At 64.2% G+C, this 55,962-nt stretch carries 55 protein-coding genes (1 of these 55 only partly in view); 22 read left to right on the plus strand and 33 right to left on the minus strand.

What is annotated here, in order from left to right:
* Positions 1-237: 237 nt before the first annotated feature.
* From HV765_RS28800 to argB, 5 genes are all read right to left on the minus strand, one after another.
* Complete coding sequence (locus HV765_RS28800) at positions 238-1,287, minus strand: Ldh family oxidoreductase (RefSeq protein ID WP_175171721.1); 1,050 nt, start codon at positions 1,285-1,287, stop codon at positions 238-240.
* Between the two features lie 12 nt (positions 1,288-1,299).
* Complete coding sequence (locus HV765_RS28805) at positions 1,300-2,793, minus strand: DASS family sodium-coupled anion symporter (RefSeq protein ID WP_054420680.1); 1,494 nt, start codon at positions 2,791-2,793, stop codon at positions 1,300-1,302.
* Between the two features lie 305 nt (positions 2,794-3,098).
* A complete protein-coding gene (gene slmA, locus HV765_RS28810; protein ID WP_054420679.1) occupies positions 3,099-3,674 on the minus strand; it encodes a nucleoid occlusion factor SlmA in 576 nt (191 codons plus the stop codon).
* 56 nt (positions 3,675-3,730) lie between these two features.
* Positions 3,731-4,477 (minus strand): pyrimidine 5'-nucleotidase, encoded by a 747-nt coding sequence (locus HV765_RS28815; RefSeq protein ID WP_054420678.1) that lies wholly within the window; start codon positions 4,475-4,477, stop codon positions 3,731-3,733.
* Complete coding sequence (gene argB / locus HV765_RS28820) at positions 4,477-5,379, minus strand: acetylglutamate kinase (protein WP_175171722.1); 903 nt, start codon at positions 5,377-5,379, stop codon at positions 4,477-4,479. The genes HV765_RS28815 and argB overlap by 1 nt, the downstream gene beginning before the upstream one ends.
* A gap of 264 nt (positions 5,380-5,643) precedes the next feature.
* On the opposite strand from argB, the gene HV765_RS28825 reads away from it, so the two are divergent.
* Positions 5,644-6,432 carry a MetQ/NlpA family ABC transporter substrate-binding protein gene (locus HV765_RS28825; protein WP_175171723.1) on the plus strand — a complete coding sequence of 263 codons (789 nt, stop codon included), beginning with the start codon at positions 5,644-5,646 and terminating at the stop codon, positions 6,430-6,432.
* Positions 6,433-6,577: 145 nt separating this feature from the next.
* On the opposite strand, the gene HV765_RS28830 is transcribed toward HV765_RS28825, so the two are convergent.
* From HV765_RS28830 to HV765_RS28845, 4 genes are all read right to left on the minus strand, one after another.
* Positions 6,578-7,072, minus strand: coding sequence for a peroxiredoxin family protein (locus HV765_RS28830; RefSeq protein WP_054420676.1), 495 nt, complete (start codon positions 7,070-7,072; stop codon positions 6,578-6,580).
* Positions 7,069-7,812 carry a BON domain-containing protein gene (locus HV765_RS28835; RefSeq protein WP_054420675.1) on the minus strand — a complete coding sequence of 248 codons (744 nt, stop codon included), beginning with the start codon at positions 7,810-7,812 and terminating at the stop codon, positions 7,069-7,071. Before HV765_RS28835 ends, HV765_RS28830 begins: the two co-directional genes overlap by 4 nt.
* Positions 7,809-8,402: a phosphoheptose isomerase gene (locus HV765_RS28840; RefSeq protein WP_013396736.1), complete on the minus strand. Its 594-nt coding sequence runs from the start codon at positions 8,400-8,402 to the stop codon at positions 7,809-7,811. Before HV765_RS28840 ends, HV765_RS28835 begins: the two co-directional genes overlap by 4 nt.
* A gap of 192 nt (positions 8,403-8,594) precedes the next feature.
* Positions 8,595-9,089 (minus strand): YraN family protein, encoded by a 495-nt coding sequence (locus HV765_RS28845; RefSeq protein WP_175171724.1) that lies wholly within the window; start codon positions 9,087-9,089, stop codon positions 8,595-8,597.
* A gap of 81 nt (positions 9,090-9,170) precedes the next feature.
* On the opposite strand from HV765_RS28845, the gene rsmI reads away from it, so the two are divergent.
* Together rsmI and HV765_RS28855 are read left to right on the plus strand one after the other, a co-directional pair.
* Entirely contained in the window at positions 9,171-10,112 is a 942-nt protein-coding gene (gene rsmI / locus HV765_RS28850; RefSeq protein ID WP_175171725.1) for a 16S rRNA (cytidine(1402)-2'-O)-methyltransferase, read from the plus strand.
* A gap of 3 nt (positions 10,113-10,115) precedes the next feature.
* A complete protein-coding gene (locus tag HV765_RS28855) occupies positions 10,116-10,700 on the plus strand; it encodes a methylated-DNA--[protein]-cysteine S-methyltransferase (RefSeq protein WP_054420672.1) in 585 nt (194 codons plus the stop codon).
* A gap of 177 nt (positions 10,701-10,877) precedes the next feature.
* Here HV765_RS28855 and HV765_RS28860 read toward each other — a convergent pair whose 3' ends face one another.
* Both HV765_RS28860 and rapZ read right to left on the minus strand, forming a co-directional pair.
* Complete coding sequence (locus HV765_RS28860; protein ID WP_175171726.1) at positions 10,878-11,855, minus strand: septal ring lytic transglycosylase RlpA family protein; 978 nt, start codon at positions 11,853-11,855, stop codon at positions 10,878-10,880.
* Positions 11,852-12,724 carry an RNase adapter RapZ gene (gene rapZ / locus HV765_RS28865; RefSeq protein ID WP_054421348.1) on the minus strand — a complete coding sequence of 291 codons (873 nt, stop codon included), beginning with the start codon at positions 12,722-12,724 and terminating at the stop codon, positions 11,852-11,854. The genes HV765_RS28860 and rapZ overlap by 4 nt, the downstream gene beginning before the upstream one ends.
* 184 nt (positions 12,725-12,908) lie before the next feature.
* Between rapZ and HV765_RS28870 the strand changes: the two genes are divergently transcribed.
* Together HV765_RS28870 and HV765_RS28875 are read left to right on the plus strand one after the other, a co-directional pair.
* The gene (locus HV765_RS28870; RefSeq protein ID WP_175171727.1) at positions 12,909-13,667 is read left to right on the plus strand and encodes a c-type cytochrome; all 759 of its coding nucleotides are present in this window, start codon (positions 12,909-12,911) and stop codon (positions 13,665-13,667) included.
* A 12-nt stretch (positions 13,668-13,679) separates the two neighbouring features.
* Complete coding sequence (locus HV765_RS28875) at positions 13,680-14,963, plus strand: cytochrome c (RefSeq protein ID WP_175171728.1); 1,284 nt, start codon at positions 13,680-13,682, stop codon at positions 14,961-14,963.
* Between the two features lie 7 nt (positions 14,964-14,970).
* Here the strand turns inward: HV765_RS28875 and HV765_RS28880 are convergent, their stop codons facing one another.
* From HV765_RS28880 to HV765_RS28920, 9 genes are all read right to left on the minus strand, one after another.
* Entirely contained in the window at positions 14,971-16,407 is a 1,437-nt protein-coding gene (locus HV765_RS28880) for an aminotransferase-like domain-containing protein (RefSeq protein WP_175171729.1), read from the minus strand.
* A gap of 22 nt (positions 16,408-16,429) precedes the next feature.
* Positions 16,430-17,356 carry an HPr(Ser) kinase/phosphatase gene (gene hprK / locus HV765_RS28885; protein WP_006216298.1) on the minus strand — a complete coding sequence of 309 codons (927 nt, stop codon included), beginning with the start codon at positions 17,354-17,356 and terminating at the stop codon, positions 16,430-16,432.
* An 18-nt stretch (positions 17,357-17,374) separates the two neighbouring features.
* The gene (locus tag HV765_RS28890) at positions 17,375-17,830 is read right to left on the minus strand and encodes a PTS sugar transporter subunit IIA (protein ID WP_054420668.1); all 456 of its coding nucleotides are present in this window, start codon (positions 17,828-17,830) and stop codon (positions 17,375-17,377) included.
* Positions 17,831-18,220: 390 nt separating this feature from the next.
* Complete coding sequence (hpf, locus tag HV765_RS28895; protein ID WP_054420667.1) at positions 18,221-18,559, minus strand: ribosome hibernation-promoting factor, HPF/YfiA family; 339 nt, start codon at positions 18,557-18,559, stop codon at positions 18,221-18,223.
* 221 nt (positions 18,560-18,780) lie between these two features.
* Entirely contained in the window at positions 18,781-19,575 is a 795-nt protein-coding gene (gene lptB / locus HV765_RS28900; protein WP_054420666.1) for an LPS export ABC transporter ATP-binding protein, read from the minus strand.
* Positions 19,576-19,608: 33 nt separating this feature from the next.
* A complete protein-coding gene (lptA, locus tag HV765_RS28905; protein ID WP_054420665.1) occupies positions 19,609-20,256 on the minus strand; it encodes a lipopolysaccharide transport periplasmic protein LptA in 648 nt (215 codons plus the stop codon).
* Positions 20,253-20,885 carry an LPS export ABC transporter periplasmic protein LptC gene (lptC, locus tag HV765_RS28910; RefSeq protein ID WP_054420664.1) on the minus strand — a complete coding sequence of 211 codons (633 nt, stop codon included), beginning with the start codon at positions 20,883-20,885 and terminating at the stop codon, positions 20,253-20,255. Before lptC ends, lptA begins: the two co-directional genes overlap by 4 nt.
* Positions 20,886-20,922: 37 nt before the next feature.
* On the minus strand, positions 20,923-21,531 hold the full coding sequence (locus HV765_RS28915; RefSeq protein ID WP_420840191.1) for a KdsC family phosphatase: 609 nt from the start codon (positions 21,529-21,531) through the stop codon (positions 20,923-20,925).
* The gene (locus HV765_RS28920) at positions 21,528-22,517 is read right to left on the minus strand and encodes a KpsF/GutQ family sugar-phosphate isomerase (protein WP_054420662.1); all 990 of its coding nucleotides are present in this window, start codon (positions 22,515-22,517) and stop codon (positions 21,528-21,530) included. Before HV765_RS28920 ends, HV765_RS28915 begins: the two co-directional genes overlap by 4 nt.
* A 104-nt stretch (positions 22,518-22,621) precedes the next feature.
* On the opposite strand from HV765_RS28920, the gene purT reads away from it, so the two are divergent.
* The 8 genes from purT (at position 22,622) to HV765_RS28960 (ending at position 31,833) form a co-directional block, all read left to right on the plus strand.
* Positions 22,622-23,839, plus strand: coding sequence for a formate-dependent phosphoribosylglycinamide formyltransferase (gene purT, locus HV765_RS28925; RefSeq protein ID WP_054420661.1), 1,218 nt, complete (start codon positions 22,622-22,624; stop codon positions 23,837-23,839).
* Positions 23,840-24,234: 395 nt separating this feature from the next.
* A complete protein-coding gene (locus tag HV765_RS28930) occupies positions 24,235-24,780 on the plus strand; it encodes a GbsR/MarR family transcriptional regulator (RefSeq protein ID WP_054420660.1) in 546 nt (181 codons plus the stop codon).
* Between the two features lie 127 nt (positions 24,781-24,907).
* Positions 24,908-26,479 (plus strand): cytochrome ubiquinol oxidase subunit I, encoded by a 1,572-nt coding sequence (locus tag HV765_RS28935; RefSeq protein ID WP_054420659.1) that lies wholly within the window; start codon positions 24,908-24,910, stop codon positions 26,477-26,479.
* A gap of 14 nt (positions 26,480-26,493) precedes the next feature.
* Positions 26,494-27,648, plus strand: coding sequence for a cytochrome d ubiquinol oxidase subunit II (gene cydB, locus HV765_RS28940; protein WP_054420658.1), 1,155 nt, complete (start codon positions 26,494-26,496; stop codon positions 27,646-27,648).
* Positions 27,649-27,662: 14 nt separating this feature from the next.
* On the plus strand, positions 27,663-27,788 hold the full coding sequence (gene cydX, locus HV765_RS28945; protein WP_006216286.1) for a cytochrome bd-I oxidase subunit CydX: 126 nt from the start codon (positions 27,663-27,665) through the stop codon (positions 27,786-27,788).
* Positions 27,789-27,865: 77 nt separating this feature from the next.
* Positions 27,866-29,533, plus strand: a complete 1,668-nt coding sequence (gene cydD / locus HV765_RS28950) for a thiol reductant ABC exporter subunit CydD (protein WP_254600764.1) — start codon at positions 27,866-27,868, stop codon at positions 29,531-29,533.
* Positions 29,530-31,227: a thiol reductant ABC exporter subunit CydC gene (gene cydC, locus HV765_RS28955; RefSeq protein ID WP_175171732.1), complete on the plus strand. Its 1,698-nt coding sequence runs from the start codon at positions 29,530-29,532 to the stop codon at positions 31,225-31,227. The genes cydD and cydC overlap by 4 nt, the downstream gene beginning before the upstream one ends.
* Before the next feature lie 54 nt (positions 31,228-31,281).
* Positions 31,282-31,833, plus strand: a complete 552-nt coding sequence (locus HV765_RS28960; RefSeq protein WP_054420655.1) for an adenine phosphoribosyltransferase — start codon at positions 31,282-31,284, stop codon at positions 31,831-31,833.
* A gap of 111 nt (positions 31,834-31,944) precedes the next feature.
* Here HV765_RS28960 and HV765_RS28965 read toward each other — a convergent pair whose 3' ends face one another.
* Positions 31,945-32,835 (minus strand): LysR family transcriptional regulator, encoded by an 891-nt coding sequence (locus HV765_RS28965; RefSeq protein ID WP_054420654.1) that lies wholly within the window; start codon positions 32,833-32,835, stop codon positions 31,945-31,947.
* Between the two features lie 383 nt (positions 32,836-33,218).
* Here HV765_RS28965 and HV765_RS28970 point away from each other — a divergent pair, with 383 nt between their 5' ends.
* Together HV765_RS28970 and HV765_RS28975 are read left to right on the plus strand one after the other, a co-directional pair.
* On the plus strand, positions 33,219-33,602 hold the full coding sequence (locus HV765_RS28970) for a DUF4148 domain-containing protein (protein ID WP_054420653.1): 384 nt from the start codon (positions 33,219-33,221) through the stop codon (positions 33,600-33,602).
* Positions 33,603-34,057: 455 nt separating this feature from the next.
* The gene (locus HV765_RS28975; protein ID WP_054420652.1) at positions 34,058-35,170 is read left to right on the plus strand and encodes a porin; all 1,113 of its coding nucleotides are present in this window, start codon (positions 34,058-34,060) and stop codon (positions 35,168-35,170) included.
* A gap of 190 nt (positions 35,171-35,360) precedes the next feature.
* Here the strand turns inward: HV765_RS28975 and ilvA are convergent, their stop codons facing one another.
* Entirely contained in the window at positions 35,361-36,869 is a 1,509-nt protein-coding gene (gene ilvA, locus HV765_RS28980) for a threonine ammonia-lyase, biosynthetic (RefSeq protein WP_054420651.1), read from the minus strand.
* A 158-nt stretch (positions 36,870-37,027) separates the two neighbouring features.
* Between ilvA and HV765_RS28985 the strand changes: the two genes are divergently transcribed.
* Both HV765_RS28985 and HV765_RS28990 read left to right on the plus strand, forming a co-directional pair.
* A complete protein-coding gene (locus tag HV765_RS28985) occupies positions 37,028-37,648 on the plus strand; it encodes a YqaA family protein (RefSeq protein ID WP_054420650.1) in 621 nt (206 codons plus the stop codon).
* Between the two features lie 132 nt (positions 37,649-37,780).
* Entirely contained in the window at positions 37,781-41,740 is a 3,960-nt protein-coding gene (locus HV765_RS28990; protein ID WP_054420649.1) for a DUF3683 domain-containing protein, read from the plus strand.
* 114 nt (positions 41,741-41,854) lie between these two features.
* Here the strand turns inward: HV765_RS28990 and HV765_RS28995 are convergent, their stop codons facing one another.
* Together HV765_RS28995 and HV765_RS29000 are read right to left on the minus strand one after the other, a co-directional pair.
* On the minus strand, positions 41,855-42,823 hold the full coding sequence (locus HV765_RS28995) for a Bug family tripartite tricarboxylate transporter substrate binding protein (protein ID WP_175171733.1): 969 nt from the start codon (positions 42,821-42,823) through the stop codon (positions 41,855-41,857).
* 173 nt (positions 42,824-42,996) lie between these two features.
* Positions 42,997-43,716: a YggS family pyridoxal phosphate-dependent enzyme gene (locus tag HV765_RS29000; RefSeq protein WP_054420647.1), complete on the minus strand. Its 720-nt coding sequence runs from the start codon at positions 43,714-43,716 to the stop codon at positions 42,997-42,999.
* 191 nt (positions 43,717-43,907) lie between these two features.
* Here HV765_RS29000 and HV765_RS29005 point away from each other — a divergent pair, with 191 nt between their 5' ends.
* Together HV765_RS29005 and HV765_RS29010 are read left to right on the plus strand one after the other, a co-directional pair.
* Complete coding sequence (locus HV765_RS29005) at positions 43,908-45,149, plus strand: aminotransferase-like domain-containing protein (protein WP_054420646.1); 1,242 nt, start codon at positions 43,908-43,910, stop codon at positions 45,147-45,149.
* A 108-nt stretch (positions 45,150-45,257) separates the two neighbouring features.
* Complete coding sequence (locus HV765_RS29010) at positions 45,258-46,274, plus strand: amino acid ABC transporter substrate-binding protein (RefSeq protein ID WP_054420645.1); 1,017 nt, start codon at positions 45,258-45,260, stop codon at positions 46,272-46,274.
* Between the two features lie 47 nt (positions 46,275-46,321).
* On the opposite strand, the gene HV765_RS29015 is transcribed toward HV765_RS29010, so the two are convergent.
* The 3 genes from HV765_RS29015 to dprA all read right to left on the minus strand — a co-directional run bounded on the left by HV765_RS29015 (position 46,322) and on the right by dprA (position 48,960).
* The gene (locus HV765_RS29015) at positions 46,322-46,795 is read right to left on the minus strand and encodes a hypothetical protein (RefSeq protein ID WP_175171734.1); all 474 of its coding nucleotides are present in this window, start codon (positions 46,793-46,795) and stop codon (positions 46,322-46,324) included.
* A gap of 9 nt (positions 46,796-46,804) precedes the next feature.
* The gene (locus tag HV765_RS29020; protein ID WP_054420643.1) at positions 46,805-47,713 is read right to left on the minus strand and encodes a hydroxymethylglutaryl-CoA lyase; all 909 of its coding nucleotides are present in this window, start codon (positions 47,711-47,713) and stop codon (positions 46,805-46,807) included.
* A gap of 134 nt (positions 47,714-47,847) precedes the next feature.
* A complete protein-coding gene (dprA, locus tag HV765_RS29025) occupies positions 47,848-48,960 on the minus strand; it encodes a DNA-processing protein DprA (protein WP_175171735.1) in 1,113 nt (370 codons plus the stop codon).
* A gap of 250 nt (positions 48,961-49,210) precedes the next feature.
* Here dprA and def point away from each other — a divergent pair, with 250 nt between their 5' ends.
* Together def and fmt are read left to right on the plus strand one after the other, a co-directional pair.
* A complete protein-coding gene (gene def, locus HV765_RS29030; RefSeq protein ID WP_175171736.1) occupies positions 49,211-49,723 on the plus strand; it encodes a peptide deformylase in 513 nt (170 codons plus the stop codon).
* Positions 49,724-49,782: 59 nt separating this feature from the next.
* Positions 49,783-50,724, plus strand: coding sequence for a methionyl-tRNA formyltransferase (fmt, locus tag HV765_RS29035; protein ID WP_175171737.1), 942 nt, complete (start codon positions 49,783-49,785; stop codon positions 50,722-50,724).
* Positions 50,725-50,781: 57 nt separating this feature from the next.
* Here the strand turns inward: fmt and HV765_RS29040 are convergent, their stop codons facing one another.
* The 5 genes from HV765_RS29040 to HV765_RS29060 are packed head-to-tail and all read right to left on the minus strand — an operon-like array spanning position 50,782 to position 53,815.
* On the minus strand, positions 50,782-51,300 hold the full coding sequence (locus HV765_RS29040) for a class IV adenylate cyclase (RefSeq protein ID WP_175171738.1): 519 nt from the start codon (positions 51,298-51,300) through the stop codon (positions 50,782-50,784).
* Between the two features lie 22 nt (positions 51,301-51,322).
* A complete protein-coding gene (locus tag HV765_RS29045; protein ID WP_175171739.1) occupies positions 51,323-51,949 on the minus strand; it encodes a pyridoxamine 5'-phosphate oxidase family protein in 627 nt (208 codons plus the stop codon).
* A gap of 14 nt (positions 51,950-51,963) precedes the next feature.
* Positions 51,964-52,590, minus strand: coding sequence for an HAD hydrolase-like protein (locus HV765_RS29050; protein ID WP_054420637.1), 627 nt, complete (start codon positions 52,588-52,590; stop codon positions 51,964-51,966).
* 33 nt (positions 52,591-52,623) lie between these two features.
* Positions 52,624-53,190, minus strand: a complete 567-nt coding sequence (locus HV765_RS29055) for a hypothetical protein (RefSeq protein WP_175171740.1) — start codon at positions 53,188-53,190, stop codon at positions 52,624-52,626.
* Positions 53,191-53,224: 34 nt separating this feature from the next.
* Positions 53,225-53,815 (minus strand): LOG family protein, encoded by a 591-nt coding sequence (locus HV765_RS29060; RefSeq protein WP_054420635.1) that lies wholly within the window; start codon positions 53,813-53,815, stop codon positions 53,225-53,227.
* A gap of 234 nt (positions 53,816-54,049) precedes the next feature.
* Here HV765_RS29060 and HV765_RS29065 point away from each other — a divergent pair, with 234 nt between their 5' ends.
* Entirely contained in the window at positions 54,050-54,598 is a 549-nt protein-coding gene (locus HV765_RS29065; protein WP_054420634.1) for a ferritin-like domain-containing protein, read from the plus strand.
* Positions 54,599-54,719: 121 nt separating this feature from the next.
* On the opposite strand, the gene rimO is transcribed toward HV765_RS29065, so the two are convergent.
* On the minus strand, positions 54,720-55,962 hold the 3' portion of the coding sequence (gene rimO / locus HV765_RS29070; protein WP_054420633.1) for a 30S ribosomal protein S12 methylthiotransferase RimO. The gene runs 74 nt beyond the window's last position; the window shows 1,243 of its 1,317 coding nt (coding positions 75-1,317); the start codon falls outside the window, past its right edge; it ends in the stop codon at positions 54,720-54,722.

Genomic DNA, 55,962 nt, shown 5'->3' on the forward strand with positions numbered 1-55,962 from the left:
CTTCAGAACAGGGTCGACCACCTAAGGGAGCCGCAGAAACTCACCTGTCTCTCGTGGAATGGTAGCTAACCATTCCAGGGCTCAAGATACAAGGGAGCCGAAGGCGGACGAAGATGACAAGGGGGAAGTCCGGAGCGAAGGCTCCGGACCGCAATCGTTGCCCCGCGCCCCGCAGGCCACCGCCGTCACGGGCGTCTTAAGAACCCAACCGACAGCCCATAAAAAAACCCCGATCCATCAAGGCAACGCCTCAGGCACCCCCAGTTCGACAGCCAACTTACTCAACCCATCCCAGATGCGGCTGTCGAACTCTACCGAGTCCGCATTCACCGCCCGGTTCCGAGCTTCGTACTCCCCCGGATACTGCACCGCTTCCACGCCGGGTTGCGGTTTGCACGCGTGCAGGTAGTCAATGAACGCACCCACTTCCATCGACCGCCAGTCCGTATTGAAGTCCACTTGCGGGTCCAGCAGCAGCGCGAACATATTGTTCGTTGCCACGCCGATGCGCGGGTGCTCGGGTTGGATCGTGCCGCCGCCAGACAGCACGCCGGCCAGCAGTTCGGCCACCAAACCCAGTGCATAACCCTTGTGGCCACCGAACGGCAGCAACGCGCCGGGCGGGTCCGCGAACAGCGCGCCTGGGTCCGTCGTCGGATTGCCTTCGGCATCGATCAGCGATCCCGGCGGTGCTTGTTCGCCCTTGGCGGCCAGCACGCGCGCCTTGTTCACGGCGATCGAACTCGTTGCCATGTCCACGATAAAGGGCGGACGGCCGCCGGGCAGGGGGCCGGCAAAGCACAGCGGGTTCGTGGTCAGGCACGCTTGTGCGCCGCCGAACGGCGCCACGGTGGGCGCGCGGTTGATCACGTTGGTGAAGGCCAGCAGGATCAGGCCCTTGGCCGCCACCATTTCGCCAAAGTGGCCCATGCGGCCCAGGTGATGGCTGTGGCGCAAAGTCAGGATGCACTGGCCATGTTCCTGCGTGCGCTCGATCGCTTTTTCGATCACGACCTTGCCCACGTATTGACCCAGACCGTGGTGGCCGTCATAGGCCAGCATCGCGCCACGGTCGTTCACCAGTTCGGGGCGGCCGTCGGGCTTGGCCAGCCCTTCGGACAGCACACGCCGATAGTTCGTCAGGATCGACAGCCCGTGGCTGGTGTAGCCCACCCGGTCGGACTCGACCAGGTGTTCAGCCACGTCGCGGGCGATGTCTTCCGGCACGCCTTGCGCCATCAGCACCAGGCGGCCGTATTCATTGGCTTGAGCTAAAGAGAGTTTCATGATGCGTGCTCCTTAGATCCAGCCGAGCCAGCGCCAGTAGGTCGCGCCCATCACCAGCATCAGCAGGTAGCCCACGATGGTGACGATGATGCCGACCTTTGCGAACTGCTTGGCGTTAAACGTTTCCGTACCCAGGCACACCATGTTCTGCGGTGCGTTGATCGGCAGGATGAAGCCGTAGCTGACCACGAAGCCCAGCAACATCGTCATGCCCAGGCGGCTGAAGTCGCCCGGCAGCGTGGCCAGCACCGAAATCAGAATGGGCAGCATGGCCGACGTCAGTGCCGTCGCGCTGGCGAAACCCAGGTGAATGACAATCAGGAAGGCGGCAAGGATGGCGAAGATGGCGAGCGGCCCCAGGTGATCCAGCCCGGTGTGCGCCACGACCTGGTTGCCCAGCCATTGGCCCGCTTGCGTCGTCAACAGGGCGGTGCCCAGGCTGATACCCACGCCGAACACAATCACCGTGCCCCATGGGATACGCGATTGCACGTCTTTCCACGTCATCACGCCAAAGCGCGGCAGCATCAGCAGGACCAGACCGAAGTAGGTGGTCGAGGTGGTGTCGAACTTGTGCAGCTTGCCTTCGGTCGACCAGAACAGCAGCAGCATGATCGACACGGCCATCAGGCGCTTTTGCGCGCCCGTCATCGGGCCCAGTTCAAGCAGCGACTTTTCGACCGCTTCCTTGCCCCCGGCGATGCTGTCGCTTTCCGGCGGCAGCAGCTTCAGAACGACGACAATCAGCACCGCCGACATGATCAGCGACCAGGGGGCGCCGGCAATCAGCCAGTCCGACCACGCCACGCGTTCGCCCAACATCTTTTCCATGAAGCCGACCGTCAGCAGGTTCTGCGCGGCGGCGGTTTGGATGCCCACGTTCCAGATGCTGGTGGCTTGCGCCACGATGATCATGATGCCGGCGGCGATATTCGAACGCTTGTCCACGCCGAAGGCCGCGATAACGCCCATCATGATCGGCACGACGGCGGCGCTGCGCGCGGTGGCGCTGGGCACGACCAGGCTCAGCACGATCGTCACGGCGATACATCCGATCAGGATGCGGCGCGTGCTGGTGCCCACCCGGGACAGCGTGACCAGCGCGATGCGACGGTCCAGGCCGGTGAAGGTCATGGCGGCCGCAATGAACAAGGCGCCGGTCACCAGCGCCAGCGCCGAGTTCGCAAAGCCTGTCAGCGCCATGCTGATGGCGGCCGACGTGCCGTACAGCACGTTCGGGTCTTTGATTGTCGGAGCCGTGCCCAACAGGAAAGCCATCAGCGTCGTGATCATGATCGCGCTGGCTTCGTAAGACACGGCTTCGGTAATCCAGACCACCACCGCAAAGGCCAGGATCGCCAACATGCGGTGTCCCGCGACCGGCAGGTCGGCGGGCAAGGGCATCATCAGCACCCCGATCATCACCACGATGCCGGCGACGAGTCCGATTGGAATTTTTGCTTTCTGGGGTGCCTGTGAGGCAGGGACAGCGGCTGGCGCGGTCATATCCATCTCCGGTTGAGGTCAAACTGACGACACACGCCCCGCGAGCACGGGTTTATCTAATTCGATGTGTCGACGCTACAGGACGATCGTGACGGCATTGAGGAAAACCCGCATTGATGTGGATCAAGCTGATGGCAATCTGGGCTTGAGCAAACCCATCCGGGGCATTATGCTCGTCCGCCCTTGATGGTCGCAAGCCGGGACTGTTGCATGAATGCACACGAATTGTGCCAGCGCCCTACGCAGTTGGCACCTGATTTCTACTTGAATTCGTTCGTGTTATGCCGCTAATGCGTGGGGCGTACTTAACCCAGCGCCAGGCGCAGTTGCTCATCCAGATGCAGCGTCGGCGCCACGCGCCAGCCGCTTTGCGCATAACGCAGCCAGCGGCCCAGCACCAAATGCGTCAGCAGGCTGGCGTGCGCGGCCACATTGGCGTCCGAGGGCAAGCCGCCATCCGTGATGGCGATGCGCAGCGATTGCTTCAGCGACGTTTCGATGCGGTCGTTGATATGGTTGATGCGTTCTTGCAGCCGGTTGTCTTCCGTGACCAGCGCGTCGCCGGTCAGCACGCGCGTCATGCCCTTGTTGCGTTCGGAAAACGTCAACAGCATGGCCACGGTCTTGTGGGCTTGCGGCACGCCGTAGGGTTCGGCGGCGGCGATCTGGTTCACCAATGTGAAGATGCTGGTTTCGATGAATTCGATCAGCCCTTCGAACATCTGCGCCTTGCTGGCAAAGTGCCGGTACAGCGCGGCTTCGGACACTTCAAGGCGCGCGGCCAGCGCGGCCGTGGTGATGCGAGCCGCATGCGGCTGCTCCAGCATCTCGGCCAGGGTTTGCAGAATTTGGGTCTTGCGCTCGCCGGGTTTGCTCGCCATGGAAGGAACTGCTCTCGCGCAGGCTTGACGGTGTAGGGGGAGGGAGACGCGCGCCGTTATCCCCGCAGGGGACGCCGGCGTAACAACAAATCACTGACGGAGTTTACTCGCAAGTCGACGTAGCCCGGACGGTGGGATTGGCCGCGCGAAAAGGGGGTGCCAGGGTGATAAACGTGCACCGTGCGCACGCCGACGCGCCGCGCGCCGCGCAGGTTGGCCAGCGTGTCTTCCACCAGCACCGCGCGATGAGCCGGCACGCCTTCGCGGGCCAGCACGTAGCGCAGCAGCGCGGGCGACGGCTTGGGGCGGAACTCGCCGTGCAGGCGCATGTGTTCAATGGCCCACAGGCTGTCGAACTGGCGCAGGATGCCCAGCCGCGCCAGCACGGATCGCGCATAGTGCAGCGGCGCATTCGTCAGCAGCACCTTGCGGCCCGGCAGTTGCCGCAGCTTGTAGGCCAGCGCCTTTTCGGCGCGCACCAGCGGGTTGACGTCGAAGTCGTGGCTGCGATGCAGGAACTCGTGCGGGTTCACGCCGTGATGCCGCACCATGCCGATCATCGTGGCCCCGTAGCGCTGCCAGTATTGGCGGCGCAAGTCGTTGGCGGTATCGATATCGACATTCAACGCCTCGGCGACGGCCATGGTCATGCCGTGGTCGATCTTCGGAAAGATGGCGTGAGAGGTGTCGTGGAGCGTGTTGTCCAGGTCAAACAGCCACAGGCGTTCGGAAACGCCCGTGGCCTCGCGGCGCGAGCGGCGCATGCGCACCGCCGGCCGCAACAGCAGACGCTGTGCTCGCATCAATGCGAGCTGATCATCGTGCCAACGCCTTGATCGGTCAGGATTTCAAGCAGCAGGCAGTGCGGCACGCGGCCGTCGACGATGTGGACAGAGTTCACGCCGTTCTTGGCGGCGTCCAGCGCCGACGAGATCTTGGGCAGCATGCCGCCCGAGATGGTGCCATCAGCGAACAGTTCGTCGATGGTCTGCGCCGACAGGCTGCGCAGCAACTTGCCGGCCTTGTCCAGCACGCCCGGGGTGTTGGTCAGCATCAGCAGCTTTTCAGCGCCCAGCACTTCAGCCATCTTGCCGGCGACAACGTCGGCGTTGATGTTGTAGGCCGTGCCGTCTTCGCCGTAACCAATAGGCGAGATGACCGGGATGAACTGGTCGTCTTGCAAGGCCTTCACCACGGCCGGCTCAACCAGCGTGATGTCGCCCACGAAGCCGATGTCGATCGGTTCATTGGGGTTGTCCTTGTTGGCCATCAGCTTTTTCTGGGCCTGGATCAGACCACCGTCTTTGCCGGTCAGGCCCACGGCCTTGCCGCCGACTTCGTTGATCATCATGACGATGTCTTGCTGGACCTGGCCGCCCAGCACCCATTCGACCACTTCCATGGTCTCGGCATCGGTCACGCGCATGCCCTGGATGAAGTTGCCTTGCTTGCCAATGCGGCGCAGCGCGTCGTCGATCTGCGGACCGCCGCCGTGCACCACCACCGGGTTCAGACCCACCAGCTTGAGCAGCACGACATCGTGCGCGAAGCTACGCTGCAAGCGCTCTTCCGTCATGGCGTTGCCGCCGTACTTGACCACGATGGTCTTGCCGTGGAATCGTCGGATATACGGCAGTGCTTCAGACAGCACAGCGGCTTTGACAGCGGGGGACGAAACGGCAGCAGGGTCGGGGGTGTCGGTCATGGCAGCTAAGTCGGCAATATATGTGTAAGTGGTTAGAAAAAATGCCTGCACAAAAACGCGTTTGGCACGCGGTAGCGCAAGCATACGACGGATTGTAGTACCACACGTTTCATATACCCAAAACCCATGTTCATATGCCCGACAAATAACCGTCATTCAGGTAAATTGGGGGCGTTTTCGAGGACGCGGGGCCCCGCAAAAGGGGGCTGATCCGCACTGGTTGGGCATCGGCCCCCAATTTTTATCCTATAAAAGAGGCGACACATGCGTTTGAACTTCGTCCGCTCTGCCCTGATGGCATCGGCCTTCCTGGTGGCAGCCAATGCCGCTCATGCTGAAAAAGTCGTAGTGGGCGCAACCCAGGTGCCGCATGCCGAAATTCTGGAAGTGGTGAAGCCGCAGTTGGCCAAGCAAGGCGTCGAGCTCGACATCAAGGTGTTCAGCGATTACGTGCAGCCCAACCTGCAACTGGTCGACAAGCAGCTGGACGCCAACTTCTTCCAGCACAAGCCCTATCTGGATTCGTTCAACAAAGACCGCAAGGCCACGCTGGTGCCGGTGGCGCTGGTTCACGTCGAGCCGTTTGGCGGTTATTCCAAGAAGATCAAGAGCTTGTCCGAGCTCAAGAACGGCGCCACGGTCGCCATCCCGAACGACCCGTCCAACGGCGGCCGCGCGCTGGCGCTGCTGCAAAAGCAGGGCGTGATCAAGCTGAAGGACCCGTCCAACATCCTGGCTACCGCCGCTGATGTGGTCGAGAACCCCAAGAAGCTGAAGTTCCGCGAACTTGAAGCCGCGATGTTGCCGCGTTCGCTGGACGACGTGGATCTGGCGCTGATCAACACCAACTACGCGCTGGAAGCCGGCCTGGTGCCGACCAAAGACGCGCTGTTCATCGAAGGCGCCGATTCGCCCTACGCCAACATCCTGGTCACCCGCACGGACAACAAAGACGCGCCGGGCATCAAGAAGCTGGTCGACGCGCTGCACTCGCCGGACGTGAAGAAATTCATCCAGGAAAAGTACAAGGGCGCCGTAGTTCCGGCGTTCTAAGTTTCAGCCCGCTGCGGTCTCCTGCATGAACCGCCCGCTTGCCGGGCGGTTTTACTTTGGGCGAAACAAAAGGCGGAAAAAGGGCGGAAAAACAAAAAACCGCCCAAGCGGGCGGTCTTTGGAGGCGGTGGCGATGACCCGGGCATCAGCCCGCCGCCAGCGCCTTTTCCACGGTGGCGTGGAATTCGGCCACATCGTATTCGCCCAGATAGCGCTTGATGATGTGCCCCTGCTTGTCGATCAAAAAGGCCGTGGGCGTGAGCCGGATGTCGCCGAAGGCGCGGGCGATGTCGCCCTTGGTATCCAGCGCCACGGGGAACGGCAGCTTGCGCTGGTCGGCGAAGTTCAAGACGAAGTTGGGCGGATCGTAATTCATGGCGACCGCCACGGCCTCGTAACCCTTGCCGGCGTATTCCTTATAGGCGGCGATGGTTTCCGGCATCTGCTTCACGCACGTCACGCAGCTGGTTGCCCAGAATTTGACCAGCACGACCTTGCCGCGCAGATCCTGCATTGAGAAGGTTTTGCCTTCCAGGGTGGTGAAGGTGACGTCGGGTGCGGTCTGGGCGGGGCGCCAGACGAACCAGGCGCCGATACCAACCGCCACCAGGACGGCCAGGGCTACGATGGCTTTTTTCATTTGATGGGCATCGCTTCAACGCCATTGCTCGTGCCGGCCGCGTTGTTGTCGCTGGGTGCTGTGCCGGTGCCGCTTTGAATGGGCGCTTTGGTTTCGGTGGAGGCGTCTCGGGTGCTGCTGTTGGACAGCCGGATCGCTTCTTCGCGGCTGATGGTCTCGAACAGTTTAACCACCTTGGCCACGCCGCCCACGTCTGCGGTGGCGTTGGCGGCATACTCGCCTTCAGCCTGCGTGACCTTGCCCATCAGGTAGACGACGCTGTGATCGGTCGTCAGCGCGATGGTGCCGGACGGCACGTACTTGGTGTTGATCAGCGCGGTCTTGACCTTGGACGTGAGCCAGGTGTCGTTCGAACGCGTGCCGAACGAGGCGATGGGGCCCACGTTCAACTGGTTGATGACCTGTTTGACGTTCTCGATGCTTTGCGCGATGGCGGTTGCCTGGGACTTGGCTTCCTCGGTGGGCACGTCGCCCGTCAGCAGCAGGTGGCCGCCGTAAGCCATGGCGTTGACCCGGGCGGTGTCGCCCAGCTTTTGCGAAATCTGGCTTTGCGCCTTGAAGGCCATGTTCTGGTCTTCAAGCTGGATACCGGAGGTGCGGCGGTCGGTGACGACAACCGCCGTGGTGGCGGCGGCGCCGCCTACGATCAGCGGCGCGCAGGCCGACAACGACAACGCGGCCGTGGACAAGGCCGCGGCAAGCATCAGCGGGCGGACGGCGGTTCTGACGTCAGACATCATTCGGTATCTCCAAGCAGAAGAGCGTCGATGCCGTCGCACAGTGCGTGCAGCAGCAGAATATGGACTTCCTGGATACGCATCGTGCGATCGCTGGGAACACATAGATGGACGTCCATGGGCGTAATGAGTTCCCCCATGACGCCGCCGCCTTTGCCCGTGAGGGCCAGTACGTGCATTTCGCGCGCGCTGGCGGCTTCCATGGCGCGGACCACGTTGGGCGAATTGCCGCTGGTGGAAATGGCCACCAGCACGTCGCCCGCCTGGCCAAATGCATTGACCTGGCGTTCGTAGATCTCGTCAAAGCCATAGTCGTTGCCGACGGCGGTGAGGATCGAGGTATCGGTATTGAGCGCGATGCCCGCCAGCGGCAGGCGCTCGCGTTCGAAGCGGCCCACCAGTTCGGCGATGAAATGCTGCGCATCGGCGGCCGAGCCACCGTTGCCGCAAGCCAGAATCTTGCCGTTGTTCGCCAGGGCGCCGAATAGCACGTCCACCGCCACTGCCAGCGGTTCGGCCAGGACGTTCATACTTTGTTCGCACGCAGCCATGGCGTCGCGAAAGTGCGACGTCATACGAGAGGTCATATCCATGGGCGCGATTATCTCACGGGGCCGCCTCGCTGTTCTGTCCATGCGTAACGACTGTGCGGATGGTCGTTACGGAGGGGCCGCGTGAGAGGCAACGGCGAGCCGGGCCGGCGCGTCGGGGCAGAGAGAGGTGGGTAGCGAGCTGGGCCGGCGCGTCGGGGCAGAGGGAGGCGGGCGGCGAGCCGGGCCGGCGCGTCATGGCAGCGAGAAGGCGTCGCGCAGCCATTGTGGCTGGCCGGCCTCGAAGACGACGGCGTCGAACCGGGCGGCGGGCTGGGAGCCCGCCCAGTGCCGCCGGGCCAGCTCCGGCAGCCATTGCGCCGCAGCGCGGGCCAGCCGGGCCTGCTTGTCGTGGCCGATGCTGGCCGCGGCACCCCCGAAGCGCGTGCGCGCGCGGGCGCGGACTTCGATGAAGACCAAGGTCTCGCCATCACGCATGACAAGGTCGATCTCGCCCATCCGGGTCCATAGATTGCGCGCCAGCAGCACCAGGCCCTGCGCTTCTAGCAGACGCAGCGCGGCTTCTTCGTGGCCATCGCCCCGACGCTGCATGGGCGAGCGGTGCACCGGCGTGTCGTCGGGTATGGCGTGTGGCGCGACGCGCGGCCGGGCGCGCCGGCGCCGCTTGTTTGCGCGCACGCGTGCGGCCAGCGCCAGTTCGCAGGCCAGTCGCAAAGCGTCATCCGTCATGAAGGCTCCAAGGGGTTGCGGCCGGAAGGCGGCGGGCATTGGCGGCTACACTGACATGGTTTTCCGTGTCAGTAGGCTGCAATGAATCAAAATGTCTCACCCCCGCCTGCCGGCGATGCCTGGAGCCGCGTCGCTGAACGCGTTGCAGGGCAGCATTGGCCCGCGTCGACCTTGTACGTCGTGGCCACGCCGATCGGCAACCTGGGCGACTTGGGGCTGCGTGCCTGGCATGCCCTGCAACGCGCCGACGTGATCGCGGCTGAAGACACGCGCGCCAGCCGCACCTTGCTGGACGCCTGGGGGGTCAATACGCCGTTGATGGCGGCCCACCGCCATAACGAAGCGGCCGCCGCCCAAGCCATCTGTGAACGCCTGGCCCAAGGCCAGCGCGTGGCGCTGGTGTCAGACGCGGGCGCACCCGCCGTCAGCGACCCCGGCGCCCGTGTCGTGCGCGCGGTGCGCGACGCCGGTTTTGCGGTGGTGCCCATCCCCGGCCCCAGCGCCGTTATCGCCGCGTTGATGGGCAGCGGCGTCACCACCGACGAAAATCCCGCCTATGCGTTTGCCGGTTTCCCGCCGCCCAAGGCCGTGGCCCGCCAGCGTTGGCTGCGGTCGTGGTGCGCCTTGCCCGCGCCCGTGGTGATGTTCGAATCACCGCATCGGCTGGCGGCAACGCTTGCCGATTTGCTGGAAGTCTGTGGCCCTGACCGCCAATTGACCGTGGCCCGCGAACTCACCAAGCGCTTCGAGGAAATCGCAACCATCACGATGGGCGAAGCTGCCGCGTGGCTGGCCGCGGACTCGCATCGCGAGCAGGGCGAATTTGTGCTGATCGCGCACGCCAAGGTCGAACAAGAGATTGACGAAGACGCCGACCCGCGCACAGACGTGCTGCTGGACGCGTTGCTGGAATCCATGTCCGTGCGCGACGCCGCGCGTGTCGCCGCCAAGGTCACGGGGCAGGCGCGTGACGTGTTGTACAACCGCGCGCTATCGCGCAAGAAGTCGGCGGAGTCGGAGTAAAGCATGGCGTACGCAACCCTCGTATCGAACAAGCCTGCCGATCCGCTGGAACCCATTACCTATCGCGACATGGCCACGCCCTTGGGCGAATTGCGCCTGGTCGCCAGTCCCAAGGGCCTGCGCGGCGCCTGGTTCACCGACCAGGAAGGGCTGCCGTCCACCGAGGGCTGGACGCTGTCGCAAACCGATCCCATCCTGGAGCAGGCGCGCCGCGAGCTCGACGATTGGTTCGCGGGCAAGCGCCGGCATTTCGACGTGGCGCTGGACCCTGTCGGCACCACGTTCCAGCACAAGGTCTGGCATGCGTTGTGCGATCTGGGTTTCGGCAAGCTGGCCAGTTATGGCGATCTGGCGCGCACCGTCGGACGGCCCAAGGGCGCGCAGGCGGTAGGCGGCGCGGTGGGCCGCAATCCGATCATCATCATCATTCCGTGCCACCGCGTGATCGGCGCCGATACGTCGTTGACGGGGTTTGGTGGCGGCTTGCCGCGCAAGCAGGCATTGCTGGCACACGAAGGCAACCGCTACCTGAGCCGCAACGCCCGCGCGCGTCGCGTTTGTGACGGTCAGGCGGAATTGCCCTGGTAAAGGGAAGACAGACCCGGGAAGACAGACCTGGGAAGACGGACCCGGGAAGACAGATCCGCGAAGACAGACCCGGGAAGACGGCCCCGCGAATTCGGGCTGAGCGAAAGCTGGCCGGGTTTGCGGAATCGCACTGATCAGGGCGCTTACCCGACAGGGTTTCCGAGGTGACTGCCGCGCTTATTGCGTGGCGATGCTTGGCAGAATGCCGATCTTGTCCGACACCAGCGGCACGGCGTTCAAGGCGCTTTGCCGGTCGGGGTAGGGCCCGATCTTCACGCGGTACAGGTTGTTCGACTGCTCAACCTGCGCGGGGGGCGCGCCTGCCGTACTCAATTGCGAGTTGATGCGGGCAACCAATGATTGCGCGTTGCCCGGCTGGCTGAACGCGCCCACCTGCAAATAGACATTGCCGATGCCACCCGCAGCAGGCGCCTGACGGACCGGTGCCGAGCCGGAAGCGGGCCCAGCGGCCGCACCCGAAAGCGGTTCGGCCGCCAATGCCACCGGCACGGCCGCAACCGGCGCCATGACTGGCAAGGAACCCGTGGCCGATGCGGGCTCGGGGGAGGGCGGGGCGGGGGCGCCTTGCGAAGCCAGCCGGCGGATCTCGTCTTGCGGGATGCTTTCCACCACGACTTGTCCGCTACCCGGCCCGATGATGCCAAGCTTGTACGCGGCCACGTAGGACAAGTCCATGATGCGGTCGCTATGGAACGGGCCGCGGTCGTTCACCCGCACGACGATCGTCTTGCCGTTGACCAGGCTGGTGACGCGCGCATAGCTGGGAATCGGCAAGGTCGTATGGGCGGCCGTCATGGCGTACATGTCGTAGGACTCGCCGATGGACGTGGAATTGCCATGGAATTTCTTGCCGTACCAAGACGCCGTGCCGCGCTGCTTGTACGGCTGGCCGGTCGTGTCGGGCACATAGCGCTGGCCGAACACCACGTAGGGCCGGTTGGCGCCGCTGGCGTAGGGCTCGATACGCGGCACCGCATCCGGCACCTGGTCCAGGTTCGATGGCGGGTTCGCGTCCGGCCCGTCGTCCTTGTAATACCCGCCGCCCTTTTTGCGACCCCCGGTGGAAGAACAGCCGGCCACGGCAATGGCCAGCAACAGCATCAGGATCAGGTGGAGCGGGCGGGACAGGGTCATGCGGATTCGGCGGGCAGTTGGTTTCGGTGGCGCACCAGCAAGGGGTCGTGGTCAGCGAAGCGCAGCGCCAGCTGTTCGACCACATAGACGGAACGGTGCTGGCCGCCCGTGCAGCCGATCGCCACGGTCAGGTAGTTGCGGGTGTCTTGCGTGTATTGCGGCAGCCAGCGGTTCAGGAAGCCGGCGATGTCGTCGATCATCTGGCCGACCTGTTCGTATCCGGCCAGCCAGGTTGCGACGGGCTCGTCGCGCCCGGTCAGCGGCCGCAGGTTGCGGTCGTAGTGCGGGTTGGGCAGGCAGCGCACATCGAACACCAAGTCGGCGTCGCCCGGTACGCCACGCTTGTAGGCGAAGGATTCGAAGGTCAGCACGAGCGGGGCACGGTCGGCTTTGATCAGGTCGCGAATCCAGGCGCGCAATTGACCCGGCGTCAGGTCAGAGGTGTCGATCACATGTTCTTGCTCGCGCAGCGGAGCCAGCAGTTCGCGCTCAAGCGCGATGCAGTCCGTGAGCGACGGCGTGGACCCGCCATGTTGCAGGCGGTCGGTCAGCGGATGACGGCGGCGGGATTCCGAATAGCGCTGCACCAGCGTGGCGGTGCTGGCGTCCAGGAAGACCACGCGCAGGCTTGTGCCCATGGCGCGCAACGCCGTGACGACATCCGGCAGCTCGGCCAGTTCGCCAGGGGAGCGGACGTCGATGGCCACCGCAACGCGCTCCATGCCGTCGTCGCGCGCGTTGGCGATGAACTCGGTCAGGAAGCGCACGGGCAGGTTGTCGACGCAGGTGTAGCTGGAATCTTCGAGCATGCGCAGGGCAACGGATTTGCCTGAGCCTGAGATGCCGGTGACAAGGACGACTTTCAACATGGTCATGATTGTGGCACGCTTTTCCAGGACGATGCCGGCGGGATAGCATCTGATATGGCCGTAAACTCAGAATCTGCGCCTGTACCCTGGTTCGTCCCGTGGCGTAAGCTGTGGGCCGGATACTCGATCGATTCACTTACGCGCCCCGCCGTCATGCGATTCGGGGGATTGGAATTCGACCTAGATGTTAGCCCTCATTTCCATTAGTAGTGTTTCACTGCCGCGGTTTGGGGCGATTTCTCGCGTGTTGGCGACGGCTGCTGTTGTCTTTATGACAAGTGCCGCGCACGCGCAACAGCCCTCCCAAGACACGCTGCGCCCAGACACCATGGCGGCCCGCGTCGCGGCCTGTACGGCCTGTCATGGCGCGCAGGGCCGGGCCGGGGCCGACGGCTACTACCCGCGCCTGGCCGGCAAGCCGCAGGAATACCTGTATCACCAACTGCTGAACTTCCGCGACGACCGCCGCCAGTACCGGCCCATGTCGCATCTGCTGGCTGGCCTGCCCGACGATTACCTGCGTGACATGGCGGCGTACTTTTCCGAGCAGCATGTGCCGTATCCGCCGCCGTTGCGCGCCGACGTGTCCAGCGCCACGCTGCAAGCCGGCCGCACGCTGGCCATGCAGGGCGACGCGGCACGCGGCTTGCCCGCCTGTGCGTCCTGTCATGGCGCCGCGCTTAGCGGCGTGATGCCGGCCATTCCCGGCTTGCTTGGCTTGCCGCGCGACTACATCGGTTCGCAGATCGGCAGCTGGAAAAACGGCCTGCGCCGCGCCGCCGAGCCTGACTGCATGGCGGACATCGCCAACAAACTCACCCCCACCGACATCGGCGCCCTGGCGGCGTGGCTGTCGTCTCAACCTGTCGTCGAGCCTTACGCGCCCGAAGCGGCGGGTTCGCTGAAACTGCCCGCAGAATGCGGCAGCCAGGCGCAACGCTGACCGGGGGCCACGATGACACTGCTCAAACGAATTCTGTCTGTGGTGCTGTTGGCCTTGGTCATTGCCGTGGGCGGCCTGTATTGGCTGGGCACGCGTGATGACGCCAGCACGGGGCCTGCCGCGGTGGCGGCCGACGCGTCCACGCTTGTCGAGCGCGGCCGCTACCTGGCGCTGGCCGGCAACTGCATGGCTTGCCACACCAGCCGGGGCGGCAAGGCCTTGGCGGGGGGCACGCCGATTCCCACGCCGTTCGGTACCGTGTACGGCCCGAACATCACGCCTGACGACAAGACCGGCATCGGCACCTGGAGCGCCGACGATTTCTGGCAGGCGCTGCACAACGGCAAATCCAAAGACGGTTCGCTGCTGTATCCGGCGTTCCCGTACACGGAGTACACGCGGGTTACGCGTGCCGACGCCGATGCCTTGTACGCCTACCTGCGCAGTGTGGCGCCGGTCAGCCAGCCCAACCGGCCGCCTGAGCTGGACTTCCCTTACGATCAGCGCCCCTTGCTGGCCGCTTGGCGCGCGCTGTATTTCAAGCCGGGCGTGCAAGAGGCTGACGCGAGTCAGTCCGTGCAATGGAATCGGGGGCGTTACCTGGTGGAAGGGCTGGGGCATTGCGCCGCTTGCCACACACCGCGCAACCGCCTGGGCGCGACGCGTTCGTCCGAGCCGCTGACAGGCGGCGTCATCCCGGTGCTGGACTGGTACGCGCCGCCGCTCACCAACGACATGCAGACGGGCATGGGCCGCTGGACGGCGGCCGACATCGCCGCGCTGCTCAAGACCGGCATCTCGGCGCATTCAAGCGCCAGCGGCCCAATGGCCGAAGTGGTGCTGGGCAGCACGCAGCACCTGACCGATGACGACGCGCTGGCGATTGGCGTCTACATCAAGTCGCTGCCCGCGACGCCGGCCTCGCTGCCTCGGCAGAGCGTGGCGGTGGCGCCCGCCGCAATGGAGTTGGGCAGCAAGATTTACAGCCAGCAATGCGCGCAATGCCATCAACCGAAGGGCGAGGGCAGCGGCACCGCGTGGCCTGCGTTGGCGGGCAACCCCACGGTGACGGCGCCGTCGCCGGTCAACGCGATCCGCATGGTGCTTGATGGCGGCTACGCGCCCGCCACGGCAGCGAACCCGCGGCCGCACGGCATGCCGCCGTTTGGGCAGATACTGAATGACAGCGATATCGCCATGCTGGTGTCCTACATCCGGAACAGCTGGGGCAACGAGGCCGGTGGCGTGACGGCGCTTGAGGTCAAACGTGCGCGGGCGGCGTCTACGTTGAATTGATGCGCCGTTAGCGCGCGGGCCTTACGGCGCGCGCGCATGCCTCGCGCGCCAGTTCGCCCAGCACGCGGATGGCGGCGTCGTGCGATGCGTCCCAGGGGTGGCCGTAGTTCAGGCGCAGCGCGCTTGCGAACTGGCCGCTGGCCGAGAAGATCGGGCCGGGCGCCACACTGATGCCGCGCGTCAGCGCCTCGCGATGCAAGGCCAACGCGTCCACGGCAGCGGGCAATTCCACCCACAGGAAGAAACCGCCTTGCGGACGCGTCACGCGTGTGCCAGCGGGAAATTCATGCGCAATCGCATCGGCCATGCGCTCCTGCTGCGTTTGCAGCGTGTCGCGCAAACGGCGCAAATGACGGTCGTAGCCGCCTTGCTCCAGGTATTCCGCGATTGCGCCTTGCGCGGGGCCCGATGCCGACAGCGTGGACGACAGCTTCAGCCGTTGCACGCGCTGCGTGTACCGGCCGGCAGACGCCCAGCCGATGCGATAACCCGGCGCCAGACATTTCGAAAACGACGAGCAATGCAGCACCAGCCCCTGCTTGTCGTAGGCCTTGGCAGGCACCGGCCGCGCCGCGCCGAAATACAGTTCGCCGTAGACGTCGTCTTCGATCAGCGGGATGTCGTGGCGGGCCAGCAATTCCACCAACTGCCGCTTTCTGTCGTCCGGCATCAGGCTGCCCAGCGGGTTCTGGAATTGCGTCATCAGCCAGCACGCTTTGGGGGCATGCCGTTTGATGGCCGCTTCCATCGCCGCAAGGTCCATGCCGGTGCGCGGATGCGTCGGCACTTCCAGCGCTTTCAGCCCTTGTCGCTCCAACGCCTGCAATGCGCCGTAGAACGTGGGCGCTTCGACGATGACGGTGTCGCCCGGTTGAGTCACGGCTTGCAGGCACAGGTTCAGCGCTTCCAGCGCGCCATTCGTGATGACGATATCGTTCGCGGGCACGTTCATGCCGCCGATCAGATAGCGCAGCGCGATCTGCCGCCGCAAGTTCGGATTGCCGGGGCTCAGGTCTTCGACGGTGTCCAGCGGGTCCTGGCGTTTCAGATGCGTGGCCATGGCTTGCGCCAGGCGGGGCAACGGAAACAGCAAGGGCGAAGGAAAGGCGGACCCCAACGGCGTCACGTCGCGATTGCGCACGGAGCCCAGGATGTCGAAGATGCGTTCGCTGATGGCGAGTTCGGTGGATTCGCCGTCAGGGCAAGACGCGCCCGGTTCAGGCGGCAGGGATTCGGCGGGGGCGTGGACGTAATAGCCCGAGCGTGGCTGGGCGCGGATCAGGCCGCGCGCTTCAAGCAGGTAATAGGCCTGGAATACCGTCGACGGGCTGACCCCGCGCGCGGCGCAGGCGTCGCGCACCGAGGGCAGTTTGTCGCCCACGCGCATCACGCCGTCGCGGATCGACTTGGCGATCTCGTCGGCCAGGGTTTCGTACAGGCTCACGGTGCCGCAAAGCGACGCGCGTTCATTTGCTGCTTTGCAGGATCGCCATGGCCTGGCGTTCCATGAACTCGCCCAGCGTATCGATGCCGCGCAACTTCAGTATCGTGTTGCGCACGGCGGCTTCCACCAGCACCGCCAAGTTGCGGCCAGCGGCCACTTGCAGCATCACCTTGCGCACGGGCAGGCCCAGCATGTCTTGCGTGATGTCTTGCAGCGGCAGGCGTTCGAACTTGTCCTGCGCGGTGGCGCGCACCAGATGCACGATGAGCTTCAAGCGCATCTTCCGGCGCACCGAGGTTTCGCCGAAGATGGTGCGGATGTCGAGCAAACCCAGGCCACGCACTTCCAGCAGATTCTGCAGCAGTTGGGGGCAGTGGCCTTCGATCATGTTGGGCGCGGTGCGTGAGAATTCCACGGCGTCATCGGCCACCAGACCGTGTCCGCGCGAAATCAGTTCGAGTGCCAGTTCGCTTTTGCCCAGGCCCGATTCACCGGTGATCAGCACGCCCAAACCCAGCACGTCCAGAAACACGCCGTGCACGGTGGTGGTGGGTGCGAGCTTCTTGCCCAGATAGATGCGAAGCAGATCAATCAGCTGCGCCGCAGCCACGGGGGTGGACAACAGCGGCACCTGATGCTGATCGCATTGATCCACCAGATCTTGCGGGGGCGTCAGGCCGTCGGCCAGCAAAATGGCGGGTACGCCGCCAATCAGCAGCTCGTCCATGTGGTGCATGCGGCGGCGCAGGTCGAAGCGCGTGTAATACGCCAGCTCTTCCTGCCCGAACACCTGGATGCGCGAGGGGTGGATCAGGTTCAAGTGGCCGACCAGGTCAGCGGCCGCCATGCCGTCATCGGGAATGGCGCGGTCTGCCGCGCCTTGGCCCGAAATCCAGTTAAAGGGGATTTTGTCGGCGTTGTCGTCGACGAGTTCCTGCACCGTGAGCATGGCAGCGTTTCCGCGTGGTCAGAGTTGGCCGGTCGTGAGCATCTTGTGGACGATGGCCGGATCGGCCTCCGTGGCCAGGGCTTCACGCAATGCCTTGTTCGACATGAGCTGCGCGAGTTCGGCCAGGATGTCCAAGTGCTGCTGCGTGGCCGTTTCCGGCACCAGCAGACAGAGCAGCATCGACACGGGTTGCCCATCGGGCGCGTCAAAGGAAATGGGCTGCGCCAGGCGGATGAACGCCGCCAGCGCCTGCTCAAGTCCCTTTACTCGGCCGTGAGGAACGGCCACGCCCTGCCCAAGAGCAGTGGAGCCAAGACGTTCCCGGGCAAACAGGCTGTCGAACACGAGCGCTCGTGCCAAGCCATGGTTGTTTTCAAAAAGAAGGCCAGCTTGTTCGAACGCCCGTTTCTTGCTCGTTGCGAGCATATCGAGCACGACGTTGCCGGCGGGTAGGATGCGCGACAAATGATTCATCGGATCATTATATGGTTATATGACGCAGTGCAATAAATTGGCCTCGTGCGGCGCCCATTGCGTAGGCGGCCGACGGCATGGCAAGAGCGACAGCATAGACTGATCACGATGGATTGTGGGCATTCCGGTGCGCAGATACCCCTCAAAACGCGGGATTTGGCCGGAATCAGCGCATAAGTGGGAAAACGAGGACGCAACGCGAATTCGCCGGCAAGACCGGGAATGGAGGGACACAGCTGGGGGATGGGGTAATACAGGACGGGTAGTGCAGGAGGGGAGTCTTGCCGATGCCCCGGCTGGACTGACGTCTAGCGGGACACCGGGACTTAGGCAGGATTTTTCAATCGCTGTTTAACTCAATCGCTCAGGGCGAGTGATCATGAAGCGCGGTTACTGCTGGGGTGGCGAAAGAATCGCCGCTTGCCGCTTCACGGACTCCGCTGAGTGACTACGTACCTTGTCCTTGTGCTTGATGACCTGACGGTCGACTTTGTCAGCAAGAAGGTCTATGGCTGCATAGAGGTTTTCATCGGTTGCTTCACAATGAATGTCCTTACCGCTTAGACGCATGGTGATTTCGGCTCTATGCCGCAGGGGCTCTACTGAGAGCATGACCTGGGTATCGATGACGTGATCGAAATGCCGCAGCACTCGCGCCAATTTGTTCATGACATATTCCCGTATTGCCGGGGTGACGTCGAGGTGACGACCGCAGATGCTCAGGTTCATAGTGTGCTCTCCTTCTAAAAGAGAAAAAATGGTTGCGCAAAATGCGCGGTGATGTCTTTAGGCGTTCTCCTTGATTGGGTGGGTGCGTTTAGTACTAGTGTATAGACTCGGGCCGATAAAACAAGCTGACCTAGCGCAAGAACATGGCATTTTTATGGCGCAAGCCCTAGGGAGTATTCGCCTTGGCCCGAGAGGGGCCTAGGGGTCTTCCCCAGGGCCTGTTACATGCGGAAGTGCTCGCCCAGATAGACGCGGCGAACGGCCGGATCGCCCACGATTTCGTCGGGGTGGCCATCAGTCAGCACCTTGCCTTCGCTGATGATGTAGGCGCGGTCGCAGATGCCCAGCGTTTCGCGCACGTTGTGGTCGGTGATCAGCACGCCGATGCCGCGGCCCTTCAGGAACCGCACGATGCGCTGGATTTCAATCACGGCGATAGGGTCCACGCCGGCAAACGGTTCATCCAACAGAATGAAGCGCGGGCTGGTGGCCAACGCCCGCGCGATTTCCACGCGGCGGCGTTCACCGCCCGACAGCGAAATAGCGGCGTTGCTGCGGATGTGGCCAATCTGAAGCTCTTCCAGCAGCGATTCCATTTGCTCGTTGATCTTCGGCGTGGACAGCGGCCGGCCATCAGGACCCAGCTGCAATTCGAGCACGGCGCGGATGTTCTGTTCGACCGTCAGCCGGCGGAACACGGACGCGTCCTGCGGCAGGTACGACAGGCCCATGCGCGCGCGCTTGTGAATCGGCATCGCGGTGATGACGGAACCGTCGATCTCGATGCGGCCGGCGTCTGCCGGCACCAGGCCCACGATCATGTAGAAGCTGGTGGTCTTGCCGGCGCCGTTGGGGCCCAACAGGCCGACGACTTCGCCGCTGACCACGGACAGGGACACATCCTGCACCACGGTCCGGCCGTTATAGGTCTTGCGCAAACCGGTTGCGCGCAGGCTGCCCTGCTTGACCCCCGAGGGGGAGGAGGTCACGGGTGTCGGCACAGAAGGTTGATTCATCGTGGGTGCGTATGGTGTTGCATGGGGGGCGCTTTAGCGCCCTTTCTTTGCGGCTTGCTGCTTGCGGCATTCAGCCACGGCGGCATCCGACTTGGCGCGCGGTTCGGCCACCGAGCGCACCCGGCCACCCGCCGCAGCGGAGTTGGGGCCGCCCTGAGCTTCGTAGGTGCCGGTTTTTTCGTTGTAGCGTACCCGTTCGCCGCGAATCGTGTCGAACGGTTTGCCACAGACGTAACGGATGACAACGGCCTGGCCGATCAGGTCGAACGTGCTTTTCGTGCCGTCGTATTCGGCGCGCAGGCCCTTGCCTTCGATGAGCTCGAACGTGTCGGGGCGTTCCTGGCGGATCGTCACGACTTTGCCCTTGTTGGCGGTGGCGGTGCCGTACTGGCCGCCTTGCGCGTCTTCGTGCATTTCCAGCGTGTCGGACGTCAGCGTCATCAAGCCGCGCGTCATGTTCACGTTGCCAGTGAACACGCTTTGTTTCTTCACGTCGTCGTAGTGCAGCGTGTCCGACAGGATCAGCGTGCTGGGCTCTTCAGCGGGGGCCGCCTTGCTGGAGCCGGCGGCGGGCTTCGCAGCCGCGTCCTGCGCGTGCGCCGGCGCAAACACCGAAGCCGTCAGCAGAACGGCGCCAAGCAGGCGAGTCGTCGGGGCAAGGAGAGTCCGAAGGTCGGTCATGGTTTCTTCTGGTCAGAGTTGTTGGCGGGTATCTCGGTCCGGCGTTGTTGCTTGCCTTCGGAACCGGCAATTTCAACATCCGTCGACGCCGACACCTGCAATTGGCGTGTTTTGTTGTTGTAGTGCATGCCCTTGCCGTTCATCCGCGAACGGCCCTTGATCACCTCGGCGGGCAGGTCGGTAAAGACCACATCGTCGTCGGGCAGGATGATCAGTTGCTGGCTGCGCACGTCCAGCACGTCATTGTTGGCGTCGGGCTGGCGGTGCACGTGGGCGTCGCCGTTCATGACGATGCGCTTGCCGCCTTGCTCCATCACCGCAGTCTTCGAAACACCTACCGTGATCGGGTTGGCTTCGCGTTGGCCCACCGCGCGCGGCGCGGTGATGTGATACGAGTCATCGTCCGGGAAATGTTCCGCGTAATCGCCTTCCAGCCGGTTGATGGGGCGTCCGGTGGGGTCGGTGCGCAACATCACGAAGTTGCGCGACCAGGCGTCCATTTCATGCGTGATGCGGCGGGGCGGGTCCACCTGGATGGCGCGCTGCGCGTAATCGGCCGCCCACCACGAGCTGGTGACCAGCACCAGCAGCAGGAACAGCGCGATCAGGGAAGGAAAACGTTCTTTCATCGGGTTCGCCACAAGGGCGGTTGGGGGGTCAGAGCGGTCATTGGATGGCGCCAGGGCCGAGCAGGCCCGGCGCCGCCAGGAACGCGCCCAGGCGTCCCTGCGAAGCCAGCAGCAGATCGCAGCATTCGCGCACCGCGCCGCTGCCGCCCGGTTGCGTGGAAACCCAGTGCGCAGCCTGGCTGACATAGCCCGGCGCGTTTGGCACGCTGGCGGCAAAGCCCGCGCGCTGCATGGCCGGCAGGTCGATGATGTCATCGCCCATATAGCCGGTTTGGTTCAGTTGGACACCCGAGCGCTGCGCAAGTTCGGCCAGCGCCGCACCCTTGTCGCGCACACCCTGCATGACTTCCGCAATGCCCAGTTCGGCGGCGCGGCGCGCCACGATGGGGCCGGATCGGCCTGTCATCAGCGCCACCGTCAGCCCGCCTTCCATCAGCAGGCGCAGGCCGTGGCCGTCCAGGGCGTTGAAGCGCTTTTGCAGTTCGCCGTTTTCGCCGTAGTACAGGCTGCCGTCGGTCAGCACGCCGTCGACATCGAACACCATCAAGCGAACCGTCGCGGCGCGGTCGCACACGGTGGCGGGAATACGGGCAAGCACCAGCGCTTCGGCCGGGTGAGTCACGGAAGCAGGAAGAGTCATAGTCATACCACTTTAGCGGCCATCAGATCATGCATATGCAAGGCGCCCAGCAGCGCGCCGTCGGAGTCCAGCACCAGCATCTGGTTGAGCCGCAGCTCGTCCATCTGTTGGGCGGCCTCGACGGCCAGCGCGTCGGGGTTGATGCTGCGTGGCGAACGGGTCATGCCCGCCTCCACGGTCAGACTGCGGATATCGCCGTGCCGGGCGATCAGACGGCGCAAGTCGCCGTCGGTGAAGATGCCCAGCGGGCGGTGCTGCGCGTCGGTCACCACCGTCATGCCCATGCCCTTGGCGGACATGACTTCCAGCGCTTGCGACACGGGGGTGCCGGCCAGCACGATCGGCAAGGCGTTGCCCTGGCGCATGACGTCGCGCACGTGCGTCAGCAGGCGGCGGCCGAGCGCGCCACCCGGATGCGACCGGGCGAAGTCCTGCGGGCCGAAGCCGCGCGCTTCCAGGCAGGCCACGGCCAGGGCGTCGCCCAGGGCCAGCGCCGCGGTGGTGCTGGCTGTGGGCGCCAGATTCAGCGGGCAGGCTTCCTGCGCCACGCTGCCGTCCAGGTGCACGTCGGCCAGCAGGGCCAGTTCGGATTGCGGGTTGCCGGTGATCGCCACCAGCTTGGCGCCCATGCGGCGGGCTACGGGCAGGATGGTCAGCAGCTCTTGCCCCGCGCCCGAGTACGACACGGCGATCACCACGTCGTCCTGCGTGATCATGCCCAGGTCGCCATGCACGGCTTCGGCGGCGTGCACGAAAAAGGCGGGCGTGCCGGTCGAGGCGAACGTCGCCGCGATCTTGCGGGCAATATGGCCGGTCTTGCCGATGCCCGTGACCACCACGCGGCCACGGCACGCGAGCAACAGCGCGACCACTTGGGTAAAGGAGTCGTCCAGTCGTGCGGACAGGTCCAACAGGCCCTGGCTTTCGATTTGCAGCGTGCGGCGAGCAGATGCCAGCGCGGTATCGGACGATGTAGAGGGATGATCAGTCATTCAGAGATTTTAATATCAGTGGGCGCGTTTGCCCCCGGCAGGGGGGTATGGCATTCTGGCGGCTCATTTCAACGGCTTTCAATCCTTCACTCCAGGCCCGCTCCATGTCCAGCATTTCCAGCCCCGTCCTTGGCACGCCCTTGTCCCCCTTGGCCACCCGAGTCATGTTGCTCGGATCGGGCGAATTGGGCAAAGAGGTCATCATTGCCCTGCAAAGGCTGGGCGTGGAAGTCATTGCCGTGGATCGGTATGCCGACGCCCCGGGCCATCAGGTGGCGCACCGGGCGCATGTGGTCTCCATGACCGACGCGGACGCCCTGAAGAAGATCATCGAGCAAGAGCGGCCGCACGTTATTGTCCCCGAAATCGAAGCCATTGCCACCAGTTTGCTGGTAGAGCTGGAAGCCGCCGGCGTGGCGCGCGTGACGCCGACCGCCCGCGCAGCCCAACTGACCATGAACCGCGAGGGCATCCGCCGCCTGGCCGCCGAGACGCTTGGCCTGCCGACGTCCCCGTACCGCTTTGTCGACACCGAAGAAGAATTGCGCGCCGCCATCGACGGCGGCATCGGCTACCCCTGCGTCATCAAGCCCGTCATGTCCTCGTCGGGCAAGGGCCAATCGGTCATCAAGAGCGCCGACGACGTTGCGGCCTCCTGGCGCTATGCCCAGGAAGGCGGCCGGGTGGGCGGCGGCCGCGCCATTGTTGAAGGCTTTATCCGCTTTGACTACGAAATTACCTTGCTGACCGTGCGCGCCCGTGGCGCCGACGGCAAGGTCGAAACCCGGTACTGCGAGCCCATTGGCCACAAGCAGGTCGACGGCGATTACGTCGAAAGCTGGCAGCCGCACCCGATGTCGCCCGCCGCGCTTGAACGCGCACGGGAAATCGCGCTGGCCGTCACGTCCGACCTGGGCGGGCTGGGCATCTTCGGCGTGGAACTCTTTGTGGCGGGCGACCAAGTGTGGTTTTCGGAAGTCAGCCCGCGTCCCCACGACACCGGCATGGTCACCATGATCACCCAGGCCCAGAACGAGTTCGAGCTGCACGCCCGCGCGCTGTTGGGCTTGCCGGTGGACACCAGCCTGCGCCAGCCGGGGGCCAGCAGCGTCATCTACGGCGGGGTGGATGCCGCCGCCGTGTCGTTCCACAACGTCGCCGAGGCCCTGACCGAGTCCGGCACTGACATCCGCCTGTTCGGCAAGCCTGAGTCCTTCGTCAAGCGCCGCATGGGCGTGGGCCTGGCCGTGGCCGACGACGTCGCCGCCGCCCGCGCCAAGGCCAAGCGCGTGTCCGCCGCCGTGTCCGTCAAGGCGGGCTGATTCCCCGGGGCAATCGCTGCCCCGTTTGTGGACCCCGCATTAGCCCCTGGCCCTGCATAGCCACCGGCCCCCCATAGCCCCCGGGCCCTCACAGCCGTCGGCCCTGCATAGCCACCGGCCCTGCATAGCCACCGGCCCCTCACAGCCACCCGCCTCACGGCCGGTGGCTGTTTACATGCCCCGCCCGCCTGATCGTCCCCATTTTCCATGGCCTGTCACATTCTCAGGCTACGTTGACGCATTCCCATTCGCCCGCCAAGGCTTGCGGCAATACCCCTGCCGGCGATGTGGTTTGCGCTTTCGCACAGTTTGTTCGATAATTTCAGGAATTACTGAAAGCGGTGTAACGGTATCTAACAGCCAAACCGCACTCTTGACCCTGGCGCTGAACACTCATGGAACTCACCCCTCAAAACGAACGTTTCGTCCTGCACTTTGGCGAAATGGGCAGCCGCTGGGGGGTCAACCGCACCGTCGGGCAAATCTACGCCCTGCTGTTTCTTCACCCTGAACCCCTGAACGCTGACGACATCGCCGAAACCCTCGGCTTTTCCCGTTCGAACGTCAGCCTGGGGTTGAAAGAGCTGCAATCGTGGCGCCTGGTCAAGCTGATCCACCAAGTGGGCGACCGCCGCGACTATTTCGAGACGCCCAAAGACGTCTGGGAAATCTTCCGCATCCTGATGGAAGAAAAGCGCAAGCGCGAAATCGAACCCACGCTCACCCTGCTGCGCGACACGCTTCTTGAAGGGCCGTCAGGTCCTGAAGACGCCTACGCCCAGCAGCGCATGACCGAAATGCTGGAGCTCATCGAACTGTCCACGGGATGGTTCGATGAGGTTCAACGCCTGCCGCCAGAGACCCTTCAAACCCTGATGAAAATGGGTTCGAAAGTGCAAAAAGTACTGGGCTTCGCCGGCAAATTGCGGGGCAAGGGCTGAGTCCCATCCGCCTCGATTTTTCAGGAAACCTCTATGAAGTTGTATCCAACGCTCGTAACATGGCGCGAGAGACGGCCTGGGAACCATGCCGGTTGCCGCGGCACCTCAACAGCTTGGGAGCGCCCCAATGATTGATCTCGACGTCGTAAATCTGTCGCGATTCCAGTTTGCCGCGACCGCGCTTTACCACTTCCTGTTTGTCCCCCTCACGCTTGGCCTGTCGTTCATCCTGGCCATTATGGAAAGCGTGTACGTCATGACCGGCCGCCCCATCTGGAAGCGGATGACCATGTTCTGGGGCACGCTCTTCGGCATCAACTTTGCACTCGGCGTCGCCACCGGCGTGGTGATGGAATTCCAGTTCGGGATGAACTGGTCCTACTACAGCCACTATGTAGGCGACATCTTCGGCGCCCCGCTCGCGCTTGAAGGGCTGATGGCCTTCTTCCTGGAAGCCACCTTCGTCGGCCTGTTCTTCTTCGGCTGGAACCGCATGTCGAAGGTCAGTCACCTGATCGTGACCTGGCTGGTGGCGTTCGGCACGAACTTCTCGGCGCTGTGGATTCTGATCGCCAACGGCTGGATGCAGAACCCGGTGGGCGCCATCTTCAACCCCGACACCATGCGCATGGAGATGACCGATTTTGCCGCGGTGATCTTCAACCCTGTCGCGCAAGCCAAGTTCGTGCACACGGTCAGCGCCGGTTATGTGGCGGGCGCGATGTTCGTGATGTCGATCAGCGCCTGGTATCTGCTGAAGGGCCGGCACACCGATCTGGCCAAGCGTTCGATGGCGGTGGCCGCAAGCTTCGGCTTGGCGGGCGCGTTGTCCGTCGTGGTGCTGGGCGATGAAAGCGGCTACCTGACCACCGAACATCAGAAGATGAAGATCGCGGCCATGGAATCCATGTGGCACACGGAACCCGCGCCCGCGTCCTTCAACCTGATCGCGATTCCCAACCAGGCCGAACGCAAGAACGACTTCGCCATCGAGATTCCCTACGTCATGGGCATCATCGGCACGCGTTCGTTGACCACGCCGCTGCTGGGTATCGATGACCTGATCCTGCGCGCCGAAAACCGCATCCGCGATGGCATGGTGGCGTACGACGCCTTGCAGAAGATCCGCGCCAATCCCAAGGATGTGGATGCGCGCATGGTCTTCGACAAGACCTGGCCGGACCTGGGCTACGCCTTGCTGGTCAAGCGGTATCAGGAAGACATGACCAAGGTCACCGAGGCCGACATCAAGCAGGCCGCGATTGACACCGTGCCCAACGTGGCGCCGCTGTTCTGGGCGTTCCGCATCATGGTGGCGGTGGGCATGTACCTGATCCTGTTCTTCGGCGTGGCCTTCTGGCTGGCGTCGCGCGGCCGTCTGGACAGCCGCCGTGGCCTGCTCAAGGTGGCGCTGTGGAGCTTGCCGCTGCCGTGGGTCGCCATTGAAAGCGGCTGGTTCGTGGCCGAATACGGCCGCCAGCCCTGGGTGATTGAAGGCGTGCTGCCGACGTATTACGCCGCATCCGGCCTGACGATCGCCGACCTGGCCATCAGTCTTGCCATCTTCCTGGTGCTGTACACGGTTCTGCTGATCATCGGCGTGAAGGTCATGCTGCACGCGATCAAGGCGGGTCCGAAATCCGATGGGCCGGTGGCGGGCGCCGCCGCCGATCCTGTGCGCGCCGCCGTGCGCGCCTAAGGGGAGAGAAGCAGATGGATACCCTTATTCCTTTTGACTATGGCACCTTGCGCGTGATCTGGTGGGTGCTGCTGGGCGCCTTGCTGATCGGCTTCGCCGTCATGGACGGCTTTGACCTGGGCGTGGCGGCGCTGCTGCCCGTGGTGGCCAAGACGGACGCCGAACGCCGCGTGGTGATCAACGTGGTCGGCCCCGTGTGGGAAGGCAACCAGGTCTGGCTGATCACGGCGGGAGGCGCCATCTTTGCCGCCTGGCCGCTGTTGTATGCCGCGTCGTTCTCGGGGTTCTACCTGGCGATGATGCTGGTGCTGATCGCGCTGATCCTGCGTCCCGTGGGCTTCAAGTACCGCAGCAAGATGGAAGGCACGCGCTGGCGTAACAGCTGGGACGGCGTGCTGTGCTTCTCGGGCGTGGTGGCTTCCCTGGTGTTTGGCGTGGCGATGGGCAACATCGTCCTGGGCGTGCCGTTCACGTTCGACGCCGTGACGCTGCGGCCCATCTACGAAGGCCACTTCTATCAGCTGTTTGCGCCCTTCGCCTTGCTGGCCGGCGTGCTCAGCGTGGTGATGCTGGCCATGCACGGCGCGGTGCTGCTGGCGTGGCGCACGGAAGATCCGATTGCTTCGCGGGCTCGCAACTGGGGCCGGCTCGCCGCCTTGCTGACGGCGGCGCTGTTTGCGGCCGGCGGCTTCTGGGTGGCAGGCGGCATCGGTGGCCACACCATCACCAGCGCGGTCAACATGGCGGGTCCATCCGATCCGATGCTGAAGACCGTTTCCGTACAGACCGGCGCGTGGATGGCCAACTATGCCAAGTGGCCGTTGATGTGGATCGCGCCCGTGCTGGGTGTGGCGGGGGCCTTGTTGGTGGTGCTGCTGCTGACCGTACGCGCCAACGTGCTGGCGTTCCTGGCGTCTGCGGTGTCGATCGCCGGTGTGATCCTGACGGTGGGCTTTTCGCTCTTCCCGTTCATCATGCCGTCCTCGACCAAGCCGCAGGCCGGCCTGACCATCTGGGACGGCTCGTCCAGCCATCTGACGCTGTGGATCATGGTGATCGCCGTGGCCGTATTCCTGCCCATCGTCACGCTCTACACCGCCTGGGTGTATCGCGTGATGCGCGGCAAGGTCACCCATGAATCTGTGGGCGACACGCCCAACTCATACTAAAAGGAGCCTCCACCATGTGGTATTTCTCGTGGATACTCGGTCTGGGTTTGGCGTGCGCGTTCGCCATTCTCAATGCAATGTGGTTCGAGCTGCGCGAAGGTCATTCGCATGACCCGCGCGCCAGCCGCGACGACGAGTGAGCGGCGGCGCTAGCAGCCTCGAGCACGACCCTTCGGCCAGTTTGCAGAAACCGCCGCGCGAGCAGTCGCGGTGGTTGATGGCGCTTGCCAAGGCGGCCAGGCTTCCGTTGATGTTGGCAGGCGCCGCACCGCTCGTAAGCGGCGCCTTGCTGGTGGTGCAGGCCTGGCTGTTGGCCAGCGTGCTGGACGCGGCCATCATGCGCGATGTGCCGCGCCAGGAATTGCTGGCCCCCATTCTGGGCATTGCCGCGCTGATGCTGGTGCGTGCCTGTATTACATGGGCCGGCGAACGTGCGGGCGCGGATGCCGCCGAACGCATTAAGCGCCATGTGCGCCAAGCGCTGTTTTCGCGGATGGTTGCCAAGGGGCCGTACTGGAGCCGTGGCAAGGCGTCCGGCGAATTGGCCAGCGCGGTGGTGGACCAGGTCGAGGCGCTGGATGGTTTCTTCGCCAAGTACCTGCCCGCCATGGCGGCGGCCGCGATGTTGCCGGTGGCGTTTTCGGTCTTGCTGTTGCCGGTGGATGTGGTCGCCGGCCTGGTGCTGCTGATCACCGCGCCGCTCATTCCCTTGTTCATGGCCTTGGTAGGGTGGGGCGCGCAAGGCGCCAGCCGCCGCCATCTGCGCGCGTTTGCCCGCTTGTCTGGCTTCTTCGCCGACCGGTTGCGCGGCTTGTCTACGCTGAAACTGTATGGCCGCGCGGACGCCGAAGCGGCGTCGGTTGTGGCCGCCAGCGATGCCCTGCGCCAGCGCACGATGTCGGTGTTGCGCATTGCATTTCTGTCGTCGGCCGTGCTGGAATTTTTTGCCGCTCTTGGCGTGGCGGGCGTGGCCGTTTACATCGGTCTGACGTATCTGGGCTTTCTGGATGTGCGCTGGTCGCCGCTGACGTTGCAGGCGGGCTTGTTCTGCCTGCTGATGGCGCCGGAGGTCTATGCGCCGCTGCGCCAGTTCGCCGCGCATTATCACGACCGCGCCACGGCACTTGCCGCCGTAACGCAAATCGCCGTGTTGTTCGATGGCCTGCCGCAAGACGAAGCCGTGGCGCAAACGCGCATCGGCCGCGCGGCGGCATCGGCATCATCGGGCGCCGCGTTGGCGCTTACCGGGCTGACGGTAACGGCGCCCGGCCGGGGGCTGGCGGTGCTGTCAGACGCCGCGCTGACCCTTGCGCCCGGTGAACATGCGGCGTTGATGGGGCCCAGCGGCATCGGCAAATCCACCCTGATCGAAGCCATTGCGCGGCTGCGCCCCAGCCAGGGTGATATCCGCATCGATGGCATACCGCTGGCCGATTGGGATGAAGCCGACCTGCGCGGCCGCGTGGCGCTGATCGGACAGAAGCCGCAATTGCTGGCCGGTTCCATCGCCGACAACATCCGCCTGGGGTGCCCGGACGCCGCCGATAGCGATGTGCTCGAAGCTGCCCGCCGCGCCTGCGTGCTGGAGTTTGCACAAGCGTTGCCGGAAGGGCTGAACACGCCGTTGGGTAGCCGAGGCCACGGCCTGTCGGGCGGGCAGGCGCAGCGCGTGGCGCTGGCCCGTTTGTTCCTGCGCGACCCCGGGCTGATCCTGCTGGACGAACCCACCGCGCATCTGGACGACGCCACGCAGTCGCGCGTGCTGGATGAGATTCTTGCGTTCGCAGCCGGGCGCACCTTGCTGCTGGCAACGCACTCGCCCGCCGTGGCGGCCCGCTTTGGCCGGGTGCTGCGGGTGGCGGACGGAAACGTGGAAGACGCATGAAGAATCTGCTGTTGCTATTGCCGTTATATGCGCGTCGAAAAGGCGGGCTTTTACTCGCATTGTTCTGTGCGCTGGCCACCGTTGCGGCGGGCGTGGGCTTGCTGGGCGTCTCTGGCTGGTTTTTGACGGGTGCTGCGCTGGCGGGCGCAGGCGGCATGTTCAACCTGTTTGCGCCGTCGGCGCTGGTGCGCGGTTTGTCTTTCCTGCGCATCGTGTCGCGTTACGCCGACCGGGTGGTGGGGCATTCCGCCACCTTGCGCCTGCTGGCCGATTTGCGCGCCACCGTGTTCGGCGCCTTGATCCGGCTGACGCCGCGCCAGTTGGCGCGCTATCGCAGCGGCGATCTGGTGGCGCGCATGACGGGCGACGTCGATGCGCTGGATACCGTCTTTCTATTTGTGCTGGCGCCGTTGGCCACGGCCATCCTGGGTGGCGCCGTGCTCACCGCAGTGCTGGGCATGTGGGTGCCGGCCGCCGCACTGGCGTTTGCGCTGGCGCTCATGACCGCCTGCGTGCTGGTGCCGTGGTGGTTGCTGCGCGCAGCGCGCAAGCCGGGTGTGGCCGCGCAGGAAAGTGCTGCCGGCTTGCGTGCGGCCGCGTTGGATGCGGTGGACGGCCATGCGGACATGGTGGCGCTGCACGCGCAGGCGCAGACCGCCGCGCATTTTGAACGCCTGTGCGAAGCCAGTGCGCAAGCGCGCCGTACCCAGGCGCGCGTAGCGGCGCGCGGGCAGTGGTTTCTGCAAGCCGCAGCGGGCATTTCGGTATTGGCGCTGCTGTGGTTCGGGCTGGCCACGCACGAAGCGGGCGGCATTGAAGGGCCGGTGCTGGTGGGCCTGTTGCTGGCAGTCATCGGTATTTTTGAAGTCGCGGGCCCAATCATGCGCGGGGCGTCCCGCATGGGCTCGGCGATGTCGGCGGCGGCGCGTATCCGCGATGTGACGCAAAGCCAACCCGACATGCAAGACCCCGCCGCGCCGCTCGCCTTGCCGCTCCATGGCGCACTGGAACTGAACGATGTCAGTTTTCGCTACCCGGCGCGTGGGGCGGAACTGGCTGCGGCGGTATTGGATGGCATCGGCTTGCGCGTGGAACCCGGCGAGCGCATCGCGATTGTCGGCGCCAGCGGCGCGGGCAAGTCCACGCTGCTGCACCTGATCCTGCGCCTGGAAGACCCGCTAGCCGGGCAAGTGCGATTCGGCGGTTGCGATGCGCGCGACGCGGCGCAAGCCGATTGGCACCGGCGCATCGCGTTGCTATCGCAAGAGGCGCCGGTATTCCTGGGCACCTTGCGCACGAATCTGCTGATCGGCGACCCCGATGCCGACGACGCCACCTTGTGGCGCGCGCTGGACGCCGCCCGGCTGGGGGATTTTGTGCGCGGTTTGCCAGACGGGCTGGACACCTGGGCGGGAGAAACCGGCTCGCAATTGTCGGCAGGGCAGGCGCGGCGCTTGTGTCTGGCGCGGGCATTGTTGTCGCCTGCGGCGGTCATCGTGCTGGATGAGCCCACCGCCGGGCTGGATGCTGCAGCCCAAGCCGACTTCTTCAACGACCTGGAAGGCGCGGTGCGGGGACGCAGCGTCATCTTGGCCACGCACGCCGATTTGCCCCCGGGCGCCGTCCACCGTTGCCTGGAACTGCGCAACGGACAATTACATGACTTGTCACAGCAGGCGGCAATCCTGGCTTAAGCGCGGTGGCAAGGTTATAGTTCGCCTTGCTTCAATTCTTCAGGGCCGCCTTCCATGCAGACCGACAACGCCGAGTACATCCGGCGCACCATCCGAAGCGTTCCGGACTGGCCCCAACCCGGCGTCATCTTCCGCGATATCACGCCGGTATTGCAGGACCCGCGTGCCTTCCGGGTGCTGATCGATCTCTTCGTCTACCGCTATATGCGCCAGCGCCTGGATTTGGTGGCGGGCGTGGATGCGCGCGGCTTCATCGTGGGCAGCGTGTTGGCCTATGAGCTCAACCTTGGGTTCGTGCCCGTGCGCAAGAAGGGCAAGCTGCCGTTTCGCACGGTGGCCGAGGAATATTCGCTGGAATACGGCAATGCCGCGGTCGAGATGCACACGGATTCCGTGCGCACCGGTCAACGCGTACTGCTGGTAGATGACCTGATCGCAACCGGCGGCACCATGCTGGCCGCCATCAAGCTGCTGCAACGCCTGGGCGCCAATGTGGTCGAGGCCGCGGCGATTATCGATCTGCCCGATCTGGGCGGGTCGGCCAAGGTGGCCGAGACGGGCACGCCGCTCTACACGGTCTGTCAGTACGACGCGGGCACGCCGTAATTCACGCCGTTGTTCACGCCGTCGTACACACGTTAGGTCGCGCCTTAATTCACGCCTTAAGTCACGCGGTCGGGCGGGCCGTAAGTTCCGACCCGCCTCGCGCTTCGCTGTTCAAGAATCCGACAACCTGGGCTGAATGAAGTCCAGGAAAGCCTTGGTTTTTGCGGGCAGCATGCGCGAGGGCAGCAGGGCAAAGAGGGGCAGGGGCGTCAAGCTCCAGTCCGGCAGCACGCGCACCAGGCCCGATTGCTCGATGGCGCGTTCCATCGCATCGAACACCAGCAAGGGCGTGATGCCAAGCCCCTGGCTCGCCAGCCGGCCCAGCATGCCCACGTTGTTCGCTGACAGGCGCCCCGACACCTGCACGCGTTCCACCTTATCGCCCGAATGCAGCATCCAGAACGAGGACTCCTCACGCATCGTGGGGCGCAGGCATTCGTGATGCGTCAGGTCGGCAGGCACGCGCGGTTCGCCATGGCGCGCCAGATAATCGGGTGACGCGTACAACTGATGCGCCATCAGCACGATCTTGCGCGAGATCAGGCTGGAATCCGGCTGCTGGCCGAAGCGCAGAATCAGGTCGAACGGGTTGCTGATGGGGTCGATCGGACGCATGCTCAGATCGAAATCGCATTCGATATCGGGATGCTGTTCGCGGAATTCGCTGATGACGGCGGGCAGAAACAGCTGCGCCAGACTGGTGGGCAGCGAAATGCGCAGGCGGCCTTTGGGCTGCACCGCCATGTCCAGCAACTGGTCGTGCGCAATGCGCGCTTCTTCCACAATGTGCCGGCAACGTTCGAAATAGATGGCGCCGGCTTCGGTCAGGTCGATCTTGCGCGTGCTGCGGTTCAAGAGCCGCATGCCAACGCTACGTTCCAATTCACTGACGCGGCGCGAGAGCGTGGATGTTGGAATATTCAAGGCTTCCGCAGCGTGGCTGAAGTTCTTGCGCTTGGCGACTTCGACAAAGAGCGCGATGTCGTTAAGCTGGATATCCATGGGGCCCTCGAGACTCAAAATTCCATTTCTGGCAGGTTTGTATGATAAATGGATTTATTGTCCCGCCAGCAGAAATGTCTATTTCCTTGCCGGGGATAACGCGTTGCGCGAATGGTGAGCTCACGTTCCGTTACTCAACTGGCGGGCAGCTGAACGCTGGCAAGGCTTGTGCTGCCTGCGTCTGCGAGGGGATTGCGCAATAAACGCGCAGATTGCACCGGATACAACGTGCAATTGTCCCATCCTTGCAAATATGTTCACCAAAATAAGGGTTTTTACTAGGCGCGATTCCCCAGATACTTCGTCCCAGCAATCAAACAGTCACATCGCACCTGCCAGCCTGGCAGAAGACGCTGTGCAAGGTTTAGGATGGAGTCATCACAATGAAAGCCCTAGCAACCGCACTCATGGTCACCGCAACCCTAGTGGGTATGTCCGCCGCTCACGCCGATGGCAAGACGCGTGAACAGGTCCAACAAGAACTGCAAGCCGCCAAGGCCGCCGGCCAGGTCACGTTTGGTGAACTGGACTACCCGCCCGCCACCGTGCAACAAACCGGCCTGACGCGCGACCAGGTTCAGCAAGAGCTGCAAAGCGCCAAGGCCGCTGGCCAGGTCACCACTGCTGAACTGGATTACCCGCCCCGCGCCGCCGTGTCGCAATCCGCCGGCAAGACCCGCGAACAAGTCCGCCAGGAATTGGCTGAAGCCAAGGCTCGCGGCGAATACACCTTCGGTGAACTGGACTATCCGCCCAAGGGCAAGTAAGTGCCGGGGCGCACGCCCTGACCCGAGGTCACGAGAAACCCCTTGAGACGCCGAGGGGTTTTTTATTGCCGGCGCATTGTGCGGCGTGGTGAGCAGTGTGGCGTTTTTGCTGCATCACTGTTCGCGCCGGGCAACAAGTTCTGTCGGTGAAAGGGGGGGTGGCGATCATGCTTTCGCAGGCTTGGCGCCCAATTGCGAGCAAAGATTCATATTTGTTTTCAACGCGTTAACGGCGCATTCCCATTGGTTTTCAGACCGGTGCGCGTGTCAGCAGTTCGTCATTATCCCAACCATGGAAAGTAGTTCGTCGAAATCCGTGTTACTTCGGATCGCCGCGCGCCGGACACTAGATTTAGTGCAGACGCCGCTTGCTTGTTCGCAGCGGCACGCCAAGGCGCCGTCAACAGGACGGCGCTTTGGCGGATGCCTTTCATCTCGCCATTTTGGGGACTTATATGAAGAAGACGCTATTGGCCGTCGCGTTGCTGGCAGGCTTTGCCGGCGCCGCGCAAGCCGCCGACTCCGTGACGCTGTACGGCTTGATCGACGCCGGTGTCGGCTACGAGCAAGTGAAGTTCAACGGCGTGTCGCAAAGCCGCGTGGGCGGCGTTCAGGGCGTGAGCAGCGGCTCGCGCTTTGGTCTGCGTGGCACGGAAGATCTGGGCGACGGCCTGCGTGCCGTGTTCACCTTGGAAGGCGGCTTCGGCCCCATGAACGGCAAGTCGGCCCAGAACGGCCGTCTGTTCGGCCGTCAAGCCACTGTGGGCCTGGATAGCGATTCCTGGGGCCGTCTGGAATTCGGCCGTCAGACGAACCTGGCGTCGAAGTACTTCGGTTCGATCGACCCGTTCTCGATCAGCTACAACACCGCCAACATGGGTACGACGTTCGGTAGCGCCAACACGATGCGCCTGGACAACATGGTGCTGTATCAAACCCCGAGCCTGGGCGGCTTCAAGGTGGGCGTGGGCTATTCGTTCAGCGCGGATGACACCGTCAGCGACACGACGCAGACGGGCTTTGCCACCGGCAACAACAACCGCGTGCTGACCGCCGGCGTGCAATACGTCAACGGCCCGCTGAACCTGGCCGCCGCTTACGACCGCTTCGACCCGACGAACAATCGTGTCGGCGGCAAGGATTCGGCGCGCATCCAGGAATACATCATCGGTGGTTCGTACGACTTTGAAGTCGTGAAGCTGGCGGCCGCTTTCGGCCAGACGCGTGACGGCTGGTTCGTTGGCCAGAACATGGGCACGACGCCGGAAGGCATGAACAACCTGGGTTCGTTCAAGCTGGCTGATGGCTTTCGCGCCAACTCGTACATGATCGGCGCGACCGTGCCGCTGGGCCGCCACGCCATCTTCGGTTCGTGGCAGCGCGCCACCCCGGGCAACGACAAGCTGACGGGCGACGACGCCACGTTCAACGTGTACAGCCTGGGCTACACCTACGACTTCACCAAGCGCACCAACCTGTACGCGTACGCCTCCTATGGCGACAACTACGCGTTCCAGCACGACGCCCGCGACACCGCGGTTGCCGTGGGTGTGCGTCACCGGTTCTAAGCGACGGCGCGCCTGACTGGACCTTGCTGAATGCGCGGTTTATCTCCGTAAGCCGCCGAGTGACAGCGAACCCCCCCCCTACTTGGGTCCAGGCAGGCGCCGCTGATAGTTAGAAGGGAAGGGCCTCCGCAAGGAGGCCCTCTCGCATTGGGGCGGCGCCTGCGCGGTGGGCGGCGCTAATGGAAAAGAACTACAGAAACAGCTTGTAGGCCGGGTTCTCGGTCTCGTTCCAATGCGGATAACCCAGCTCGGCCACAAACGTGCGGAACTGCTTCTTGTCCGCCGGCGGCACCTGGATGCCGATCAGGATGCGCCCATAGTCCGCGCCCTGGTTGCGGTAATGAAACAGGCTGATGTTCCAGTCCGGATTCATCGCATTCAAAAAGCGCATCAGCGCGCCCGGACGCTCGGGGAATTCAAAGCGGTACAGCAGTTCATTTCGCGCCAGCGCCGAATGCCCGCCGACCATGTGGCGCAAGTGCGTCTTGGCCATTTCATCGTGAGTCAGGTCCAGCGTGTCAAAGCCATGACGCCGGAAATTCGCGGCGATCTTGTCGGGTTCGGCGGCGGACGATACCTGGATGCCGACGAACACATGCGCGCGGTCCGCGTCCGAAATGCGGTAGTTGAATTCCGTCACGCTGCGTTCCCCGACCAATTCGCAGAAGCGGCGGAAGCTGCCGCGTTGCTCGGGCATGGTGACGGCGAAGACGGCTTCGCGCATTTCGCCGACCTCGGCGCGTTCGGCCACGAAGCGCAGGCGGTCAAAATTCATGTTGGCGCCGCAGGCAATCGCAACCAGCGTCTTGCCTTTCAGATGGTGTTCGGCCGCGTATTGCTTGGCGCCGGCCACCGCCATGGCGCCCGCGGGCTCCAGCACGCTGCGCGTGTCCTGGAACACATCTTTGATGGCGGCGCAGATGGAATCGGTGTTGACGACAACGAAGTCATCGACGTACTGGCGCGTGAGCTTGAAGGTTTCCGCGCCCACCATCTTGACGGCGGTGCCGTCTGAAAACAGCCCGACATCATTCAACTGCACGCGGCGGCCCGCGCGCACGCTGCGCAGCATGGCGTCGGAATCTTCGGTCTGCACGCCAATGATCTTGATATCGGGGCGCAATTGCTTGATATAGACGGCCACGCCCGAGATCAGGCCGCCGCCGCCAATCGCCACGAAGATGGCGTCGATGGGGCCCGGGTGCTGGCGCAAGATCTCCATGCCCACGGTGCCTTGACCGGCGATCACGTCGGGGTCATCGAACGGGTGGACGAAGGTCAGCTTCTCTTTCTTTTCCAGCACTTGCGCGTGCGCAAAGGCGTCGGTGAAGCTCTCGCCCGCCAGCACCACTTCGCCGCCCAGCCGGCGCACGGCGTCAACCTTCACCTGTGGGCTGGTCGTGGGCATGACGATCACGGCGCGGCAGCCCAAGCGGCTGGCCGCCAGCGCCACGCCTTGCGCGTGGTTGCCGGCGGATGCCGCGATCACGCCGCGGTTCAGCGCGGCTTGCGGCAGGTTGGCCATCTTGTTGTACGCCCCGCGCAGCTTGAAGCTGAACACCGCCTGCGTATCTTCGCGCTTGAGCAGGACCGTGTTCCCGATGCGCGCGGATAGCTGGGGCGCCGCTTCCAGCGGCGATTCAACCGCGACGTCGTAAACCTTCGAGGTCAGGATGCGTTTCAGATAATCAGTGGACATGGACCGCGCAGAGAGCAAGAGTGAGGACGTGGGCACGATTATTGCAGGGAAAGCCGCAACGCCTGACAGGTTTATGCCCGCGATGACGCGGCATGGACGCGAACGGCCGGATCAATTCCTGACCGTCATTCTCTTTCGCGCGGCTACACTCGCTCATCATGGAAGAAAGCCTCTTATCCGCTGTTCACTGGCTCCTGGGGATGCTGGCGCTGCCCTCGGTGGGCTTGTCGGCCATCTTTACGGTGTCGCTCGTATCCGCCACTTTGCTGCCGCTGGGCTCAGAACCCGCGGTGTTCGGCTACATCAAGCTGTCGCCCGATATGTTCTGGCCGGCTGTGCTGGTGGCGACGGCCGGGAACACGATCGGTGGCGCAATCAGCTACTGGATGGGCCTGGGCGCCGAAAAGGCCTTTCAGCGCTGGAAAGAAGGAAAGGCCCCCACGCCGCACCCGCCAGGCGGGCTTGCTGCCCCCCAAGGGGGCGCTCTCCCCTTGGGGCGGCCCGGCGGGGAGAGTCACCCCCACCCCCATCCGAATGCGACGGAAGGCGGCCGCATGCGCGGCCGCTGGAACGAACGCGCCCACGACTGGCTGCACCGCATGGGCCCGCCGGCTTTGCTGCTGTCCTGGTTGCCCGCCGTGGGCGACCCGCTGTGCGCCGTGGCCGGCTGGCTGCGCCTGTCGTTCTGGCCTTGCGTGCTCTATATGGCCATCGGCAAATTCCTGCGCTACCTGGTGATGACCGCCGGCCTCCTTTGGGCCTTTCCCGGGCAAATCTAGCGCTGACTTCGAACTTAAAACGGGGACGGTTCATGCCGGTTTCCCGCCGCTTTTGGCCGGCTTCCTAAGGGTATTAGGGGTCAAGTCCGGCCAATGGCATAAAATAATTTTTTATGGGCCCCTCTTGCCGCCATGAACGCCCCACTCGCTAGCCACATTTTGAACGGGGCGATGCCGCCCGCCGCTCCCGCGCGATTGCGCGAAATCCCCTACAACTACACGTCGTTTTCCGACCGCGAAATTGTCGGCCGGCTGTTGGGCGATGACGCCTGGAGCCTGCTCACCGATTTGCGCGGCGAACGCCGTACGGGCCGCTCCGCGCGGATGCTGTACGAAGTGCTGGGTGATATCTGGGTGGTGCGCCGCAACCCGTACCTGCAGGACGACCTGCTCGACAACCCCAAGCGCCGCAAGCAGCTCATCGACGCTTTGCACCATCGCCTGGGCGAGATCGACCGCCGCCGCGAACCGGGTTCGCCCACGGAAGAGGGCCATGATCCGCATCGCGACGAAAAGGTCGTCGGCCTGCTGGCCCGCGCACGCTCCGCCATTGCCGCGTTCGAAGGGGAGTTCGACCAGACGACCATGATGCGCAAGCAGGCGCAGAAGGTGCTGGGCCGCATCACCGCCCGCGACAACATCAAGTTCGATGGCCTGTCGCGCGTGTCCCACGTGACGGACGCCACTGACTGGCGCGTGGAATATCCCTTCGTGGTGCTGACGCCGGACTCGGAAGACGAGATCGCCGCGCTGGTCACCGCCTGTATTGAGCTGGGCCTGACCATCGTCCCGCGTGGCGGCGGCACCGGCTACACGGGCGGCGCCATTCCGCTGACGTGGAAATCGGCCGTCATCAACACCGAAAAATTCGACAAGCTGGGCAAGGTCGAGTCCTGTATTTTGCCGGGGCTCACCGAGCCCGTGGCCGTTATCCATGCCGGCGCCGGTGTCGTCACCAAGCGCGTGTCGGAAGCGGCCGAGGCCGCGGGCTTCGTGTTCGCCGTGGACCCCACATCCGCCGAAGCGTCGTGCGTGGGCGGCAACATCGCCATGAACGCGGGCGGCAAGAAGGCCGTGTTGTGGGGCACCGCGCTCGACAACCTGGCCTGGTGGCGCATGGTGGACCCGGATGGCAACTGGCTTGAAGTCAGCCGCCTGGAACACAACATGGGCAAGATCCATGACGTGGATACGGCGCGCTTCGAACTCAAGTGGTTCGACGGCAAGGGCAAGCCCGGCGAGCGTCTGCTGAAGACCGAACTGCTGGAAATCAAGGGCCGCGTGTTCCGCAAGGAAGGCCTGGGCAAGGACGTTACCGACAAGTTCCTGGCGGGCCTGCCCGGCATCCAGAAAGAAGGTTGCGACGGCCTGATCACGTCGGCGCGCTGGGTGCTGCACCGCATGCCGCGCCATACGCGCACGGTCTGTATGGAATTCTTCGGGCAGGCGCGCGACGCCATCCCGTCGATTGTCGAGGTCAAGGGCTATCTGGACGGCGAGGGCAAAGCCCGCGGCGCCATCCTGGCCGGCCTGGAACACCTGGACGAACGCTATCTGCGCGCGGTGGGCTACGCCACCAAGAGCAAGCGCGGCGTGCTGCCCAAGATGGTGCTGATTGGCGATATCGTCGGCGACGACGATGACGCCGTGGCCGCCGCCGCCAGCGAAGTCGTGCGCTTGGCCAACACGCGCCATGGCGAAGGCTTTGTGGCCGTGAGCCCCGAAGCGCGCAAGAAATTCTGGCTGGACCGCTCGCGCACCGCCGCGATCGCGCGCCACACCAACGCCTTCAAGATCAACGAAGACGTCGTGATTCCGCTGCCCCGCATGGGCGAATACACGGATCACATTGAACGCATCAACATCGAACTGTCGACCAGCAACAAGTTGAAGCTGCTGGGCGCGCTGGACGCGTACCTTTGTACGCCGCTGCCGGTGGGCAAGGCCGATGACGCCGACATCGAGAACACCCGCGCCGAAGTGCTGGCGGATCGCACCCGCCAGGCGCTTGAGCTGCTGGGCGGCGTGCGCCAGCGCTGGCAATGGCTGCTGGACAACCTGGACCTGCCGCTGGCGCAAGCGCTGCCGGAATTGCAGGCGCTGGGGCTGGGCGACGTGTACAACGCGCTGTCCGACCGACTGGCCGCACAGTCCACCGCGCGCGTGTTCGACGTGGTGCAAGACCGCACCATTCGTGTGTCCTGGAAGACCGAAGTGCTGGCGGGCTTGCAGCGCACGTTCTCGGGCGCGGCGTACAAGAAGATTGTCGACGAGCTCATCGCCATTCACGGCCGCGTGCTGAAAAGCCGCGTGTTCGTGGCGCTGCACATGCACGCGGGCGACGGCAACGTGCACACGAACATCCCGGTCAACTCGGACGACTACGAGATGCTGCGCGAGGCCCATCAGGCTGTTGACCGCATCATGCAGATTGCCCGCGACCTGGACGGCGTGATTTCCGGTGAGCACGGCATCGGCCTGACCAAGTACGAATTCCTGACCGAAGCCGAACTGGCGCCGTTCCAGGACTACAAGCGCCGCGTCGACCCCAACGGCCACTTCAACGCCGGCAAGCTGATGCCGGGCGCGGACCTGCGCCATGCCTGGACGCCCAGCTTCAACCTGATGGGCCACGAGTCGCTCATCATGCAGCAAAGCGACATCGGCGCCATTTCGGAATCCATCAAGGACTGCCTGCGTTGTGGCAAGTGCAAGCCTGTGTGCGCCACCCACGTGCCGCGCGCGAACCTGCTGTATTCGCCCCGCAACAAGATTCTGGCGACGTCGCTGCTGGTCGAAGCCTTCCTGTATGAAGAGCAGACGCGTCGCGGCGTCAGCCTGAAGCACTGGGAAGAATTCGAAGACGTGGCCGACCACTGCACGGTCTGCCACAAGTGCTACAACCCCTGTCCCGTGGATATCGATTTTGGCGACGTGTCGATGAACATGCGCGCCGTGTTGCGCCGCATGGGCCGCAAGTCGTTCAACCCGGGCACGGCCAGCGCCATGTTCTTCCTGAACGCGAAAGACCCGGCCACCATCAACGCCACGCGTAAAGCGATGGTGGGCGTGGGCTACAAGGTGCAGCGCGCGGCGCATGACCTGTTCTCGGGCCTGGTGAAGAAGCAGACGGCCAAGCCGCCGGCCACGGTTGGCAAACCGCCGCTGCGCGAGCAGATCATTCACTTCGTGAACAAGAAGATGCCGGGCGGGCTGCCCAAGCAGGCCGCACGCAAGCTGCTGGATATCGAAGACGCGAACTACGTGCCGATCATTCGTGACCCCAAGGCCACGACCGCCGACACCGAAGCCGTGTTCTATTTCCCGGGCTGCGGTTCGGAACGTTTGTTCTCGCAAGTGGGTCTGGCGACCCAGGCCATGCTGTGGCATGCGGGCGTGCAGACGGTGCTGCCGCCGGGCTACTTGTGCTGCGGCTATCCCCAGCGCGGCAACGGCATGACGGACAAGGCCGAGCAGATCATTACCGACAACCGGGTACTGTTCCACCGGGTCGCCAACACGCTGAACTACCTGGACATCAAGACGGTGGTGGTCAGCTGCGGCACGTGCTATGACCAGCTGTCAGGCTATGAGTTCGACAAGATCTTCCCGGGTTGCCGCCTGATCGACATCCACGAATACCTGCTGGAAAAGGGCATCAAGCTGGAAGGCGCCAAGGGCGTGCGCTACATGTACCACGACCCCTGCCACACGCCGATGAAGCTGCAAGAGCCGATGAAGACCGTGCGCGCCCTGGTGGGCGACGAGGCCATCAAGAGCGACCGCTGCTGCGGTGAGTCGGGCACGTTGGCGGTCAGCCGTCCGGACATCTCCACGCAGGTGCGTTTCCGCAAGCAGGAAGAGCTGTTGAAGGGCGACGCCGACTTGCGCAGCGACGGCTTCACAGGCGACGTCAAGGTGCTGACGTCGTGCCCGTCGTGCTTGCAAGGGCTGTCGCGCTATGAAGGCGATACGAAGATGGAAGCGGACTATATCGTCGTCGAAATGGCTCGCCACATCTTGGGCGAAGGCTGGATGGAAGACTACGTGAAACGCGCCAACGCGGGCGGCATCGAACGCGTGCTGGTGTAAGGCTGCGCGCGCGTCGGCTGGCGCTTATCTGACGGCGTCGCGCGCCTGTCGCCATCACCCCGAAAAAAAACCCGCGTTCATCGCTGAACGCGGGTTTTTTATCGTCTTGCCGGATCACTCCAGCTTGATGTTCGCCTTCTTGATCACGTCCGCCCAGGCGGCGCGTTCTTGTTCGGCGTAGGCCTTGAAGTCTTGCGCCGACATCGGCATCGGCACGACGCCCATGTCCAGCAGCTTCTGCGACACGGCCGGGGTCTTGAGCGTGGCGTCCAGGTCGGCCGACAGCTTCTTCACCACCGCTTCCGGCACGCCGGCCGGGCCGACCAGGCCTTGCCACGCGTAGGCCGTGAAATTGGCCACGCCTTGCTCGGCCATCGTCGGGGTGTCAGGCAGCACCGACACGCGCTCCGGCGTGGCGGTGGCCAGCACGCGCAGCTTGCCGGCCTTGACGTTCGGCAGGCCCGACGCCAGGTCGATGAACATTACGTCCACTTGTCCGCCCAGCAGATCCTGGATGGCGGGGGCGGCGCCCTTGTACGGCACGTGCAGCAGGTTGGCGCCCGTGCGCTGCTTGAAGAGTTCCAGCGCCAGATGGTGCGGCGAACCAGCGCCGGCAGAGGCCGCGGTCAGCTTGCCCGGTTCCTTCTTGGCGGCCGCCAGCACGTCGTCCACCGTCTTGTACGGCGAATTGACGTTCACGGCCAACAGCAGCGGGAACTTGGCGATGCCGCCGATGTAGGTGAACTTGGCCGGGTCGTAAGACAGCTTGGCGTACAACGACGAGTTGAACGCCAGCGTGCCGGAGTCGGCCGTGCCGATCATGTAGCCGGTGGGGTCGGCTTGCGCGATGGCGGTGGCGCCGATGATGGTGGCGGCGCCGGGGCGGTTTTCGACCACGATGGTCTGGCCCAGCGGCTTTTCCAGGCCGCTGGCGACGGTGCGCGCAACGACGTCGGTGCCGCCGCCGGCCGGGTAGGGCACGATCCAGCGGATCGGTTGCGTGGGCCAGGATTGGGCGGAAGCCGTGGCGGCGGCCAGCGACAGAGCGGCCAGCGCCAACAGGCGCCGTGCGGGGGTATGCATGAAGTGTCTCCTCGTGCGGGGTCAAGTTCGAACGCGGTGTGCGCTGCGTCTTGCTGTGCGTTGTCAGGGTGCGCGGCTATTTTTGCGCCGCATTTTTGCGCCGCTATTATGCTCGCCTTCGACGCGAAAAGGGGCCGGTGCGGCCCCCTGTTTTCCCGCATCGGCCGGGCGGATTACTGCGGGTCGGGATAGGTGCGCGCGCCGAAGATTGCCGTGCCGATCCGCACTTCGGTCGAGCCTTCCTCAATGGCGAGTTCAAAGTCGCCGCTCATGCCCATCGACAAGCGGTCCAGCGAAACGCCCGCGATGTGCTCGCCTTGCAGGCGGTCGCGCAGCTCGCGCAGCGTGCGAAAGCATGCGCGCACGGCCTCGGGGTCAGGCGAGTTCACGGCCAGCGTCATCAAGCCTTTCACGTGCAGCGTGGGGAAGTCCGCGGCAATCAAGCGCAGGAAGGCGGGCACGTCGTCGGGCGCCATGCCGAATTTGCTGGGTTCGGATGACGTCTTCACCTGGATCAGCACGTCCAGCGTCCGGCCCTCGTTAACGAGCCGGCGGTGCAGGGCTTCGGCCAGGTCGGCGCGGTCCAGTGACTGCACTTCCGTTGCATCGCGGGCGGCATCGCGGGCTTTATTCGTTTGCAGGTGGCCGATCAGCACCCATTGCAAGCCCTGGCCGGCCAGCGCGGCAGACTTCTGCCGGATCTCCTGCGTCTTGTTTTCGCCAAAGCGCGTCAGGCCCAGCGCCATGGCTTCCCGGATGGCGTCCACGTCGAAGGTCTTGCTGACGGGCAGCAGGACCACGCTGTCAGGTGCGCGGCCGGCACGCGCGCAGGCGTCGGCAATGCGTTGCTGGATCTGGGCGATACGCCCGGCCATGGTGTCGACAGAGGTCATGCAGCTCTCTTGCAGGAACAGGATGTCCCATAGTGTAGGACTCTGGATGATCGTTTCGCCACACTGCCCGCGTGCGTCGTTGACCCTGTGTAATTGGCAGGCTTAGAATTTGCGGAGATTTGTTTATATTTCAATGTTCTAAGCCCTCCGGCGCCGCCCCAGGGTCGTCCATCTTCCTCCAGTCCCCCGCCATGTCCAGCGCAGCGCCAGAATACGCCTTTGCCACGCCTTTCCTGAATCCCCCCGCGTCCCCCATCCGCTCGCTCATGCCCTACGCCATGCGTCCGGGCACGATTTCGCTGGCCGGTGGCTATCCCGCGCAAGCGCTGTTCGATGTCGAGGGCCTGTCGATTGCGTCGACGCAAGTCATGGCCCGCCTGGGCGCGTGCCTGCAGTATTCCAACATCGACGGCCAGGCCAGCCTGCGCCACGAATTGGCCCGCTTGTCGGCCGCGCGCGGACTGAACTGCAACGCGGATACCGAACTGGTCGTGACGGGCGGCTCGCAGCAGGCGCTGGCCTTGTTGACCCGCGTGATGCTGCAACCGGGTGACCACGCCATTATCGAATCGCCCGCCTTCCCGAACTCCGTGCAAGCGCTGCGCTACACGGGCGCAACCGTACACACGGTGCCTTCGGGTCCGGACGGCATTGATGTGGATGCGCTGGATGAATTGGCTGCCCGCATCAAGCCCAAGATGGTGTGCGTGGTGGCGTCGTTCTCGAACCCCTGCGGCGCGACCATCACGCGCCAGCGCCGCCTGCGCTTGCTGGAACTGGCGGTCAAGCACCGCTTCCTGATCGTTGAAGACGACCCCTACAGCGAACTGCGCTTTGCGGGCGAAGCCGTGCCGCCGATTGCGGCGCTGGCCGAAGGCGAAGCCCGCCATTGGGCCGTGTACCTGGCCAGCATGTCCAAGACCATGGCGCCCGCGCTGCGCATCGGCTGGCTGGTGGCCCCGCCCGAAATCCGCCGCCGTTGCGTCAGCGCAAAAGCGGCCGATGACATGGCGTCTTCGGCCTGGATTCAAGAAGTGGTGGCGCAGTACCTGGCTAATGGCCGCTACGAAGAGCACGTGCCGCGCATCCGCGCCGCTTACGGCCTGCGCTGCGACGCCATGGCCGACGCGCTGGCCCGCGAACTGAACGGCCGCGTCACGTTCCGCAAGCCCGAAGGCGGCATGTTCTTCTGGGCGCGCCTGACGGGCGACATCGACGCCACGCGTCTCTTGCCCTACGCCATCGAACACGAAGTGGTCTATGTGCCGGGCAAGGCCTTCTACGCCAACGCGGAAGAGGCGGATCTCTTCGCCATGCGCATGTCGTTCGCCACCATGAACGAAGCCGAAATCGCGCAGGGCATGGTGCGCCTGGGCCGCGCGCTGGATGCTTGCCAAGCCAACGAGCCGGTGTCGATTTCGCTGGCGGCTTGACGGCCTGACATACCTAAATAAGCGCTGGTTATTTGGCGCGGGCGCTTCATGTCTATAAGCTTCTCGCCTCGGCGCGTCCCCGCGCCCGGCTTAACAGGAATCCAGGTCATGAACATTGCAAAAGGGTTGGTGGGTGCGGCGCTCTTGATGGCGGCGGCGCAAGGCGCGCAGGCGGCAACGGTAGACGTCGTGCGCCAGCGCGGCGCCGTGGCTTGCGGCACGACCACGGGCTTCGCCGGTTTCTCGGCGCCCGATGCGCAAGGTAAGTGGCAGGGTCTGGATGTGGACCTGTGCCGCGCCATTGCGGCGGCGGTGTTCGGTGACGCCAACAAGATCAAGGTGGTGCCGCTGAATTCGCAGCAGCGCTTCACCGCGCTGCAATCGGGCGAAGTGGACGTGCTCACGCGCAACACCACTGTCACTCAGCAGCGCGACACCGCGCTGGGCATCATTCACGCGGGCATCAACTTCTACGACGGCCAGGGGTTCCTGGTGCCGAAGTCGCTGGGGGTGAAAAGCGCCAAGGACATCAACGGCGCCACGATCTGCCTGCAAACCGGCACGTCCAACGAGAACACGCTGGCCGACTGGGCGCGCGCCAACAACGTGACGTACAAGCCGGTCGTGATCGAGACCTTCAACGAAGTGGTCAACGCCTTTGCCGCGGGCCGCTGCGATGTGTTCTCGACCGATGCATCGGGCTTGGCCTCGATCCGCATTTCCAAGCTGCAAAACCCGGACGATTACGTTGTGCTGCCGGAAATCATCTCGAAGGAACCGCTGGGCCCCTTCGTGCGCCAGGGCGACGATACGTGGCTGAACATCGTGCGCTGGTCGTTGTCGGCAATGATTGAAGCCGAAGAATACGGCGTCACGTCCAAGAACGTGGACGAGCAACTGAAAAGCGCTAACCCCAACATCAAGCGCATCCTGGGGGTTACGCCGGGCAGCGGCGCGAACCTGGGGCTGGACGAAAAGTGGGCCTACAACATCGTCAAGCAGGTGGGCAACTACGGCGAAAGCTTTGACCGCAATGTGGGCGAGGGCAGCCCGCTGAAGATCAAGCGCGGATTGAATGCGCAGTGGACCCAAGGCGGTTTGATGTACGCGTTGCCGATTCGTTGATGGCCAGGATGGGTTGTGCGCGATGGACTCCCACCGCGCGCAATCCATCATCCCCGCCGGTACAACTCAGCAATCTTCACAAACGCGGTACGCAGTTCCCGCGTGCCGCCTTGAATGATCACGGGCTTGCCCCGATGCGTGAAGATCACCAGCCGCTTTGAAAACAGCATCGGTACGAAGCGCGCGGCGCGCACGTCTTCCCATGCCACTTCGCGGCGCGTGAACCAGGTCTGGCGCAGGCCCTTTTCATCGATCGTGGTGATCGACGTCTGCATGTGCCACGACACAAACAGCAGCCCCACGAAACACAGCACCACCACCACGGCCAGCACGGTATCGAACGGCTGCGCGGGCGCGCGGATGGCGGTGGTGACGACCTGCACGCCCAGCACGGCCAGAATCACCCAGGCCAGGATGCGCACCCAGTCGGGCCAAGCCTGGCCCGACAGCGGCAGCGGGCCGATCTCGCGCAGCAGCGCCGCGCGGTCTTCGGTGGACGGGGCAGGGGCAGGCGTCGTCATGCGGCCCGTTTACGCGGCGCGTTTGGCGGCGATGGCGTTGCCCGCGCGGCTGGAACCCTTGCGGTTCAGATGCGCTGACATCCATTGGCCGATATCGACCACGGCGTCAAAGTCCACGCCCGTGTCGATGTCCAGCCCACGCAGCATGTACAGCACGTCTTCGGTGGCGACGTTGCCCGTGGCGCCCTTGGCGTAGGGGCAACCGCCCAGACCCGCGACCGAGGTGTGGAAAATCGAAATACCCGTTTCCAGCGCGGCCAGGATGTTGGCCAGCGCCTGGCCGTAGGTGTCATGGAAGTGGCCGGACACGTGAGCGGGGTTCACCACGCGCGTCACCGCCGTCATGACGTCGCGCACGCGCTGCGGGGTGCCGACGCCGATGGTGTCGGCAACGTCGATCTCATCAACCTGCATGGCCAGATAGCGCTGCGCCACATCGACCACGGCTTCAACGGGGACTTCGCCTTGGTAGGGACAGCCCAGCGCGCAGCTGATGCTGCCGCGCACGCGCATGCCGGCTTCGCGCGCGGCTTGCACCACGGGTTCGAAGCGGGCGATGGATTCGGCGATGGAGCAGTTGATGTTCTTTTGCGAAAACGCTTCGCTGGCGGCGCCGAAGATCACGATTTCGTCAGCGCCTGCGGCCAGCGCGCCTTCAAACCCCTTCATGTTGGGCGTCAGTACCGAGTAGATCGTGCCCGGGCGGCGCTCGATGCGCGCCATCACGTCGGCGCCGTCGGCCATTTGCGGCACCCACTTGGGTGACACGAACGACGCGGCTTCCACGTTGGGGAAGCCCGCGGCGGACAGCCGGTTGATCAGTTCCACCTTGATGTCGGTGGGCACGAATTCCTTTTCATTCTGCAGACCGTCGCGAGGCGACACCTCGACGATCTTCACGCGGGAGGGCAAAGCCATGTCTCTTCCTGGTTCGGTATTGGATGGCGCCGCGGGCAACGCGGCGGCGCTATCGGCAATAGTAGCGCCATCGCATGACGGGCTGCTTGGTCCATCGGACGGAGGCTTCGGTTGGATGCCGGCGCAAAAAGTCCCTACTTCAGACGCTGGTATCGGCCGTCGTCCAGGCGGGCGATGCGGCCCTGCAATTCGAGTTCGACCAGTTGCGCCTGCAAGTCGCCGATATCCAGCCCCGTGCGCGCCTGGATGGCGTCCAGGTGCAGCGGGTCGTAGCCCAGGGCGTCCAGCACGGGATGATCCGGTAACGCGGCCTCGGCCTCGCGCGTCCGGCGCACGGCAGGGGTGGGGCCGCCACCCAGTTCGTCGGTAATGTCCGCAGCGGTTTCGACAAGCTTGGCGCCCTGGCGGATCAGCGCATGGCAGCCGCGCGACAGCGGCGAATGAATGGAGCCGGGGATGGCGAACACCTCGCGCCCGCTTTCGCCGGCCAGCCGGGCCGTGATGAGCGAGCCGCTTTGCTTGGCGGCTTCGACCACCAGCACGCCGCGCGCCAAACCCGCCACGATGCGGTTGCGCTTGGGGAAGTGGGGCGGCAGCGCGCCCGTGCCCAATGGAAATTCAGAGACCAGCGCGCCGTGCGCCGCGATGCGGTGCGCCAGGTCGCGATGGCGCGCGGGGTAGATGCGGTCAATGCCGGTACCCATGACGGCGACCGTGCCCGCGCCATCGCGGCCGGCGTCCAGCGCGCCTTCGTGCGCGGCGGCGTCAATACCCAGCGCCAAGCCGCTGATGACCCGCCAGCCGTGTGCGGCCAGATGGCGGGCGAAGGCGCGGGCGTTTTCCTGGCCGCCGGGCGTGGCGTTGCGGGCGCCCACCACCGCCAGCGACGGGCCTTGCAGAAACGCCGGGTCGCCCGCCACATACAGCAGGATGGGCGGGTCGGCGATGGTCAGCAGGCTTTGCGGATAGGTCGGGTCAGCCAACGTCACGATGTGGCGGCCGGGGCCGCTGACCCATTCCAGCGCGCTCTCCACCAGCGCCGCCATCTCGGCCGGCATCGGGGCGGCCAGTTGCCGCGCCAGCGCTTCCGGAATGTGGCGGGAGAGCGCCGTGGCGCGTTGCGCGTAAATCTGCTCGGGCAGGCCCAGCGCGCTCAACAGCGTACAGGCGCTGGCAGAGCCGATGTTGGGCTCGAGCGATAAGCGCAACCAGGCGGACAGTTCGTCGGAAGAATGCGTAAGCGGCATGAGCAGGGACGGCGGGGTAAGGCGAGTCAGGCGTTAAGGGTCTGGCAGTGTCGCATGCGGGGGCAGCGGGGTGCGGGCCAGGCCGGGACAAAACCGTCACCGCAGCGTCGTTGTAAACGCGTCTGAAAAGCAGGGACACAACCGTGTCGACATCAACGGCGCAATGCCTGACTTAGCCGAAAACTATTAGAAATCAAGACTCTAATGAATTAAACTCTTACCCAAACCTTATTTTGGCGATTCCCCTTCAATGGCTTTACTTCCTATCCTTCGCTACCCGGACCCGCGCTTGCACAAAAAGGCCAAGCCGGTAGCCGAAGTCGACGACCGCATCCGCCAACTGGTGCGCGACATGGCCGAGACCATGTACGACGCGCCCGGCGTGGGCCTGGCCGCAACCCAGGTCGACGTGCATGAGCGCGTGGTCGTGATCGACGTGTCCGAAGACAGCAACGATCTGCTGACGCTGATCAACCCCGAGATCACCTGGCACAGCGACGACTACAAGATCTACGAAGAAGGCTGTCTGTCGGTGCCGGGCATCTACGACGAGGTCGAACGCGCCTCGCGTATTCGCTGCAAGGCGCTGGACATCGACGGCAAGCCCTTCGAGTTCGAAGCCGACGGCCTGCTGGCCGTGTGCGTGCAGCACGAACTGGATCACCTGGAAGGCAAGGTCTTCGTCGAATACCTGTCCAACCTGAAGCAGAACCGCATCAAGACCAAGCTGAAGAAGGCCGAGCGCGAAGCGCTGCGCGACTGATTCCCGGGTTGCTTCCCGCGGGTTGCTTCCCGATTTTCCACTCTTTGGTCCGACACCCCATGCGCCTAGTTTTTGCCGGCACGCCGGAATTCGCCCGTATCGCTTTCGACGCTTTGCGGGCCGCAGGTCACGAGATTCCGCTCGTCATGACTCAGCCCGACCGGCCCGCTGGCCGTGGCTTGAAGCTGACGCCCAGCCCGGTCAAACAGGCGGCTTTGGACGCCGGCATTCCCGTCGCCCAGCCACGCAGCCTGCGTCTGGACGGCCGCTATCCCGACGAGGCCGCCGAGGCTCGCGCGTTGTTGGAGCAGATTGCGCCGGACGTTATGGTGGTGGCGGCCTATGGCCTGATCCTGCCGCAATGGGTGCTGGACCTGCCGCGCCTGGGTTGCCTGAACATCCACGCCAGCTTGTTGCCGCGCTGGCGCGGCGCGGCGCCCATCCAGCGCGCCATTGAAGCGGGCGATGCGCAGACGGGTGTGACCATCATGCAGATGGATCAAGGCCTGGACACGGGCGACATGCTGCTGGAACGCGTGGTACCCATCAACGCTGACACCAACGCTGCGCAACTGCACGACGCGCTGGCCCTGGCCGGTGGCGAAGCCATTGTGCAAGCCCTGAACGCCTTGGCCCAGGGCGGTTTGACGCCAGTGAAGCAACCCGAAGACGGCGTGACGTACGCGGCCAAGCTGGACAAGGCCGAAGCCGCGCTGGACTGCACGCAACCGGCCGAATTGCTGGAGCGCCGCGTGCGCGCCTTCAACCCCGTGCCGGGCGCCAGCATTCGTTTGCCCGGCCTGGCCGACCCGGTGAAGGTGTGGCGCGCGCAGGTGGTTGCGTCTGACGCCACCGGCGAACCCGGCAGCGTGTTGCGTGCCGACGCATCAGGCATCGATATCGCCACGGGCAGCGGCGTGTTGCGCTTGCTGGAGTTGCAGAAAGCCGGTGGCAAGCGCCAGCCGGTGGATGTGTTCGTGCGCGGCTGGCAGCCGGGCTGAACGCTGACGTCTGGCAGCGCGGACCGCTCTGACGGACCCCGACGCTGCCAGCGTGTCTTACGGCTGGCGGCTGGCCAGCAAGTCCAGGTAGGCGCCCGACAGCAGTTGCTTCGCCGACACCCCCAGCCCCTCCATCAAGGTGCGGGCTTCTTCCATGCCATCGCTGGCGCTTTCGCCGTCGCGCAGCACCACTTCCAATTCCAGGAATTCTCCCAGGCCCTCGACGCGGTCCAGGTGGATGCGCGTGCGTCCGGCCATGAACACGACGCGCTGCTTCTTCACGCGGCCGATTGCGCCGTAAGCCAGCGTCAGCGCTTCGCGCAAGGTGTCGGGCGAGTCGGTGGGCGAGATCACGTAGAAGCTTTCTTTCGGCCCCTTGTCGTCGGCGCGCTGATAGAAGATAAGCTCGCCCGTGCCATCCGCAAACGCGCGCAGTTTCAGCCGGCCGTGGGTGCAGGCGAAGAAGGTGTCGTCTTGCGCGATGGCAACCGGTTCCTGGCCGGACAAGGCGGCAGCCAAGGGTTCGATGGCGTCCAGGCTATCCACCTGGGCCTTGATTTCCACATTGCGGGCCATGAGCGACACCTCTACGTTGCGATCAGTACAGCGTGCTGGCCACGCGGGCGGGCAAGTCGCGGTCGTAAGTCACGCCATCAAACGTGCCGGCCGTCAGGTCCGACAGCACGCGGCCGACGCTGGGCAAAGCGCTGCGCGGCACTTGGGTGGATGCGTCCCACAGCCGCGAACGCAGCAGCGCGCGCGAACACTGGAAGTACACAGTTTGCACATCCACGATCAGCACGGAACGCGGTAGCTTGCCATCCATTTCAAAACGCGCCAGCAAGGCCGGGTCAACGCTGATGCGGGCCGTGCCGTTCACGCGCAGGGTCTCGCCCACGCCGGGTATCAGAAACAACAACGCCACACGCGGATCGGCCAGCACGTTTTGCAGGCTGTCGACGCGGTTGTTGCCGCGGCGGTCGGGCAGCAGCAACGTCTTTTCGTCTTCGACCACCACGAAGCCTGCGGGGTCGCCGCGGGGTGACGCATCCAATCCGCCGGGGCCTGACGTTGCCAGCACGGCAAACGGCGCGGCCTCGATGAAGGCGCGATAGTGCGGGTGCACGTGATCCACTTCTTTCTTCAGCGAGGCTTCGCCGGGGGCGCCGTAGAGCGCCTGGAGGGCGGCGGCGTCAGTGATGAGGAGCGCGGGATCAGTGTGCATGGCAAGGTTCCGGTTCAGGCCAGGATGGCGGAAAGGTCGTCGACAGCAAGGAATTGTTCGTCCGGGCCGCGTTCACGCAGCGCGTCCATGTGGTTATAGCCCCAAGCGACGGAACCGACACGCACGCCGGCCTTGCGGGCGGCGTCGATGTCGCGCATCTCGTCGCCTACCAGCAAGAAACGTTCCGGCGCGATGGTGTGGCGGCGCATCAGGCGGTCGATCTTGGCGGCCTTGCCGAACAGGTCGGTGCCGCATTCATAGTCGTCAAACAGCGCGGCCGTTTCCGCGCCCAGCACGCGCTGCACATTTTCGATGGAGTTCGAGCTCACCACCGCCAGCCGCATGCCGCTGGCCTTCAACTGCGCGAGCGCGGCAGGAATGCCGTCGAACAGGTGCACGCTGGGGTCGATGTCCTGCATCAGCGTGCGCACGTGCGTCATGATCGACGGCAGCTTCCACAGCGGGATGCCCAGATACTTCAGGATCTCGGAGGCTTCGCGGTGGCGCAGCTGGTCGCGTTCCGACAAGTCGATTTTGCGAAAACCATACTTGTCAGCCACCGTGTTGAGGATGGAATTGAACCAGGGCATGGTGTCCGCCAGGGTTCCGTCGAAATCAAAAGCAGCAAGGTCGTATTTCAAGTAATCAATCCGATAGCCGGCTGGCGGCAAGGCCTACAAGCCGTTGGGGTGAAGCAGATAATGGACGACCGGCGCCAGGCCTTCCAGCGGCGGCGCGCTGGCCACGACGCGGGCAGCGTTGGTCCACGGGTAGTCCAGGCCCAGCAGCCAGCCAAAGACGGCGGGCATGTCGCCGGGCGGCAGCGTCACCATGGTTTCGATGGTGATGGTCAGGTCGGTCGCGCGATACGGTTCGGGCTGGAATTTCCAGTCATAGCGGCCACAGCCCACGCGCACGTTGCCGGTGGCCTTTTCCGTCATGCCGACGATCCAGTCGCATTGGTAATCTGGCAGCCGCTCGCCGGACTCGGGGCGCGACAGGTAGAACGTGTACACGTTCTCGTAGGTTTGGCCGAATTTGCGCACCAGCGTGTCGGCAATTGCGGCTGCGCCATGCGATTCGGGCGGGAAGGCAATGGCCTGCGTGCGCAGCGCCATTTTCAGCACGGCGTCGGGGGCGAACGCACGCATCATGAAGTGCGGGCGGTTTTCGTCCTTCGCGTGAAAGTAGTCGCGCAGCACAGATTCGGTGCTGGAAGGGGACAACGAATCAGAGGACATTACGTGGGTTTCCGTCATGGTCTTGATATGGGTGTCAGGCGGCCTTGATGGGATCGAACCATTTCGAGACATTGGGCGGCTCGTAAATGGCGTAGCGGTCAAGCAGCACGGCCGGGTCTTCTTCCACCACCAGCATGTCGCGATGCTGCGGACGGATGAAGGCTTCGTCGACGGCATGATCCACAAACTGGACCAGCGCATCGTAGTACCCCGCAATGTTCAGCAAGCCGCAGGGCTTTTGATGCATGTTCAATTGCGCCCAGGTCCAGACTTCGAAGAATTCCTCAAGCGTGCCGGCGCCGCCGGGCAGAGCGATGAAGCCGTCGGCCTTGTCGATCATCATGGCCTTGCGTTCGTGCATGTTCTGCACCAGGTGCAGCTCGGTCAGGCCGCGATGCGCCTGTTCCTTCTTTTGCAGCAACTCGGGAATCACGCCAATCACGCGGCCGCCGCCCGCCAGCACTTCATTGGCGATCACGCCCATGATGCCGACGACCGATCCGCCGTACACCAGGCCCAGATCCCGTTTGACCAGTTCGCGGGCCAGTACGCGGGCTTGCTCGATGTAGTCGGGGCGCGTGCCCGGATTCGAGCCGCAATACACGCAGATGTTCTTCAGAGTCATAAAAGGGTTGCAGATTGCCGGGCCAGTTACAGATTGCGTCACCGGCTTTTCGGGAAGCCGATAGTTTACGCAAGGTTTGACCGAGGGGTTTTCGCCCCTTGGGGGTGGCGCAAAACGGGGGCGGGAGCAATGTTTGGACACAGCAAGATCCGCCATGATCGGTAGACTCAATCATTCGGTACGACTGGATATCCAGCGTCGTCGTGCTTTCACTAACCTAGAGGAGCTAACGATATGGAACAAGCAACCCGAAACCCCCGCCCCTTCGACATGGACGTGAAGGCGATACGCGCCAAGGCGCGTCAGGATATTGAATCTGGCGCCGTCACGGACAGCTACCGTGCAGACCGGCAGACCGTGTTGAAACTGCTGAACGAGGCGCTGGCCACCGAGATCGTCTGTGTGCTGCGCTACAAGCGCCACTACTTCATGGCCCGTGGATTGAACGCCGAACCGGTGGCCGCGGAATTCGCCGAACACGCGGCGCAGGAACAGCAGCACGCGGACCAACTGGCCGAACGCATCGTGCAGCTGGGCGGCGAACCGAACCTGTCGCCCAAGGGCATTCTTGACCGCAGTCACTCCGAGTATGTCGAAGGCAATACGCTGGAAGACATGATCAAGGAAAACCTGATCGCTGAGCGCATCGCCATCGACAGCTATCGCCAGATGATCGAATACATCGGCGAACAGGACTCCACCACGCGCCGCATGCTGGAAGAAATCCTGGCGGTGGAAGAGGAACATGCCGACGATATGTCGGACTTTCTGGCCAAGACGTAAGCGAAAGCAGCAATAGGAAGACGGATGCGCGACCGCGCAGACGTAAAAAACCCCGGCCTTGCGAGGCCGGGTTTTGTTTTGGGGTGAAGGCGTTTTTCGCTTTTCGCCTTGCCCGCCATGATCAGATCACGTCGCCCCACAGGTCGTATTCGTCGGAATCCGTGACGCGCACGCGCACCATGTCGCCCGCCTTCAAGGGCTTGTCCGAACTGACGTAGACACAGCCGTCGATCTCGGGCGCGTCGGCGCTGCTGCGGCCCACGGCGCCGTCTTCGTCGACCTCATCAATCAGCACATCGATCTCGCGGCCGACCTTGCGGGCCAGGCGCGCGGTCGAGATGCCTTGCTGCAATTCCATGAAGCGTTCCCAGCGGTCTTGCTTCACGTCGTCCGGCACGGGGTTGTCCAGCAGATTCGCGGGCGCGCCTTCCACCGGCGAATACTGGAAACAGCCCACGCGGTCCAGCTGCGCTTCCTGCATCCAGTCGAGCAGGTACTGGAAGTCTTCCTCGGTTTCGCCGGGAAAACCCACGATGAAGGTCGAACGAATGGTCAGGTCGGGGCAGATCTCGCGCCAGCGCTTGATGCGCGCCAGCGTCTTGTCTTCAAACGCCGGGCGCTTCATGGCCTTCAGGATGCGCGGGCTGGCGTGCTGGAAGGGAATGTCCAGGTACGGCAGGATCTTGCCTTCCGCCATCAGCGGAATCACTTCGTCCACATGCGGATACGGGTACACGTAGTGCAGGCGCGTCCAGATGCCCATTTCGGACAAGGCCAGACAGAGCTCGGTCATGCGCGTCTTGACCGGGCGGCCGTTCCAGAACCCGCTGCGGTACTTCACATCCACGCCGTAGGCGCTGGTGTCTTGCGAGATCACCAGCATTTCCTTCACGCCGGCTTTGACCAGGCGCTCGGCTTCGCTCAAGACATCGCCCACCGGACGGCTGACGAGGTCGCCGCGCATCGACGGAATAATGCAGAAGCTGCAACGGTGATTACAGCCTTCCGAGATCTTCAGATACGCGTAGTGGCGCGGCGTGAGCTTCACGCCTTGCGGCGGCACCAGATCCAGATAGGGGTTGTGGTCCTGCTTGGGCGGCGCGGCCTCATGCACGGCACGCACCACCTCTTCATATTGCTGAGGGCCAGTCACCGCGAGCACGCTGGGGTGCACCTTGCGAATCACCGATTCCTCAACGCCCATACAGCCGGTGACGATCACCTTGCCGTTTTCGGCCAGCGCTTCGCCAATGGCTTCCAGCGACTCCGCCTTGGCGCTGTCGATGAATCCACAGGTGTTGACGACGACGACGTCCGCGTCGTTGTACTCGGGCGTGACTTCGTACCCTTCGGTGCGCAGTTGG

This window comes from Achromobacter kerstersii (assembly GCF_902859595.1).
Taxonomy (GTDB): domain Bacteria; phylum Pseudomonadota; class Gammaproteobacteria; order Burkholderiales; family Burkholderiaceae_B; genus Achromobacter; species Achromobacter kerstersii.

Coding starts and splice junctions, on each gene's coding strand:
- lptA (WP_054420665.1), bottom strand. CDS start 20,256: ATGACCGACCTTCGGACTCTCCTTGCCCCGACGACTCGCCTGCTTGGC.
- rsmI (WP_175171725.1), top strand. CDS start 9,171: ATGAATCAAAATGTCTCACCCCCGCCTGCCGGCGATGCCTGGAGCCGC.
- HV765_RS28845 (WP_175171724.1), bottom strand. CDS start 9,089: ATGACGGATGACGCTTTGCGACTGGCCTGCGAACTGGCGCTGGCCGCA.
- HV765_RS28875 (WP_175171728.1), top strand. CDS start 13,680: ATGACACTGCTCAAACGAATTCTGTCTGTGGTGCTGTTGGCCTTGGTC.
- HV765_RS28935 (WP_054420659.1), top strand. CDS start 24,908: ATGATTGATCTCGACGTCGTAAATCTGTCGCGATTCCAGTTTGCCGCG.
- cydB (WP_054420658.1), top strand. CDS start 26,494: ATGGATACCCTTATTCCTTTTGACTATGGCACCTTGCGCGTGATCTGG.
- lptC (WP_054420664.1), bottom strand. CDS start 20,885: ATGAAAGAACGTTTTCCTTCCCTGATCGCGCTGTTCCTGCTGCTGGTG.
- HV765_RS29005 (WP_054420646.1), top strand. CDS start 43,908: ATGTCCAGCGCAGCGCCAGAATACGCCTTTGCCACGCCTTTCCTGAAT.
- HV765_RS28800 (WP_175171721.1), bottom strand. CDS start 1,287: ATGAAACTCTCTTTAGCTCAAGCCAATGAATACGGCCGCCTGGTGCTG.
- HV765_RS29045 (WP_175171739.1), bottom strand. CDS start 51,949: ATGCACACTGATCCCGCGCTCCTCATCACTGACGCCGCCGCCCTCCAG.
- HV765_RS28855 (WP_054420672.1), top strand. CDS start 10,116: ATGGCGTACGCAACCCTCGTATCGAACAAGCCTGCCGATCCGCTGGAA.
- HV765_RS28815 (WP_054420678.1), bottom strand. CDS start 4,477: ATGCGAGCACAGCGTCTGCTGTTGCGGCCGGCGGTGCGCATGCGCCGC.
- lptB (WP_054420666.1), bottom strand. CDS start 19,575: ATGAATCAACCTTCTGTGCCGACACCCGTGACCTCCTCCCCCTCGGGG.
- HV765_RS28840 (WP_013396736.1), bottom strand. CDS start 8,402: ATGGATATGACCTCTCGTATGACGTCGCACTTTCGCGACGCCATGGCT.
- HV765_RS29020 (WP_054420643.1), bottom strand. CDS start 47,713: ATGGCTTTGCCCTCCCGCGTGAAGATCGTCGAGGTGTCGCCTCGCGAC.
- HV765_RS28870 (WP_175171727.1), top strand. CDS start 12,909: ATGTTAGCCCTCATTTCCATTAGTAGTGTTTCACTGCCGCGGTTTGGG.
- HV765_RS28995 (WP_175171733.1), bottom strand. CDS start 42,823: ATGCATACCCCCGCACGGCGCCTGTTGGCGCTGGCCGCTCTGTCGCTG.
- HV765_RS29015 (WP_175171734.1), bottom strand. CDS start 46,795: ATGACGACGCCTGCCCCTGCCCCGTCCACCGAAGACCGCGCGGCGCTG.
- HV765_RS28985 (WP_054420650.1), top strand. CDS start 37,028: ATGGAAGAAAGCCTCTTATCCGCTGTTCACTGGCTCCTGGGGATGCTG.
- HV765_RS28915 (WP_420840191.1), bottom strand. CDS start 21,531: ATGACTATGACTCTTCCTGCTTCCGTGACTCACCCGGCCGAAGCGCTG.
- HV765_RS29055 (WP_175171740.1), bottom strand. CDS start 53,190: ATGTCCTCTGATTCGTTGTCCCCTTCCAGCACCGAATCTGTGCTGCGC.
- dprA (WP_175171735.1), bottom strand. CDS start 48,960: ATGCCGCTTACGCATTCTTCCGACGAACTGTCCGCCTGGTTGCGCTTA.
- cydX (WP_006216286.1), top strand. CDS start 27,663: ATGTGGTATTTCTCGTGGATACTCGGTCTGGGTTTGGCGTGCGCGTTC.
- HV765_RS28975 (WP_054420652.1), top strand. CDS start 34,058: ATGAAGAAGACGCTATTGGCCGTCGCGTTGCTGGCAGGCTTTGCCGGC.
- argB (WP_175171722.1), bottom strand. CDS start 5,379: ATGACCGACACCCCCGACCCTGCTGCCGTTTCGTCCCCCGCTGTCAAA.
- HV765_RS29010 (WP_054420645.1), top strand. CDS start 45,258: ATGAACATTGCAAAAGGGTTGGTGGGTGCGGCGCTCTTGATGGCGGCG.
- slmA (WP_054420679.1), bottom strand. CDS start 3,674: ATGGCGAGCAAACCCGGCGAGCGCAAGACCCAAATTCTGCAAACCCTG.
- HV765_RS28970 (WP_054420653.1), top strand. CDS start 33,219: ATGAAAGCCCTAGCAACCGCACTCATGGTCACCGCAACCCTAGTGGGT.
- HV765_RS28890 (WP_054420668.1), bottom strand. CDS start 17,830: ATGAATCATTTGTCGCGCATCCTACCCGCCGGCAACGTCGTGCTCGAT.
- cydC (WP_175171732.1), top strand. CDS start 29,530: ATGAAGAATCTGCTGTTGCTATTGCCGTTATATGCGCGTCGAAAAGGC.
- HV765_RS28960 (WP_054420655.1), top strand. CDS start 31,282: ATGCAGACCGACAACGCCGAGTACATCCGGCGCACCATCCGAAGCGTT.
- HV765_RS28805 (WP_054420680.1), bottom strand. CDS start 2,793: ATGACCGCGCCAGCCGCTGTCCCTGCCTCACAGGCACCCCAGAAAGCA.
- HV765_RS28835 (WP_054420675.1), bottom strand. CDS start 7,812: ATGATGTCTGACGTCAGAACCGCCGTCCGCCCGCTGATGCTTGCCGCG.
- HV765_RS28920 (WP_054420662.1), bottom strand. CDS start 22,517: ATGACTGATCATCCCTCTACATCGTCCGATACCGCGCTGGCATCTGCT.
- fmt (WP_175171737.1), top strand. CDS start 49,783: ATGCGCCTAGTTTTTGCCGGCACGCCGGAATTCGCCCGTATCGCTTTC.
- HV765_RS28965 (WP_054420654.1), bottom strand. CDS start 32,835: ATGGATATCCAGCTTAACGACATCGCGCTCTTTGTCGAAGTCGCCAAG.
- def (WP_175171736.1), top strand. CDS start 49,211: ATGGCTTTACTTCCTATCCTTCGCTACCCGGACCCGCGCTTGCACAAA.
- HV765_RS29040 (WP_175171738.1), bottom strand. CDS start 51,300: ATGGCCCGCAATGTGGAAATCAAGGCCCAGGTGGATAGCCTGGACGCC.
- HV765_RS28860 (WP_175171726.1), bottom strand. CDS start 11,855: ATGACCCTGTCCCGCCCGCTCCACCTGATCCTGATGCTGTTGCTGGCC.
- HV765_RS28990 (WP_054420649.1), top strand. CDS start 37,781: ATGAACGCCCCACTCGCTAGCCACATTTTGAACGGGGCGATGCCGCCC.
- HV765_RS28830 (WP_054420676.1), bottom strand. CDS start 7,072: ATGAAAAAAGCCATCGTAGCCCTGGCCGTCCTGGTGGCGGTTGGTATC.
- hpf (WP_054420667.1), bottom strand. CDS start 18,559: ATGAACCTGAGCATCTGCGGTCGTCACCTCGACGTCACCCCGGCAATA.
- HV765_RS29065 (WP_054420634.1), top strand. CDS start 54,050: ATGGAACAAGCAACCCGAAACCCCCGCCCCTTCGACATGGACGTGAAG.
- HV765_RS29060 (WP_054420635.1), bottom strand. CDS start 53,815: ATGACTCTGAAGAACATCTGCGTGTATTGCGGCTCGAATCCGGGCACG.
- HV765_RS28825 (WP_175171723.1), top strand. CDS start 5,644: ATGCGTTTGAACTTCGTCCGCTCTGCCCTGATGGCATCGGCCTTCCTG.
- hprK (WP_006216298.1), bottom strand. CDS start 17,356: ATGCTCACGGTGCAGGAACTCGTCGACGACAACGCCGACAAAATCCCC.
- ilvA (WP_054420651.1), bottom strand. CDS start 36,869: ATGTCCACTGATTATCTGAAACGCATCCTGACCTCGAAGGTTTACGAC.
- HV765_RS29000 (WP_054420647.1), bottom strand. CDS start 43,716: ATGACCTCTGTCGACACCATGGCCGGGCGTATCGCCCAGATCCAGCAA.
- HV765_RS28930 (WP_054420660.1), top strand. CDS start 24,235: ATGGAACTCACCCCTCAAAACGAACGTTTCGTCCTGCACTTTGGCGAA.
- purT (WP_054420661.1), top strand. CDS start 22,622: ATGTCCAGCATTTCCAGCCCCGTCCTTGGCACGCCCTTGTCCCCCTTG.
- rapZ (WP_054421348.1), bottom strand. CDS start 12,724: ATGTTGAAAGTCGTCCTTGTCACCGGCATCTCAGGCTCAGGCAAATCC.
- cydD (WP_254600764.1), top strand. CDS start 27,866: ATGGCGCTTGCCAAGGCGGCCAGGCTTCCGTTGATGTTGGCAGGCGCC.